Source organism: Rhodoferax sp., from assembly GCF_028688795.1.
Taxonomy (GTDB): domain Bacteria; phylum Pseudomonadota; class Gammaproteobacteria; order Burkholderiales; family Burkholderiaceae_C; genus Rhodoferax.
Window position 1 is genome coordinate 1 of record NZ_JAQTXM010000031.1, and the last position, 54,843, is coordinate 54,843.

A 54,843-nucleotide genomic window follows, 5' to 3' on the forward strand; every position below is an offset into this window, starting at 1 on the left:
TGCGGTGTGGTGTTGTAAAGCCGGGCCACCGTCTGGTTACACAACAAAAAATCGCCTTTGTCGTCCTTGAGCACGATGCAATCGGGTATTTCGCCGAACACCTCACGGTACAAGGCGAGTTCGCGAGTGTCGTTGACAGGCAGGGTTTCAGGCGAAGGAAATTCGTTTATGGGCGACATGGTGTGACTTTCCTATCCAAAAAGACGACGCAATACTTCGGGCTTGCGGGTGATGGGTGCGCGATGGGTAGATCTGCGTCCTGGTGCGCCGTCAGAACGACGACCATTCCCCGTTGTTAGAAGACACGACGGCACGCGTGGGCATGGGCATGGTGCGAGGCACAGGTGTGGACGCCACGCGGGTGTGCACGCCACGCGGGTGTGCACTTTGGTCACACGCAATTCGCTGCGGCTTGTGGACCGGGCTTTGCTGGATGTGAGACGCTCGAAGCCATCAGAGGTCAACTTAAACACCGCCACCGTGGCCACCAGCTCATGCGCCGGCGACTTTAAGCCACTCGTAGCCGCCGCCATCGCTTCAACCAGTGCCGCATTCTGCAGGGCCACCTGGTTCATCTGCATGACTGCTTCGCCGACCTGGTTGACACCCAGGCTTTGTTCTGCGCTGGCCGCGCTGATGCCCGAGCCGTCGGGCCGGTGCAGACCGAGACTGACCAGAGTCGGCGAGTCAAACTGGACACTGTCGAGTGCCTCGTCCAGGGTGATTGCCTCGCGGATCGTCGCGATGCCAGCCACGTTGCCGAACACCATGTGCAGGCTGCTGCAAATCAGGTCGGAGTCTTCAACGATCAATAACTTTAATGGCATGAGTCATCGTGCCAGCTACGGCCCGCATACAACATCGGGCGATGCTGATTTGACTGTCAACCCCCGCTGACACGGAGTAGGGCATGCCTTACCCCGCTAGATGCCGCATGCCAACCCTGGGTCTAAAGACATTAGGCCTTTCAAGCTACGAAATATAGGCGTTTTCAACTGCCAAATGAATAGCACTTCAACCCTGGTGAGGGGACGGTCTACAAGGTAGAACGTATGACAATGACAATGGCAATGGCAATGACAGGTATCCGGCAGGGAATTTGAACTTTTGTAGATCCGCTAACGCCGCATTGTCGGTTTACGCTCTGCTCCATTGCTGACCTTCATTTTTGACCGGCAGATTCGGAAAAAAGTGGTTGACTCTTGAAGACCCGTCGCTGCCGGTCACGGAGAAATTTTATAAGTCAAGTGCGCAGCGGCTCCTGACATAGGTCTGCCCAAAATGCTTGCTCCAGACCCGACATTCAACCCTGCACTCCTGCTGAAAGGCCCGCTTTTTTGGCATACAGTAGGCACTTGAACACTTCTTGAGAACTCCTCCATGGAAAAAATCCGCATTGTGTTGATCGGCGCCGGAGAAACCGGAACGCCCTTGCTGCGCCAGTTGCTGGACGCCAGTTTCATTGAAATCGTCGGTGTGGCTGATTTGAACGAAGACCTGCCCGGCATCAAACTGGCCAAGGAACACTGCGTGCGGACCACCTCTGACTTCATGACCCTGGTCGGTCTGGGCGCGGCTGTCGATATCGTCATCGACGTGACCGGCGTTGCCAAAGTGCGTGACCAACTGCGCAAGTACATGCAGGATTCCGGTAACCACCACACCATCATCATGCATGAGCTGATTGCTGTGTTGCTGATGTCGCTGTCGCAAGACAAGCTTGTGTCCATGAAGCACGATTCGGTCGATTACGCCTGAACGATCGGGCTCCTAGCCCCTGTATTGCTCTCGCTGACAGCTTCTTTTTGTGTAGCGCGTGAATCCACACCGTAACTGCTGCTGGGTGAACCCACTTGGCCATGGTCGTAAACATGGCGCTCACATTGAGCGGCTTGGCAATCTGGTCCCACGTGCCGGGCGTACATGGCGATGATCTTGTCGTCAAAACCAGTAAAGCGGCGCTCGTGTTTGCCAATGAGCTGGGGCTCAAAGCTGCCAGCACGGTCACGGGGCACCTCAATGCGAACAGCTCCACTGTCAGTAATGAGGGTCTTGGCGCAGGTGCCATTGCGGTGGTTGGTGACCCCTTCGGGTTTGTCCTGTCCGGGCCATAACCGAGGTGGTGGCTCATCTCCGCACCCATGGCGCGTTCGATGAAAGCCTTCTTGAAATTCTCAAAAATATCAGTGAATTGCTCTTTGGTCACCGGACCAGGGATGAGCTCTTCGAGCATTTGTTGATTGAGTTGCGGCAGAGCCGCTTTGCCGCTCGCTGCGGCTGTCTTGGTTTGGCGAGGCATGAAAACTCCTTTGGTGGAATGTTATGCCTTACACACAAAATTTCTGACAGGGTCGGTGGATATTGCGCGGCCAACCACTTGACCTCGATGTTGCTCATTGTCTTTCTTGACTCGGTTCAGCTTGCGTTCATACACGGTCGTGCAAGATGTGATCCATACCAACTCAAGGGGTTTTTCATGAAGCATCTCATCTCCAGCAAATCGCTCGCAGCCGTTGCGGTAGCACTTGGCGTGTTCGCTGCGGCTTCATCGGCGCACGCCAGTAGCGATGTGTATTTCTCTATCGGCGTTCAGGTACCAGGCGTCTTCGTGCAGTCGGCACCTGTGTATGTGCAACCCAGGCCTACCTACACGCCCACGCCCGACTACTATCGGCGCTACGGCGATGGTCGACGCAATGACGGACAGCATTGGCAACGCCGCGGCCCTCACGGCGACTCCGATCGCGATGGCATCGCCAACTTTTACGATTCGGGTAACCCACGCCATCAGAGGCACCAGGTAAGCCTTTACGGTCCTTACGGCGACCTTGACCGCGATGGCATCACGAACCAGCAGGACCGCGATCGCGACGGCGACGGTGTTCGCAATCGCTACGACCGCCTACCGGACAATCCATTCCGCAAGTAACCCCTGATTTGCATTCGCCAGGTCATCGAGATGCTCTAAAAATGCACCTCGCACGCTGCCATTGATTCAGCCCCAGCGGTAGAAGGCAAAGTCGCGATCAACGAATCGTGGGACCTAAGCTACGGCGCTGGTGGTTTGAAGGGAGGCAGCAATATCCAGTTCTCTTCGACAGGACTCTCCCCGACAATATTTGGTTTTTGCCCCGCGACTCACCTGCTGGTTGTTGACGGAAATTGCTTTGACAGTCCCCATCCAATGTCCCAGAGCCGGACACGCTTGCGCTTCTCAGTAGCGCGCTAATCGGGCTCGGTTTTGCGCGTTGATCCCGCTACAAGCGCTTGGCTCATTAGAAATCGCAGGTTGAAGTGGTCGGGTCAGTCCGGTGGTGGGCACTTGTGGATGGCTGTCGAAAAGTGCGTAAATTTGGCGGCAGGGTTTTTCCGGGCGCGAAATATGCGCGTATTTCTACCTTGCGGACACCCTCGGGCAAGCGCACATCCAGCGGGCGGCGGACGGCCTGGTTGCGATTGTTGACAAAACAGTACCGATGGACACGCTTATCTCCTTATGAAGAGGTATATGAAAATGTATATTGCACTTTTGGCGCAGTCAATTCAGCGCCTTCCAAAGGACTATGTTCGCGGGTCTCGTCCACCATCGCGTCGCCATTGCCAGATCAAGATGATTGCACTGGCGGGTCATGCGTGATTACCGGTATTTTGGCTAACTGAAGCATCGCCAAATTGCTATTCGTTGGCCCGTAACTGCCGACTTCGTAAGCAACAGAGGGGTGACTTTGGCAAGTCAAATATCGCTCATGGGCGCGCGGCCAAAGTCAGTCGATGGCTTTAGCCTGCATGTAAGTTCTCCAAATTAAGTCGCCCGCAAGCTGGCATTGGCTACCGTCAGACGACGATGCTTATGGAAAGATTTTCATAAGCCGCAGTTGCTGACATAGGTCTACCCGAAATTCTCGCACCAGACCGGACTATGGACGTCAACGATGTTTTGCATAGTCGACGACAGTGCTTTCGCACTGCCTTCATTTAAGCTCATATACAGGTCGGTTGGGGAGCTTCTGATTGAATTGTCAGCCTTGAGTCGAGCGGCAATTAATGCTAGCTGTGCTTTGCAGTAGCATCCTTCCTTTTCTAAGGTCTCATGCCTAGGTAGAGAGCCAGCGACCCAGTCACTTCAATTGAGATCGGTAGGCTCGCCATCCGCCAAATATTGTGATCTCCTTGGCGCCCTGCAGGCCATCCGGCTCACAAATGAAACCGGCAACAAGCCTGCCATCTGCCAGCACGGTGCGACCGATCCCTAGGGGCGCCGGAATGCCGTCCACAAAGCTGCCGAACTGGCTTGCAGGCAGTTCCCACACTTCCACGTCAATGGCCGCGCCACCTTCGGCCACGCGGACCAGGCCGGGGCGGTGGCCGTCGGGTAAGGCGTAGAGGCGATAGTTCGGCGCGGTGGTGGTGCGCTGCACTAGGCGGGCGCCTCGGCTCGTGAGTTGATGGTTGAGCGGCTGGCCTTGCAGATGCGCACCGCAAACCGCCACACGGACTTGCCCAGAGGGCACGGCCATGGTCGGATCGAACGGCACGGCCGCATGTCCGGTGGCGCCCAGCGTGGCCGCCTGACCCTGCAACGCGCGCTGCCAGCGTTGAGCCAGGTGCAGCAGCGGCTGGTCCTGGTGGGCCTGGGCTATAAAGGTCACGCCGCAGGGCAAGCCGTCGTCACGAAACCCGGCGGGTACCGCCATGGCGGCATAGTCCAGCAGGTTCACAAAGTTGGTGTAGTAACCAAAATCGCTGTTGCGCGCGATAGGTTCTGCCAGCAGCGTTGCGATGGGGTGGATGGTGGGTGAGGTGGGCAACAACATGCAGTCGATGTCGGCCCACACACCGGCGCAGCGTTGCGCCAGCGCGCGCAGGCGGTACTGGGCGGCGAAGGCATCGGCGGCCAAAAGCTTGGCGCCACCCAGCGTGATCTCGCGAGTCACCGGAAACACCGAATCGGGCTGGGCGTCGATGAAGGCGCGAATGGCCTGGTAGCGCTCGGCCACCCAGGGGCCTTCGTACAGCAGGCGGGCGGTTTGTGCAAACGGTGCAAAGTCGATTTCCACCACCTCTGCACCCAGTGCCTTGGCGTGAACCAGGGCCTCTTGGTAACACTGGGCATAGCCACTGTCACCCAAAAACTGCAACTGGTCGGCACGCGGCACACCCACGCGCCACTGGTCGGCGCGGCCAAAGTCAAAGCCGTGTGGCTGGGCCGGGCGTGAATACGCGTCTTGCGCGTCAACGCCGTGTGCCACCGCAAACACCTCTTGGGCGTCGTCGGCCGTCAGGGCGAAGATGGACACCACATCCAGCGAGCGGCAAGCGGGCACCACACCTTGTGTGGACAACAAACCCAGACTGGGTTTAAGCCCCACCAGATGGTTGAAACCCGCCGGTACGCGGCCCGAACCGGCGGTGTCCGTGCCCAATGAAAAACTCACATGACCCAAAGCCACCGACACCGCCGAGCCTGCGCTGGAGCCGCCGGACACGTAGTCGGGGTTGAAGGCGTTGCGGCAGGCACCATAGGGCGATCGTGTTCCGTTCAGGCCGGTGGCGAATTGGTCCAGATTGGCTTTGCCGATGGCAATGGCCCCGGCATCCAGCAGGCGCTGCACCACGGTGGCGCTGACCTCGGGCGTGTAGGCGTAATCGTGGCAGCCTGCGGTGGTCGGCACACCGGCCAGGTCGATGTTGTCCTTGATGGCAAAGGGAATGCCCCACAGCGGCAGACCCGCCGGGCTACGTTCCATCAGCGCCTGCGCTTGGGCGCGCAGGGTGGGGGCGTCTACGCGGTGAATCCACGCAGTGTGAGCGTCGTCGCCGATGGCGTCCATGACGAAATCCACCACCTGCAGCGGGTTCAAGCGGCCCGCGCGGTAGGCCTGTTGCAGGCTGCCGATGTTCAGTGAAATTTCTGGTTTGATCATGCTGTTTCTCCTTGGATCACCACAACGTCTTGTCCGGCTGACACCGCACTGCCTTCGCGGCAGGCCATGCGCAACACCTGGCCGGCGCAGGGCGCAGACACGGTGAACTCCATCTTCATGGACTCAATGACCAGTAGGGCGTCGCCCTCGGCCACGGCATCGCCCTCGGCCACCAGCAGCTTCCACACGCTGCCGGGCACGGCAGTGGCCACGCTGCGCGCGCCCGGGGGCAGGTCGTCGGCGGATACAGCAGCGTCAGGCCCCTCGACTTCGCCCACGTACTCGGCCTGGCCGGCCACGCGCCAGCGCTCGCGCTCTTCTTCAAAGGCCTGGCCTTGCAGGGCACGGAAGGCGGCGATGTCGTTTTCGTTCTCCTTCAGGAATTCCCGGTACTGGTGCAGGCTGAACGTGCCTTCCTCAACCCGCAACGGGTAGCGCCCGGCGGGAAAGTCACGGCGGATTTGCAGCAGTTCTTCTTCGCTGACCGGGTAAAAGCGAATCTGGTCGAAGAAACGCAGCAGCCAGGGCTTGCCTGCTTCAAAGGCGGGGGCGCCGCTAGCGGCATCGCGCCAGCGGTTCCACATCTGCAAGGTACGCCCGACGAATTGGTAACCACCGGGGCCTTCCATGCCGTACACGCACATGTAGGCGCCGCCAATGCCCACGGCGTTTTCGGGTGTCCAGGTGCGAGCCGGGTTGTACTTGGTGGTGACCAGGCGGTGCCGCGGGTCCAACGGCGTGGCCACGGGTGCGCCCAGGTAGACGTCACCCAGGCCCAGCACCAGGTAGCGGGCGTCGAACACGGTGCGCTGAACGGCGTCGATGTCAGCCAGGCCGTTGATGCGGCGGATGAACTCGATGTTGCTCGGGCACCAGGGGGCATCGGGTCGCACCGACTGCATGTATTTTTCAATTGCCAGACGGGTCGCGCTGTCGTCCCACGACAGGGGCAGGTAGACGGTGCGGCTTGGCACCACTAAGTCGTCGGTATCGCCCAAGGCATCGTCTGCTGCATAAATTGCAGTTATCAGCGCAGATGCAGAAAGGGCCAGAGGCTCAAAATGTATCTGAAGCGAGCGAATGCCCGGCGTCAGATCCACGATGCCCGGTAGCTGGCGCGCCTGCAGAGACTGCATCAGGCCGTGCACACGCAGGCGCAGCGCAATGTCCAGAACGGCGTCGCCCAGCTCGACCAGCACATAGCGGTCGCCAGCCTGACGCAGCACCAACGCCGGGCGCTCACCCTGAGCCGCACGCTGCGCCAGGATGGGCGAACCCACGGCCTCCGTGCGCTGCGCAATGGCGGGAGCGTTCCAGACCAAGTCGTCGATGCGGCCTTCCTGCGCCGCGTGCAGGGCCAGCGCTTCGTCAGCCGTCACGCAGCGAAAACGCACGGTATCGCCGGGGCGCAATTGGCCCATTTTCCAGCGGTCGCTGGCCAGCACCACGGCCGGGCAGACAAAGCCGCCCAGGCTCGGGCCATCTGGCCCCAGGATGACAGGCATATCGCCAGTGAAGTCGATGGCGCCAATGGCATAGGCGTTGTCGTGAATGTTGGAGGGGTGCAGGCCGGCCTCGCCGCCATCGCGCCTGGCCCACTGCGGCTTTGGTCCAATCAGGCGCACGCCGGTGCGGCTGGAGTTGTAGTGCACCTGCCAGTCGGTGCCAAAAAACATCTGAACATCGCCATCGGTGAAGAAATCCGGTGCGCCATGCGGTCCGTAAAGCACGGCAATGTCCCAGTGGTGTTGGTAGACCGGCACCACGGCGGCAGGCAGGCTGGCCATGGGCGGTGCGATGGCATCCAGGCCGATGTGCAACATGTCGCCGGTACGCAAGGTGCGCCCGGCATGGCCGCCGAACTGTCCGAGCGTGAAAGTGGAGCGGCTGCCCAGGTACAGCGGCACATCCAGCCCACCGCGCAGCGCCAGGTAGGTGCGCGCACCGGCGCCTTGCACTGCACCCAGCTTGAGCACACTGCCCGCCTTGACGGTGTGCGATTGCCACAGCGGCAGCACCACACCATCCACACTCAGCGCCATCGCTGCACCACAAACCGCGATCATCGTGTCGTGCAGGAAACGCAGGCTGGGTCCGCTGAGTGTGCATTCCAGCGCAGCCGCGTCGGGGGCATTGCCCACCAGCCGGTTTGCCAGGCGCATCGCCATGTCATCCATCGGGCCGGATGGGGGTACGCCCACCGCCCAAAAACCGACGCGGCCCGGATGGTCTTGCACGGTGGTTTGCACGCCGGGCTCCAGCACCTCCAGCGCCTGTGGCTGGTAGTGCAGCTCGGCCAGGCTGCGGGTGATGATTTGCCCCTGCACAAACATCGGGTCGGCCACCACGGTCCGCAAATAGCGCAGGTTGGTCTCAATCCCCGCGAGGCGCGTGGCGGCCAGCGCGACTTGCAGCTTGGCCACGGCATCGGCGCGGTCGGTGCCGGTGACGATGAGTTTGGCGATCATCGGGTCGTAATGCGGTGGCACTTCGCTGCCGGTGGCCACCCAGGTTTCAATGCGGGCATCGGAAGGAAAGACCACTTCGGTCAAGCCACCCGCGCAGGGTTGGAAGTTGCGCGCCGGGTCTTCTGCGTACAGCCGCACTTGGATGGAAGCCCCCTGCGGCGTGGGTACGTGCAGCGCAAAGTCGTCGCCGCGCGCCAAGCGCAGCATCCAGGCCACTAGGTCGACACCGGTCACCTGCTCGGTGACGCCATGCTCGACTTGCAGGCGGGTGTTGACCTCAAGGAAGTAGAAGGCCCCGGTATCGGCGTCCAGCACATATTCCACCGTGCCCGCCGAGCGGTAGTTGACCGCTTCGGCCAGACGTACCGCGGTGTGTTGCAGGGCGATGCGGGTTGCCTGCGGCAAGTCGGGCGCAGGGGTTTCTTCAATCACCTTCTGGTTGCGGCGCTGAGCCGAGCAATCGCGCTCACCCAGCGACACCACTTGGCCACGGCCATCGCCAAACAACTGCACCTCAATGTGGCGGGCGCGTTCAACAAACTTTTCCAGAAACAGGCCCGCATCCTTGAAATTGGCCTGCGCCAAGCGCTGCACGGCCTCAAACGCCGGGGCCATTTCAGCACTGCTGCGGATCAGGCGCATGCCGATGCCGCCGCCGCCCGCCGTGCTTTTGAGCATGACCGGGTAGCCGATGCGCGCGGCCTCGCTTTGCGCTTGCGCCAAATCAGTCAGCAAACCGCTGCCGGGCAGCAGGGGCACACCCTGGGCTTCGGCCAGCGCCCGCGCCGTGTGTTTGAGGCCGAAGGCGCGCATTTGCGCCGGTGTCGGGCCGATGAAGGCAATGCCTGCGTCTTCACAGGCCTGGGCAAAGTCCGGGTTTTCGGACAGAAAGCCGTAGCCGGGGTGGATGGCTCCGGCCCCGGTGGCTCGCGCCGCGTCCAGAATGCGCTGCGGGTCCAGGTAGCTTTGCGCGGCCGGGGCTGGGCCAATACACACACTGGTGTCGGCCATGGCCACGTGGAGTGAGTCGGCGTCCGCCTCGGAATACACCGCCACCGAGCGCAGGCCCAGGGCTTTCAGGCTGCGGATGACGCGGCAGGCAATGGCGCCACGGTTGGCGACTAAAACGGTATCAAACATGGGGGTGTCCCTCATGAAGCGGGTCGTCCCGCCGGGTGATGCGGCACCACGGGTCGTCCCGTGGGCAGGTGGTCGAATAATTTAAGCCAAACAGGCTTATAGTCCTTGTAAATAAAGCGCAAGCAGCTCTTTAATTTATAGCTATTTAATCCCAGATCAAAAGCTGAATCGGCGTCGGGTTGTAGCCGTTGCAGGGGTTGTTGAGCTGCGGGCAGTTGGAAATCAGCACCACCACATCCATTTCGGCCTTCAGCTCCACGTATTTGCCCGCACCGGAGATGCCGTCGGCAAAACTCAGGTGGCCTTCGGGGGTGACCGGCACGTTCATGAAGAAGTTGATGTTGGGCGCAATGTCGCGTTTGCCCATGCCCAGCACGCCGGATTCATGGCAGTGGCACAGGGCGTGCATGAAACTGTCGCGGCAGCTGTGCATGGGGCGTTTGTCCAAGGCGTAGCGCACGGTGTTGCTCTCGCTGGAGCAGGCGCCGCCCAGGGTGTCGTGGCGGCCGCAGGTGTCGGCCACGATGCGCAGCATGACGCGGCCCGAGTTGGCATACAGCCGTGAGCCCAGGCCCAGGTAAAGCTGACCATTGCGGGCGATGGTGTCGGCAGCGCTGTAGCGCTCGGATGCATCGGCCGCGCTGTAAAACAGCGTGTCCACGGCTTGGTTGCCTTCCAGATCGAGGATGCGCAGGGTTTGCCCGGCGCGCACGGTGGCCATCCAGGGGTCGCCTGCCAGGCAGGTCTGGTTCAGCACCGCATTGGCGGGGTTCAATTGGCTTTCGAGTAGCTTGCTCATGCTGCGGCTCCACAGTAGCGTTCGGTGTTGATGAAGGCCCGGCCGTTTTGCGGGCACTGGGTGCGGCAGGCGTCGTCTGGCGCCACCGGGGCGGCGCGGCAGGCGCTCAAGTGGACATCGGCAGGCGTGTAGTCAGGGCTTGCGTCCAGAGGGTGCGGGGCGCTGCTCAGCACCACCAGGGTGTCCATCTCAAAGCGCAGATCGACATAAGCGCCCGCCACGCTGTGGCCGTGTACATGGCTCAGCGCACCGTCAGCATCGGGCACCACTTTGCTGAAGAAATTAACGCTGGGCACCAGGTCGCGCACACCAAGTCCCCACTTGGCCAGCTCGATCAGCAGGTTGTCGCGGCCATTGCGGTGCATGGCGTTGCGGTGCTGCTGGTAGCGTTTTTCGCCGTATTTGGCCAGCACCATGGCGGCGTCGCTGACACCGCACCAGGTGTCATGCCAGCCCACGCTGTCGGCGGTGATGGAACACAGCACCCTGCCCATGTCGGACTGGCAGACAAAGCCTGCGGTGAGAAAGGCGGTGTGCTGCGACTTCAGGGTGTCGGGCATGTTGTAGCGCTCCAGCGGCTGCTCTGCGTTGTAAAACAGCGCGGACACGTTGGCACCGCCTTGCAGGTCGGTCAGGCGCAGGGCGGTACCGCGGCGCAGGCGGGCAGACCAGTGGTTGCCACCGGGGAGGTGTTCCTCCCACAGCAGGGCGTTGGTAGGGATGGGGTTCATTCAGGGTTCCTTTCTTCGGCCACTTTGGTGAGCCGTTCCAATTGATCCAGGTCAGTTTTCATGCCGGATGTTTCACGGATGCGGTCGAGCAACTGGCGCTTGAGGCGCGTGAATTCGGGCGAGAGCTTCATGTCCTGCTGGCGTTTTGCCGGCAATGGCACGTCATAGATTGAGTCAATGCGGCCCGGGCGCGGCGCCATCAGCACCACGCGGTGGCCCAAGTAAATGGCCTCTTCCACGTCGTGGGTCACAAACACAATGGTGGTGCGCTCCAGCCGGTGCACATGCAGGATCAGGTCATGCATGACCTCGCGAGTTTGCGCGTCCAGTGCGCCGAAGGGCTCATCCATCAGCAGGATTTGCGGTTTGCCCATCAGGGCGCGGGCAATTGCCACGCGCTGCTGCATGCCGCCCGACAACTCGTTGGGGTAGGCCCGGGCCGAGGCGGTGAGCCCCATCAGCCTGAGCAAGGCGTCGGCACGGCCAGATGCCGCCTCCACGTCCGCGCTGCTGCGGTTGTGCGTGTGGGCGCTGAGTTGGCGGCAAAAACGGATGTTTTCCGACACCCGCAGCCACGGGTACAGGCTGTAGTGCTGGAACACCATGGCACGGTCTTGCCCCGGCCCGGTGATGGCTCGGCCATCCACCAGAACGTCACCGGCGCTGTGCTTCTCCAGCCCGGCCAGGGTGCGCAGCAGGGTTGATTTGCCACAGCCCGAGGCACCGACCAGGGTGATGAACTCGTTGTCGGCAATGCCCAGGTTCACATCGTTCAGGGCGGTCGTCTCGCCAAAGTACTTCCAGACGTTTTTGCATTCAATCTTCATGGCGTTCACCGTGTGTGCATCCAGGGAAAAGCCCTGCGGTGCAGCAGGCGAAACAGCTGGTCAATGGCCAGGCCAATGAATCCAATCAACAAAATGCCGGCAAAGATCTTGTCGGTCTGCAGGAAACGCTGGGCTTTCAGGATGGCAAAGCCCAGGCCCGAATTGGCGGCCACCAGTTCAGCCACCACCAGGTAGGTCCAGGCCCAGCCCATGGTGACGCGCAGGGTGTCAAGCAGGGCGGGCTTGGCTGACGGCAAGATCACTTGCTCCAGCACCTCGCGGCGGGTCGCGCCCATGGTTTGCGCCGCTTCAATTTGCGCCATGGGGACGCGGCGCACGTCTTCGGCCACCATCAGCACCATCTGGAAAAACGTGCCAATGAAAATGATGGCCACCTTAGCCCCTTCATCAATACCGACCCACAGCATTACCAGCGGAATGAATGCCACGGCAGGCATGTAACGGATGAAGTCAGTCAGTGGCTCCAGCAAAGCCTGCACGGCGCGCCAACTGCCAATCATGAGACCCAGCGGGATCGCAATCAGTGCCGACAGCGCCCATCCGGTCACGACCCGCATGGTGCTGATGAAGGCGTCGCCCAGCAGGTCGTCCTCCATCGCCCAGGTGCCGATGCGCGTCACCACCGCATCGGGGCCGGGCAGAAACACCGGGTTCACGCCTGAATAGGCACTGAGCAGCGCCCATCCCAGCAGCGGCACCAGCAGGCCGGCCAGCGCCAACACCCCATAACTGCGACGCGAGATCGCCAACCGTATGGACCACATGATCTGGCCCCCTGTTACTTGAGCGCGTCTTGCAGCAAGCTGCCGTCAAGGCCCTTGGCAGCAACCGGCTTGCCCTCAATCAACTTGTGCTGGGTCAGGAAGGCGGCAATGACGGGCGCGGTGCCCGACAGTGACAAAGCCTGTTTGGCATCAAAGGCGAGGGTGTTGGCGGCCGCGTCGAAGAATTTGGTGCCGGGCAGGAACACGGCGTATTCCTCAGGCGTCATGTTGACCACCTTGGCCATGATCTTGGCGGCCTCAGTGGGTTGTTCACGGATGAATTTTTCGGTGTCAAACCAGGCCTTGATCATGCCGACGAGCTCTTTGCGCTTGGTTTGAATGGCCTTGTCCTGTGCCACCAACAAGTCAGGCACCAGGCCGGGCATGTCTTTGGAGGTGAACAGCGGCTTGCCTTTGCCGCTTTTCTCGATCTGGCTGACCCATGGGTTCCACAACACGGCGGCATCCACCTTGCCACTGATGAAGGCGGCAGCGGCATCGCCAGCTGAGAGGTTGACGACCTTCACGTCTGACAGCTTCATGCCGTTCTTGGCCAGTGCCGTGGCCAGCACAAAATGTGAGATGCTGAACTGCTCCAGCGCCACTTTCTTGCCCTTGAGCTGGGCAAACGACGTGATCTTGGGGCCGACCATCAGCGCATCGTTGCCAGCCGAGTTGTCGTTGACCAAAATGGCTTTCAGCGGCAGGCCTTTGGCGAGTGGACCGAGCGTGTCGGACCAGGTTTGGGAGTTGGCATCGAGCTGGCCTGACGACAGCGCACCAATTGAGTCGGTGTAGTTGGCAAACCAGACCAGCTTGACGTCAGCGCCGTGTTTCTTGAAATAGCCTTTTTGCTCGGCCACATACCAGGCCACCCAGCCCGGCCAGTCGGACACGCCAACCTTGACTTCGGCCGCAGCGGGCATGGACACAGCTGCTGCACCAATGCCGGCCAGGACCAGGCAGGTGCTGACAACGCTGCGTTTGAACGAACGAGAGATTGAATTGAGGGAAGAAGACATGGCGGGGCTCCAAAAAAGTGGGACAAACGCGGGAGACCACCTCGATCACGAAGTGATATCTCCCGGGCTTTTGTCCCTCCGTGGAACCGGCAGTGACATTCACCACTGCTAGCCGGCTGCTCTCGGACCAGACATTCCTTGACAAGGAACCGGAACCCTAGCGTCCATTTTTTGAAAGCAAACCGAGTTGGTTGCCCGCAGTCTTGTTAAGCACAAGGCGTGCCACCATTTTTCTAGCCATCCCGCCAATAAACCACGCATGCAGTGCGTTCCGTGCACAACTTTGGTACCACGTGCACCAATTTCGATGTGTCTGTAAGTTTGTGGCCAGAATTGCAGCTTGGCTGGGCCTGGTGCCCAAACAGCATTCCAGTGGCTGCAAACAGAATCTACTGGGAATCCGTAAGCGGGGTGACACTTACCTCAGGACCCTGTTGATTCATGGCGCGCGTTCGTTGATTCACAAAGCACCGCAGAAACCTTATGCCTGCAGTTGGATCAACGGTGTTGTCAATCGGCGAAACAAAAATGTGGCGGCTGTCGCGTCGGCCAACAAAAATGCACGCATTGTTTGGGCGCTGCTGGCCCATGACCGGGAATTCCGACCTGATTGCTCGACCGCCAAGGCGGCCACGTAACCAAGTCGGCTGATAAAGCAAAACGACAACAAAAGCAGGGAGTGAACTGAACCACCGATTGCTCAGACGATCAAGAAGTGATGGCAAGACAGGTTAGACCGTGGTTGGCAAAGCCCGATAGACCCGCAGCACCCAGAGTGCGTGGAAGCGATAGAGACGTCAACCAGCGAATCCCATTAGGGGCAGTGGCCGAAAGTCACAAAAAAAGTCCAAATGTACGGGTGCAATCTTTACCTTCGAGTCATCATGAATTGAACGCTTGGCAAACCGGGAGCGTCCCTGTAAGGGTATTGGTGGCCGTCGGGTTAGGTTGCAGACTTGTCTCAGAATTGCCTGTCGTCAATGTCAGCAATGCGGTTGGTTTGCCGCCGATTGAACGGCAGCTTGATGGAACCTCGGCCACAAAATTTTCCTGCTGTCCGAAAGCTGCCGCCCATGGGCACCCGCTGTCAAAGCCAGATGATTTGTTGTCTTTGCGCTCATAGCCAATGTTCCTGCTGCTCAATTGTCGACACTCGCTTTCGCGACCATCAGCGTAAATTTAATGCCTTAACTTGGTTGAAGTGTTGCAACACGATTGCAAAACAAAGCAAGTTAGACCTGAAGCAAAAAAAAGTTTAAAGCGCAACTTCAAATGCTTTCAATGCATTTTTGTATGTCGTCCGAGTTAGAGCATCGGGCACATCAAGCCCGGAACGGAAAACAGGGAAGTGGAAAGTTTCAGAATCCTCCGCGATCCATTCATTTTCTGCAGGAGAGCCCATCAAAAAAATGTATCAAAGGCACTTGCGCCCGCTGAGATTTTGCTATAGAATTATTTAAAGCACCAACAACAGTGACGATTTAAATGAACTCTAATCACAACTTAGTTAATGTCAGCCGCGCCATTTTTCTGGATATCGATGGCGTGTTCCATCCGGCAACAGACATAGAAAGTCTTGACCAAAGTCTGCCGCTGGACGTTCTGACCAAAAATCACAACCTGTTGCGCTGGGCGCCCCTATTGGCCGAACAGTTGCGTACCCATAACGATGTGATGCTTTTCGTGCACAGCAATTGGCGAAATCGCCTGAGCGACAAGGGAATGCGCGAAGTCCTTGGACCGTTGGGTGAATTGATTGCAGCGGACAACTACAACCTGATGTACTGCGGGGTCACAGACGTAGAAATCACTGAGCGAGAGGCTTCAATTGCTGCAAAGGTACAAGAAGCGGACCTGGCTGAGTACCTGATCATTGATGACAACTCCGGGGCATTTTCTGAGTTGCGTGAGCACCTTTTGCTGTGCGACCCGCTGGCAGGTGTTTCTGACCCCGCGGTTCAGCAGGCCGTGGCGAAGTGGCTGGCCGCTACATGTTCCTGCCCATCCAGTAACGGTAACGCACCAATTGCTTGTTAACACCATCGTTGCGTCTCAATGACTGTAAAGCGCGACTGGACTTCATGGAAAACAACCGCATATCCCCTCGCTAACAGACTGAAGAGAGCCAAGACTGAAATGAACACACCTAAACAGCTTTACGCTAGATTTCCTTACATGTTTGCCGGCAAGGACCTTGGCATCACCCTCTATAAGGGCTGGTTTTTATTATTCGCCAAGCTGTGTCAGGACATCGACGATGTTCTGGGTGCGGATAAAAGAAATTTTCACTGGGCGCAAGTGAAGGAAAAATTTGGCGCGGCGCGTTGGTATTTCTCCATGCAAAACATGCACGCAACCGTTGCTGTCAATGAAATTGGATCTGATGGGGTCGTGACATCGCTTTACAGAACCCTAGTGCGCGATGTCGAATCAATCAGCAGCCATGTGTCACGCCTTGTTCATGCAGCTGAAACGCTGACGCACGCAACATGCATTGTTTGTGGTGAGCCAGGCAAGCTTGATTCCCACGGCGGCTACATCCTCGTTCTATGTGTCAAGCATGCTCGCCAACGCATTGGGGGTGGCAGCTTGCCCCAATACTTGTTTGACGAGGCGGACCAGGTATGAGCCCCAAAACCCTGATCATTTTTCTGGATTTTGATGGCGTGATGCATCCTCATCCGTGCTTCGATGCGAATATGTTTACGCAACTTCCGCTCATTGAAGAAGTTCTGCGTGAGTTTCCATCGGCTGAGATTGTGATCAGTTCAAGTTGGCGCTTGGATTCCAGTTTTCAAGAATTAAAGCGACTTCTCTCCACTGATATTGGTCAGCGTGTCATTGGCACCACCCCTTTTTATCATGATCCAAAACTTGATCATTTGCAAAATCGACCAACTGGCTATGTGCGCCAGTGGGAAATCGAGCGATGGATGTCTGAGAACTCAAGCATCGAAGCGCAATGGGTTGCCGTTGACGACTATCCAGAATGGTTTGAGCCAAATTGCCCAAACCTGCTTGTGACTTCTGCTGCAACTGGTTTTGTTGAAAATGACAAACAGACGCTGCGCGACTTGATCATGGCGAGGTTGTCATGATTCGTGGCATTCAAGCCTTTGATGCAGAGCATGCTCAGGTGCTAAGTCGCATCTGGTTTATGGGAGACGTGCATGGCGAGTTCAAGCACATCGCACGCGCCTTGCTGGAAGCACCTGAGAAACCGAGCTGGCTCGTTTTTCTCGGCGATATTGACATTGACCACATCTCATTTCGTGAGATTCTGGCGCCATTGCGTCGCAACTTTCCGAACACGAAGGTCGGTTTCATCCATGGCAATCATGATGCCGACACTTATGAGCATTGGGAAATGCTTCATGATTGCGGCGATGCTGTCGCCCTGCATGGTCAGGTGCTTGAGCTTGATGGCGTGAAAGTGGCTGGATTGGGTGGCAACTTCATGGGTCGCATCTGGAACCCACCAACACAAGCCACCTTTCAAAGCAAAGACAAGGCGATGAATCGTGGTCCTTACCAATGGCGGGACGGGCAACGTCCCGACCCATCTTTGTATGCAGCGATCTATCCCAGCGATTTTGAGCGACTGGCAAAGTTGCGCGCTGACATTCTGGTGACGCACGAAGCGCCATCCTGTCATCCTTACGGGTTCGAAGCCATTGATGATCTTGCGCGGTCAATGCGAGTGGTTCGCAGTTTTCATGGGCACCAGCACGATGACCGCAGCGATGAGTACGCCTTGGTGCGCGACAAAATGGGATTTGATGCCAAGGCGGTGAACTACTGCGGAATCAAAAACGGGCTTGGACACCTCATTCATTCGGGACCTAAGGGATGGTGATGGATATTGACCAGTCCTACCTTGCGCTTGATTTGGAGCGAGACCAGAAAAGCAGAAAAATCATCCAGGTGGGCATCGCTATCGCCTATCCCAAGCAATTGCAAAGCCAATACTGGACGCGGCAGTGGTTGCTCGATCCCGGTGAGTCCATTGAGTCAGCCACCACCACTTTGACCGGCATCACGGATGCAGACATTCAGGCGCGTGCGGTGCCTTGGGAGGTGATGGCATCTGAATTGTCTGCGTTGATCGTCAAACACAACACGTTCATCAATCCAATTACTTGGGGAAGCGGGGACAGCACTGAATTGCTTTCAGCAATCAAGGACCGCGCCATTTCATTCCCGCATTTTGGGCGCCGATGGATCGATATCAAGACATTCCACGTCGTGCTTATGTTGGCTCAAGGCAAGAGCCAAACTGGCGGTTTGAGGAGCGTGATGGGCAAGCATGGCATTCCTTTTAAAGGACTGGCGCACCAGGCAGACATTGAGGCTGCCAACACCCTGCGGCTATTTTTCAAATTGCTTGGCAGCCATGCGATTTCTGAATCGATCAATCAGTCGGTAAAAGCAGCATGGACACCGCAGCGAACCCATAAGTCAAGTCACTAATTTTTAACGCAACGAATGATGAAACTTCTTGTCCTCTCAGATTTGCACCTTGAAAACGGCTATTTCGAGCCGCAGGAAGATGCGGTTGATGCTGCCGATGTCATCGTTCTGGCTGGCGACATCCATCCTGCACCCAACGGCATTGAGTGGGCGCGGAGAACTTTTGGGGACAAGCCGATTGTCTATGTCGCTGGCAACCATGAATATTTTGACTGTGAATTCGAGGCGGCATTGCAACTCATGCGGGTGACGGCCAAACAGCATGATGTGCATTTCCTTGAAAACGATGCCGTCACCATCAGGGGCATTCGATTTCTTGGGTGCACACTCTGGACTGATTTTGAGTTTTATGGCTCGGACAAAAAACAAGCCCTGATGGCGCGTGCCGCGGTTCGCTGGCCTGATTACATTGGGCGCATCGAGTCCAGGCGAAGCATCACTGGACGACTCTTGCCGGAGTTGACTATCAAGCGCCACTGGGAAAGCCGTGCCTGGCTGCAGGCCCAATTGCCACTGGGTGAAAGTTGCAAAACAGTGGTGGTCACGCATCACTATCCCAACAAAAAATCCACGTCACCCAAATTCGTGGGCGATGAAATGAATGTGGTGTTTGGCTCTCACGTACCCGATGAATTGGTCACTCAGGCGGGACTCTGGATTCATGGTCATAGCCATTCAAGTGCTGAATACCGCATCGGTGAGGGCAAGCACCACACCCGGATCGTTGCCAACCCCAAAGGTTATGGAAATTGGTCGAACGATCCGGAAAACTACAGATTCGACTCCGGCTACCTGGTCGAACTGCTGCCTGATGGCAACTGGGCTCAACATGTCAAGTCTTGAAATCCTCCTGCCAGCCGGGCGTCAATGGGAGACCGCGATGGCGCAATTTGGTGAGTTTGAAATATGGGTGAGGGTGACCACATGAAAATCCAACTTGCCAGTGATCTACATTTAGAGCATGTGAATCGTCTCAACAGCCAGAACCAGCCAGTGCGCATCATTGGACCCGTGCCCGGCGCGGATGTGCTGGTGCTCGCCGGTGACATTGCCGATGGCGCTTATGCCTGCACCCTGTTTGCAGACTGGCCGGCAGAAGGACAGGTTCCTATCATTTATATTGCAGGTAACCATGAGTTTTACGGTCACGCCATTGATCCGATCTACGACAAATTGCGCGAAGGCGCAGCGCTCAATAACATCCATTTCCTGCAGAATGACAGTGTCGTGATCGATGGCGTCCGCTTTTTGGGCACAACCCTTTGGACGGATTACAGGCTAGACTTGAATCGGACCCAAAGCCAACTCATGGAATATTGCGGCACCCGGTTGAATGACCATTTCCGCATTCGCACTGGGCGCCATGGTTTCACCCCCGGTGATGCATTGGCTCGCCATGAAATAGCGTGGGCATGGCTGACATCTGAATTGGCAAAACCCTTCGACGGTAAAACCGTGGTGGTGTCGCACCATGCGCCGCATCCGCTATCGATTCACCCTCGTTACATTGGCAATCAACTGAATGCTGCCTTTGTCAGTGACTTGAGCGAACTCATGCCCGGTGTTGACCTGTGGTTGCATGGCCATGTGCACGACAGCTTTGATTACCAGGTAGGGCAGTGCAGGGTGGTGGCGAATCCTGCTGGCTACGTGCTCAACCGAAATATGGCAACTGATCCGAATGACTACGAGTTTGAGAACCAGGCCTTTGACCGAAATTTGCTGGTCGAACTCACATGAAAATCCTCGTCCTTAGCGATTTGCACTTATCTCACCATTCATTTCCGGTGGTGATGGACGGCAAACGCATTGATAAATACGCCGATGTGGTTGTTCTGGCTGGCGACATTGACGATGGGCTGGGCGGCTTTCGCTGGGCGCGAGAGGCATTTCCAGACAAGCCCATCGTGATGGTGGCTGGTAACCACGAGTTTTATGAAAAGCACTGGACCCGGCATGTGGACGACATGCGGGATGCGGCCAAAACCTACGACATCGAGTTTCTGGAGGCTGACGGGGTCGATCTGGCTGGCGTGCGGTTCCTGGGTTGCAGTCTGTGGACAGATTTTGAGTTGTTTGGCGCTGACAAAAAGGCCATTGCGATGCGGGTGGCCAAAGCCCAAATGAACGACTTTCACTGCATCAAGATGTCGCGATATGCCGAGTTTCATTGGGTGCATTCCAAATACCTGACGCCAGAATTGACAGCGATGCGCCACCAGGGAAGTGTCGAGTGGCTGACTAAAAAGCTGGGAAAAGGGGACGACCCAAATCGAACCGTGGTTGTCACGCACCATGCGCCTCATCCAAATTCAGTGCCGGTACATTTCGCCAACGACATGCTCTCAGCGGCGTATGCCAGTGATTTGACCAGGTTGATGGGCAGGGCGGGACTGTGGATTCATGGGCACATGCATCACAGTGTTGACTATCAACTCAACGCGACACGCATTGTGGCAAATCCGCGTGGTTACATGCATAAAAACGGTGGCTTTGAGAATGCGCGATTCAATCCTGCTTTCCTGATCGAGATTTGACGATGTGGCCCCCGCAAAGAACGCCAAAAGGTGCTGGTGAATTCATTTTGTACCTTGATTTTGATGGTGTGCTGCACCATGAGAATTGCCTCTGGCATCCAAAACGCGGTCCATACCTGAAGGCGCCGCCTGGTCATGTGCTGTTTCAGCATGCACCACTACTTGAAGCCTTGTTGGCTCCTTATCCCCAAATCCGCATTGTGTTGAGTACTTCATGGGTCCGCAGCTACGGCTGCACTGGCGCCGCCAAGCGCTTACCGCAGTCATTGCAAAAGCGGGTGATCGGCGCCACGTTTCACTCGCGCATGAACAAAACAGAATTCGTCAGCGCACCCCGCGGCATGCAGGTGTGGGGTGATGTCATACGGCGCAAACCCAAGGACTGGATTGCCCTTGACGATGACTGGTTGCACTGGCCGAAATGGTGTCTGGACAAATACGTTAAGACCCATGAGTTTGAGGGCATCGCCGAACCTGCTGTACTTGCTGAATTTTCAGAAAAATTGGCGGGTATGTGCAAGGAAGTTTAGTGCGAGTTCAAATTCGAAGCGCGACTTTATGAATAGCGGGTTGGGTGGGCGAGATGTGGGGGCGGCAGCAGCTCGAATTGCATGGCCAAACGCCCAACAAATCAAAATGGCGTATTCTGGGCAACTCACATGACCATCAAGTACTTACCCACTCCATGACGGCTCTCACAAACATTTCGCTCTCCATGCTTGACCTGGTGGCTGTGCGCGAAGGCGGCACCGTAGCCAATGCCTTGGCGATCTCCCTCCAAACCGCACAACATGTGGAGACTCTTGGTTTCACCCGTTATTGGCTGGCTGAGCACCACAACATGGTGGGCATCGCCAGTTCTGCAACTGCCGTGCTGGTCGGCCATATTGCAGGCGATACCCACCGCATCCGGGTCGGCTCTGGCGGCATCATGTTGCCCAACCATGCGCCGCTGGTGGTGGCTGAAGCTTTTGGCACTTTGGCTGAGTTGTATCCTGGTCGCATTGACTTGGGACTTGGCCGTGCGCCAGGAACCGATCGGGCCACGATGCGTGCGCTACGGCGTGACCGAGTGGAGACCGAACAGGATTTCCCACGCGATGTTGCCGAATTGCAGAGGCTTTTGGGACCGGTGCAAGCAGGCCAGGGGATCGTCGCCATGCCGGGTGCGGGTACCGAGGTGCCGATCTGGTTGCTGGGCTCCAGTCTTTTCTCGGCCCAGTTGGCAGCAGAACGTGGCCTGCCCTATGCGTTTGCAGCGCATTTTGCACCGCGCCTTTTGCATCAGGCCCTTGATTTGTACCGATCTCTTTTCCGACCCTCCAGTGCGCTGGCAAAGCCTTATGCCATTGTTGGGGTACCTTTGATTGCTGCGCCCACAGACGATGAAGCAGAGTTTCTGGCCAGCAGCACCTACCAGCGGATCCTTGGCATCCTGACCGGTGACCGTCAACGCTTGCAGCCACCGGTGGCGAATTACCTGGAAGGACTACACCCGCAGGAACGCTCAGCCATTGCCGACTTTCTGTCCGCTGGCGTGATTGGCGGGCCAGACAAGGTGCGCGCAGGTCTGCAAGCCCTGGCCAACAGCACCCAAGCCAATGAGTTCATGCTGGTGTGTGATGTGTTTGACCCAGCTTTGAGACTGCGCTCGCTCGATATCGCCGCGGCGGCTTGTGCCATTCAGTGAGTCTGCCTGCGGAGAATCGCTTATTTGCCGACGATCCCAAGCAACTTGACCAGTGCGCTCACAGTGGTGAAACCTCTGCACTTTGTGTCTTTGGTGAGCATGAGCGTGGTTTAGCATCTACTTTTTAGCAGCCAGCTTCGCCTACAAATCAGCGAAGAGATTGAAGGTCGACGCCGGGATGACGTTACCGTTATCACTTCGCCCCTTTATGTCTTTGAGCTTGGCATGTTCGTTTTCGTGGCAGGATGTGCAGAGCAGCGCTGCAGCACTATTTCCACAAACCCAGCACCTACTGTCACTGTCTCATTTTTTGGAATGTAACCTGATACCTGCCACGGTGATCAGATCGCCAGGTCCAACCCGCAATCACGCCACGTTCAGGATTGGTAGATTTGGGCATGAGTTGGTTGGGCTTTCCATAGTTACTAGACGACTGGTCTATTTGTGATAGACTTCATGCATGACAAACGAGCAAATATCAGCCAGAGACCACATCCTTGATTGCGGGGAGCGTCTGATTGCGAACAAGGGTTTCGTAGGTGTGGGCTTGGCTGAAATCCTGGCCGTGGCGGGTGTTCCCAAGGGGTCTTTTTACCATTACTTCAGCTCCAAAGAGCGCTTCGGTGAGGTCTTACTGACACGCTACGTCGATGCCTACATGGGACGACTGGATGGTCTATTCAGCCCTGATGGCCGAACCGCGCGGCAGCGCTTGATGACGTATTGGTCTCACTGGCGCACGAGCCAATGCGACTCTGCCAACGGCGCTTGTAGCAGCGCTGAGGCCAGCACCAAATGTCTGATCGTCAAGCTCAGCGCCGAGGTGGCCGATATTTCTGAAGGCATGCGGTTGACGCTGCGTGACGGCACAGACCGCGTGGTGCGCCGCATTGCGCAGTGTCTGGACGATGCCAGAGCTGACGGTTCCGTGTCAACGTCTCTGGTAGCAGAGTCGATGGCGCTGACGCTCTATGAACTCTGGCTCGGTGCCAGTTTGCTGGCCAAGTTGCGTCGTGATGCTTCGCCGTTTGAGCATGCCTTGCGCAGCACCGAGCAATTGCTGGACTGGCCCGCCAGCTAAACCCTTTAGCTCGGTCTTTTTTTACCCAAGATTTAGACGACCGGTCTACTTTTAACTTTTCACTCGACAACCCAATATAAGAATTGACATGAACAACTTTGATTTTTACAACCCCACACACATTATTTTCGGCAAAGACCGCATTAGCGACCTGTCCAGCCTTGTGCCCGCAGCAGCCAAAGTCCTGATTCTGGTCGGTGGTGCCAGTGCTGAAAAAACTGGCACGCTGGCTGAGGTCCGTCAGGCCCTGGGCACTCGCACGCATAGCACATTCAGTGGCATTGAACCGAACCCGAGTTTTGAGACGGCCAAAAAAGCGATCGAAATGGTGCGAGAGGAGGGCTTTGACTTCTTGCTGGCCGTTGGCGGTGGCTCCGTCATTGATGCCACCAAATTCATCGCTGCAGCCGTGCTGTTTGAAGGCGATGCATGGGACATCCTGCGTCAAGGAGGCCGCAACATTACCCAGGCCGTGTCATTTGGTGTGGTGCTGACCCTGCCTGCAACCGGTTCAGAAATGAACAACGGGGCGGTGATGACCCGCCATGACATCGGCGCCAAGTTGCCATTTCGCAGCCCCCAGCTGTTCTCCAAATTTTCCATACTGGACCCCACCAAGACCTACACGCTGCCCGTCAAACAACTGGCCAACGGTGTCGTGGATGCCTTTGTCCACACCATGGAGCAATACCTCACTTACCCGGTCAACGCGCCGCTGCAAGACCGCTTTGCCGAAGGGCTGCTGCAAACCTTGGTTGACATCGGCCCACGCCTGTCGACAGCGACCGAGCCCAACTATGATGACCGTGCCAGCCTGATGTGGGCAGCCACACTGGCGTTGAACGGATTGATCGGTGCAGGGGTGCCGCAAGACTGGGCCACCCACATGATTGGCCATGAGCTTACGGCGCAGTACAACATCGACCACGCCCGTACCTTGGCCATCGTGTTGCCCGCCATGTTGAATGAGCGGCGCGCGCAAAAGCACGACAAGTTGCTGCAATACGGCCGTAGGGTGTGGGGCATCTGTGAGGGCTCCGAAGAGGAACGCATTACGGCAGCCATCACCGCCACCCGTGACTTTTTCGAACGCATGGGCCTGCCGACCCGCCTGAGTGCATATGACTTGGGTCAGGACGCGATCGACCTAGTGATCAAACAACTCGAAGCCCATGGCATGACGCAGCTCGGTGAGTATGGGGATGTGACGCCTGGTGTCAGCCGCAGGGTCCTCGTTGCCGCACTCTGACCCCCTCATCACCTACTTCACAAATCAATTTCCTCTAGAGACCCCGATGACTCAAACCAACACCATCAACCGCCAGATTCAACTGGCTTCACGCCCTGTGGGCGCACCAACGGCCACCAACTTTCATCTTGCAACTTCCCCGGTGCCCAGTGCCGGGACGGGTCAAGTGCTGTTACGCACCGTTTTTCTGTCACTGGACCCTTACATGCGTGGTCGCATGAGCGACGCGGCCAGCTATGCCGCGTCCGTTGCCATCGGGGCGACCATGGTTGGTGCCACCGTTTGCCGTGTGGAGACCAGCCAACACGTTGGCTACGCGGTGGGTGACTGGGTGTTGGCCTATACCGGCTGGCAAGACTACGCCCTCTCTGATGGCACCGGTCTGACCAAGCTCGACCCAAAGCTGGCACCACCGTCTTACGCGCTGGGTGTGCTCGGCATGCCTGGCTTTACCGCTTACATGGGGTTGCTCGACATCGGTGCCCCTAAGGCCGGTGAAACCGTGGTGGTGGCTGCCGCTACTGGTGCCGTGGGCTCTGTGGTGGGTCAGATTGCCAAGCTCAAGGGTTGCCGTGTGGTGGGCATTGCCGGGGGCGCTCAGAAGTGCCAGTCGGCTGTCGCGGAACTGGGCTTTGACGCCTGCATTGACCACCATAGCCCCGACCTGCCCGCGCTTTTGGCAGCCGCCTGTCCCAAGGGCATCGACGTGTATTTTGAGAATGTTGGCGGCAAAGTGTTTGATGCTGTGCTGCCGCTACTCAACACGGCAGCCCGCGTGCCTGTTTGCGGCCTGATTGCCAACTACAACGCCACCACTTTGCCAGATGGTCCAGACCGCAGCCCATTGTTGATGCGAACCCTGTTGACCAAGCGCATCCGGATGCAGGGTTTCATCATTTTTGACGATTATGGGCATCGCTACCCGGAATTTGCCAAAGACATGGGCCAATGGCTCCAGCAAGGCCAGGTGACCTTCCGCGAAGACATCACCGATGGCCTGGAAAACGCACCACAAGCATTCATCGGGCTGCTTGAAGGCAAGAACTTCGGCAAATTGATCGTGCAAGTTGCCAGCGCCTGACCTCTATCCCAACCGATCCAACAACCCATTAACACCCATAAGGAAACACCATGTTATTTACACCCTTGAAAGTCGGCGCAATCACTTTATCCAATCGCATTCTGATGGCGCCTCTGACGCGTGCACGTTCTGACTTGGCGCATATGCCCAACGATTTGATGGCCCAATACTATGCCCAACGTGCCAGTGCGGGCCTCATCGTGACAGAGTGCACCATGATCGCGCCCAATACGTCGGCGTTCATCACCGAGCCTGGTATTTACTCACCAGAACAAGTGCTGGCATGGAAAAAAATCACAGATGCAGTGCATGCCAAAGGCGGCAAAATCGTCATGCAAATCTGGCACGCCGGGCGCGCAGCGCACCCCTTGCTTAACCATGGCGCTGAAAATGTGGCTCCGAGCGCCGTTGCCATCGGTGGCGACATTCAAACGCCTAGCGGCAAAGTCGCACATGCCGTGCCACACGCCTTGACCACGGCTGAAATCAGTGAACTGGTACACACCTTTGCCGAGGCCGCAAAGCATGCGGTCGCAGCCGGTTTTGATGGTGTGGAGGTGCATGGTGCCAACGGCTACCTGATCGATCAATTTCTGCGTGACGGCGCCAACCGTCGAAGTGATACCTATGGTGGCACGATGGAAAACCGGGCGCGTTTTCTGTTTGAAGTTCTGACTGCCGTGTCTGCCGCCATCGGATCAGATCGGGTCGGTCTGCGCTTGTCGCCATTGAACAGTTTCAACAGCATGATCGACAGCGACCCCATCGGATTGACTGAATTTTTGGCCAAGCGCTTGAATGACTTCAACCTGGCTTATTTGCATTTGATGCGTGCAGACTTTCTTCAGCAGCAAACGGGCGATGTCATGACCGTCGCGCGCGCCCATTACAAGGGGGTGCTGATCGGCAACATGGGGTACAACAGCGATGAAGCACAGGCTGCGATGCTTGACAAGAAGCTAGATGCGGTCGCCTTTGGCACCAGCTTTTTGGCGAATCCCGATTTGCCGGAGCGGATACAAGCAAAGGCTGCTCTGAACGAGCCCGATCAAGCAACTTTTTACAGCCCAGGCGCCAAGGGCTATACCGATTACCCCCGACTGCTGGCCGCGTAACCTTGAACACCCAATCCGTGTCTTCTCCCTGCTAGGCGATTTGGCCGCAAAGCGGCATGAAGACGAAAGCCGGACTGTCAGGAGGCGGTCTAGCGGAGGTTCTTGGTTTTTGTCTTTGCCGCGGACATTGGGGTCTGTTATTGGCTGGACTTCTTTCGCTCGCGCAGCGCTGAACGGCTTTTTTAAGCTCTCGTTGGTCGCGGGTTAGCCGACGAGTCACACGAAAGATGTCTTCATAACTGACTGAGTGCTCCTGGAAATTTGCATGCAAAAGCCCCGCCAGCGAATGCACATGAACGCGTCGCTCACCACGGCGGTCAAATCGCTGGGTCGCAAAGGCGGAGCGGCCGCCCGGCAATTCAAAGAACTGTGTCGCGGTCATGCCAAGATGGCAATGGTGTGCCATCCGGGCACACCATGAAGTTGCGTGTAATCAGCCCTGCGATCTGGATAAGCAAGCGCACGCAGCGGCAGACGAATGGGAGACAACTGCAGTCCGCGTTCAAGCGCTTGCGGCGCGTATTGAAAAAGTACATCTTGGCCATCGTCAGCCAGGATGCCCAGGACAAAAGAGGCACCCAAGCCTTGGTAGGTGACCGTCAGCTCCTTCACTTGGCTAACTTTCGCGCCTTGGTATAAGCACGTTGGCGCGTGCGCACCGCTGCCTTCAGTCGCATGTCTTCAATGCTGAGGGAATGAATTCTGCAAAATGACACAGTGTTATGGAAGCAAGCTGTCCTTGTATGCATCTCAAGGTCTCCAAGCAACTGTCACATTTGCCCAATACATTGCAGTGGCCTTTCACCAACAGGAGTTTTTGTGGTCCCCATTGCTAAATTTAGATTTTTTTCGCAGTCAGCCTTGGCTGCTGCGCTGGTTACTGCTCTAACTGCCAGCCTATCCGCCTGTGGTGGCTCCGATGGCGCACCTGCCACCGTCACACTGCCCGAATCAGCCACCGCACAATTGACCGTTCTTGAGACCTCGGACCTCCATGCCAACGTGGTCAGCTATGACTACTTCAAACTGGCGGAGGACAAAAGTGTCGGGCTTGAGCGTACTGCCACGCTGATCAAGCAGGCTCGCACCGACTTTCCCAATAATTTGTTGATCGACAACGGCGACACTATCCAGGGCACCGCCCTCGCCGACTACCAGGCGACGGTCAACCCATTGGCTTGCAGTCAAAAGCTGGCCGCCTACAAGGCCATGGATGCCATTGGTTTTGATGCGGGCACGCTGGGTAACCACGAGTTCAATTACGGTCTGCCTTTTCTGTCGCAAGTGACGGGCACCAAGTTCAACGTGGAAGGCATGGCTGCTGTGGCCAGTCAGCCCACTTGCACCGGCCCGGCGTTCCCGCTGGTGCTGGCCAATGTGAGCAGCAAAAAAGACGGCGCGACGCTGTACAAGCCATACACAATCATCAGCAAGAAGGTCAGCGCCAAAGACAAAGACGGCAAAACCATTGAAAGTACCGTGAAGGTGGCAATCATTGGCTTTGCGCCACCGCCCATCCTGTTATGGGACAAGCGTTGGCTCGATGGCAAGGTGGACGTGCAAGGCGTCGTGGAATCTGCCACAAAGTACGTGCCCATGGCCCGAGCCGAAGGGGCTGACATTGTCATCGCCGCGTCGCACGGCGGCTGGGACACAAGCACCTACAGCGCCACCATGGAAAATGCCAACTACCACCTGGCTAAAGTGGCCGGCATTGACGGCATTTTGATGGGCCATTCTCACAGTGAGTTTCCCAACGCCGCCTGCACTACGACCGCCTGTGACACCATTGGTGTGGACAAAGTCAAAGGAACCTTCCATGGTGTGCCCGCTGTGATGCCCAGTTATTGGGGCAAGGCCATCGGGGTCATCGACTACAAGCTGGTGGTGAAGAATGGCAAGTGGACCATCGACACCAGCAAAACTGTTGTCAGCATCCGCAAGGCGTTACTGGATGCCACTTCCAAAACTTATGTGGCGGTTGATCCCACCATTGCTGCAGCAATCAAAACAGAACATGAAGCTGCGATTACCTACGTGAAAACTCCAATCGGCCAGTCGGACTTTGCGCTTTCAAGCTATTTTGCCGACATTGGCGATGTCACCGCCATCCAGGTGGTCAACGCCGCGCAGGCTGACTACGTGGCCAGGTATGTCGCTGCCAACATGCCTCAGTACAAAGACTTGCCTGTGCTGTCAGTCAGTGCACCGTTCAAGAGTGGCTTTGCCGGTGGTACCGACTTTACAGATGTCAAGCAAGGCCCGATTGCCATCAACAATGCCGCCGACCTGTACCTGTACCCCAACACGGTGTATGCGGTAAAAGTGACAGGCGCAGGCATCAAGACTTGGCTGGAGAAGGCGGCCGAACGTTTTAACCAGATCAATCCCACCTTGACCACCGCGCAGGGGTTGATATCAACTTTCCCTGGATACAACTTTGACATGTTCACCTCGGTCGATATGAGCTATGAAATTGATGTAACCCAGCCCAAGGGCAGCCGCATCAAGAACCTGAGCTACAAGGCCGCACCCATCAGTACCACGGCTGAGTTCATCATTGCCACCAACAACTACCGTGCCACCAGCGGTACGCAGTTCGGCCTGACAGCAGGCAATACTATCTACGCTTCACCCGATGCCAATCGCGATGTCTTGATCGACTACATCAAGGCCCGCAAGAACCTGACGCTGGTTGCCGATGGTTCAGCCCGCAGTTGGCGCTTCACGAAAGTGACCACGGCCGGCCAAGTGACATTCACCTCCGGTAGCGACAAGTTGGCGGTGGCGCAGACAGCTGGCTTTGCCAACATCAGCGTGGTGAGCAACGATGACGGCAGCGGCAAGGGACAGGGCGTTTACGCCATCGACCTGTCCAAGTAAACCTGCCTCATAACAGGCCCGACTGTTGATCGCAGTCCGGGCCTTTTTCTTCCTGATGGTGTCAATCGGAACTTACTTGGATGCCCCTCAAATCGAGCAGCGTGTGCAACTTGATGGCCGCCTTGGTCGAACGAAACGGCGCCCAGGCAAACACCGACAGACACAGGTCGATGGTGCTGGCGTCGAACGCGTAAATCGCCGCATCGCGTTCCAATCTGAATGGTTCCGTGGCATACAGAGGGCGCGCCAAGCCAATCAGATGCTGGGCGAAGTCGGCGTAGATTTGCCACGGGCGTGTGGTGTTCGCGTTGGCAAGGGTGTTGTGCGAAATCGTCTGGCAACGAAAGCCCATGTGGTACAGCCGCCGCGCTTGAGCGCGAAGGTTGACTTCGATGTCCCTCAAAGATTCGCGGTATGTCAATTGGGCGAATGCCATGGCGAAGAATTGATCCAGGAACGAGAAGTCTTTGATCTTGTGTTCACCGTTGTGGTCGGCCACACAACGCCTAAACTTGCGCAGTGGCAGATAGAGCATGAGTTGCGCAAATACGAGCTTGCCTTGGCGCATGACGGTCTTGGGCGGGAATCCGCAAAAAACCGACAGTCTGACGCGCGACAACGTTCAAATCGAGACCAGACTCAAACACTAGATTCAACAAGCAAATCATTAACTTACGACGTTCTGATGGTTAAACGTTGTAAATATTCGGTGAACCCGTAGTGCCTACTGGCAAAGTGCGTCGGCGAAGTTTTTGCGTAGCGGATAGAGCCAGATATCTTTGGCTGGGATGAGGATCTTGTGGCTGGTGGATTTCTTCCCGCGTCCTGTCGTTCGGCCGACATTGATCCAATTGGCTGCCTTGTAGCAAGTGCCATTGTGGCGTTCATATTCCACGAAGGTTTCCAGTAATACTGGTCGAAAGCCGTAGCGCCTGAGCCAGTCATTGGGTAACTGCCGAGCGGCAAGGGACAGAATCTTTGAAGCCAACCCTTTGCATTCGATCCAAGGCAGAACCAGGAAGCGCGCATTGTTGATAACCAGCGGCAGGTTTTTTTGTCGCTGCGCCTCACTCCAACCGATGAATCGCTCTCGGTCCTTTAACTTCCAGGCGCAGGCGCAGAAACTGATGCAGGCCACGAGTTGCTCGCCAGCAAAGACGTTGTAGCGAACCTGACTGCCCGACATGGTCGTGTAGCCCAAGTAGTGGTAGCGCGCGACATACTCATTCCATAGCCTCGAAGCTGCCGTGCCGCTGACCACCTGAAGTGTGATGCGCCCGATCTCGTGCACGGGTTGCTTGATGGCGGCCTGGGCGTCGCTGGCAGCAGTGGGCGCAAAGTGTGCACGTTTGCGAACCACACCGATTCTTGATGCTGGCAACTCAATGAGTCCATCGGCCTGCATACGCAGCAATGCCACGCGGCATGTCATGTCCTTGAGGTCCCCATTGGGTTTAGTCCATCCCCACAATTCGCAAAGCTTGCGTGAGAGCGCCGAACGTTGAAGCTTTGGATCCTGAATGATGAGATCGCGAATGGTCTGGATGTCGAGCGCGCTGAATTCGCGCGCGCAGTAAATGCTCATGAATCGATCATCCTTACTGAAGGCAACACGCTCGCATGTCGGCCAGACGCTTGGCACTCATCTGCCATGGAAGAAAGGCGGTGATGTCGTCTGGTGGCCGATTGCCATTATCCGCACAGGCCTGCAAATACTGCGCAAGCCAGGTGCGCGCGTTCAATCCCCAAAGCTTCATGGTTGCCAAAGTGCCGTACATCGTGGCGGCCAATTCTGCGGAGCCTTCAGAGCCTGATCCGTAAAAATTCTTTCTGCCAACTACGGGTCCACGAATATCACGCTCAGCCGTGTTGTTGTCCATGTCCACCCACGCAGAATTGACAAACACCGTCAGGCCACTCCAATGCAACGTCATGCTCTCCAGCACCTTGGCCGCCGGAGGGAACAGTTCGTGATTGGCCACTTCAAAGGCGCACCGCGTGGCCATTTGCTGCAGTGCCTGCACCAGGTCATGTTGCGTGACTGCTCGTTCAGGGCTATCCATGCTGGTGTTCAGGCGAAGTCCATTGAGGTGATAGAGCTGCCCAATCATGTCTACCCATTGCAGCGCCCATTCGGCGCTTTGAGGATACGAATTGGCAAGTACCAGAAAGTCGCGTCTTACGTGAGCCCAGCAAAAGGCCAGAACCACGCCTGGGTTCAGGCGGGCAAAGCGCTTGTAGCCAGAGTAGCGGTCGCAACTGATAACACCCTGATTGACTGCGGCCAATTCGGCCACGATGACATCTGCCGCGCGTGTCTGGTCAATGACGTAGTGGACCACGGAACTGGAATGAAACACCCACAAATACCAACGGTGGCCGACCTTACCTTGCACGTTCACGAAGACTGCCCAGCGGGTTTCGTCTGCATGCCAATAGGGCTCACTACGAAGCTTCAATTGCAGCGCTTTATCCAGCGGCTTGAACAGTGGCGCTATTGCCTGCAGGCCGCCAGCCAATGTACCTGCCGACATGTTCAATCCGTGGTCAGCCAAATCCTGCAGCAACCGCTGGCTGGGCCGACCATAGAGAAACTTGTCCAACAGCACGCTGGTCCAAACAGAAACGCCAAACTTGCCCCGCCCAATGAGCCGCGCCGGTGGCGGTGCGCAAACAGTGCCGTCCACACACCCACATTGGCACGACGCAGAGTAACGGTGGCGGTGGATCACACGCCGGTAGGCCTTGACCTCAATCTCCAGCACCTGCGAGTCTTCTGTATCAACAAGGTTGTTAAACGCCAATCCACACTTGGGGCATTGAGTCTTGTCCAGCGTAGCGTCCTCGTGGCGTGCGGGTAATTGCGTTTGCAGGGTGCGCCCGTGTCCGCTGGATCCGTGCTGCTGTCCTCGTGGACGACGACAAGATGCCGTTTGGCTTCGTCCCTCACAGTGTTTGCGCCTTTCGCCTTTGCTGGCAAATACGCGACTTTGCAGATCGCGGACTTGACCCTTTGCCAACACCAGTTCGGCTTGCAAAGCGGCGTTAGACTTGGCGCCATTCGCTTTGAGTTCACGCAAAATGCGCTGGTAGCGAAGCTCGCGCCATTTGAAACGATCAACAGCTTTGCGATGCGCCGTCTGCCAATAGTTTGCGGCCGACTTCAGTGCTATATGCTCTTGACGTGTAATCGTCACAAACTCAATTGCAGGCGGTGGTGGCGCCTCGACACCAATAGTCGTGGCGGTTTCTGTGGGGATAGAAGTTGCACGCACGGGTGCAACAGTAGATGAAAAAGGTGAATGTGTCCAGCGATTTTTGACTGGGCTACGGGTTCACCGAATATTTACTAAACGTTGGGACACGACTGATGCCGCATGACACTCAATTTCTACATGAGCCTATTGCCATGTGGTGGGCACGGTACACGGCCAGCTACATCCGCGCCCTGTATCAAACGTCCATTGTTGAGAGAACTCATGATGACAAACCAAGACCTCCTTGCCCACAGCCGCGTGATCTGCACGCATTTCGACAGTTACAGCGCAGCGCTGCTTTTTCCGCGCTGGGACAAGACCCTGCTGTGGCCCAATGCCCTGCCTGAATCCGCCACGGTTATGCCACCACCGACCACGATCAGCCCCGAGCATGTGGCCAACACGGTAAAGTAAGCTGTGATCGAGCGGTGCGGCCTGAACCCGGACGAACTGGAACCTGTTTGCGACTTCAACCATTGGGCGCAAACCGAGTCCGGCCCAGTGCGCATCCACTTGCTGAGCTTCACCACCCTCGACGCCCCCAAAGCTGAAATCGAGGCACTGGGCGACGAGTTAAAACCCATCAGCTAGTTGAGCTGCAGCGCGATGAGCGAACTGCTCTCGCTGCGGGATATGTTCAACCTGATCGTGGGTGCCGGCTGAGCCAAAGGGTTTGAGTCGCTAAGGGCTGCTCGACGGCTTGGTTGCGACTGGTTTCGATGTGGGCACCTAGTTCAAACGAAATGGGTAAGTGTCACCTTGGCGTTGTAAGATGGCTTTTTTTACCGGCATTGGACGAGACCCGTTATTGGTTATTGCGCTGAGGTCATGAAGGAGTGACCTGATGCGCATCGAAACACGTTTTGCCTGGATTATTGGATTTTGTTTCTGCTTTGGCGTCTCGGTCGCAGGCTACATTTCCTATAAGCTGGAATCACGCCAAGCACACGACGAAATCAAGCTGAAAGCCAACATGCTGCTGGAGGCCGCATTGGCCGTACGGGCCTACACGGGCAATGATGTGGCGCCAGTCCTGCAAACCCTGCAAGACAACGATTTTCACGCGGCACAAGTACCATCGTTTGCCGCCCAAAACACCATGGCTCGACTGGCGCAGAAGTTCCCCGACTACAAATACCGCGAAAGCTCACTCAACCCGACCAACCTGAACGACCGCGCCAGCGACTGGGAAGTTGGCCTGCTGCGTGAGTTCCAGGCGGACGCCAAACTACTCGAACTGGATGGCGAGATTGGCAGCGGCAAAAATCAGCGTTTTTACCTCGCCAGACCGATCCGCATGAGTTCCTCGGCCTGCATGCAGTGCCACAGCACCGCTGCCGCTGCCCCTGTTGCCATGGTGGCCAAATACGGTCCAGTCAATGGCTTTGGCTGGAAGATGGGTGACGTGGTTGGCCTGCAATTGATGGAGGTACCGACTGCCCCGGCCAGGGAAAAAGCGTTCAACTCAGTGCTTGTGACAATAGGCTCATTAACCTGTGTGTTCGTGCTTTCGGCGGCAGTTTTTCTCTTGCTGCTGCGCCGTCATGTCACCGATCCACTTGAAATGCTCACCCGTGTCGCGCATGCGGCCAGCCTGGATGAGCGCGGTGGCAGTGCGTCGCTCGCCATGGTGGGCGGGCAGTTTGGTGATCTGCAACAGGCCATCGTCCGACTCCGAACCAGCGTCGACCGTGCCATGCGTCTGTTTGAGCGTGGCCCTGACCCGGCGCGCGCGTTGACTCCCCCGGCGGCGCCTTCCGGCAAGGCCGACACCACAGACAGCGACCCGGTGTGACGTGATGTGGACCTTGATCATCATTGCCGCTGCGGCGTTGCTGTGGCTACTTCAAGTCACGCTTGGCACGCAAGTCGCTGAAGCCAACGCACTGCGGACCCTTTGGTTGAGCCATGCCGCCCTGGCGTTGAGCGTGCTGGCGACCGTGCTTGTGCTGCAAGCCTTGCTGCGCCATGTGTTGCGCGGGAATGGCAACGCACGCAGCAGCGCGACCTCAGACCTGTTGCACGCCGTGCTGACCATCACGCTTTACCTGGTGGCCACCATGCTTTACCTGCGCTTCGGCCTGGGGCAGGACATCAGCAGCGTGCTGGCGACATCGGCCATGCTGTCGATCATTGTCGGCTTGGCCCTGCAGCCAACCTTGGGACATTTGTTTGCCGGTGTCGCGATTGAAATCGAGCGTCCGCTACGGGTTGGCGACTACGTGCGGCGCGACGAAATGGAAGGTCGGGTCATTTCCCTGAACTGGCGTTCGGTCTACCTTCGTACCATTCGTGGCTCGACGATGTTGATGCCCAACAGTGAGTTCACCACCCGCATGGTGGAGGTGATCCGGGCCGATCAGCCCTACCGCTACGAAGTGAGCTTCAATATCGCCAGCGACCAGCCCCCGGGGCGGGTGATGCAGATTGCCATGCAGGTTCTGCTTAGTGATCTGCCCGGCGTGTGCGCTGAGCCAAAGCCAAGTGTCGCGCTGCTCGGCAACGACCCGGCCACCGGCATGCTGCGCTACGTTGCACGGCTCTACACCCTGCAATTCCTCGTCCGTGCGAGTATTGGCTCTGGCTTCCTGGAGCGCCTCTGGTATGCGTTGTCGCGCGAGGGTTTGACCTTGCAGCCGACACCCAGCCTCGGTTGGCAGGATGCTGGCGCCGCCATGCGCATGGCATCGAACCCACCGTTATGGCCTGAGTCGGTCGCGCCACGCCACCCCGTGCAAACCGGGACTGACAGAGACAACACCGCCCTCGCGCAAATACCTGCCTGGCTGTTGCTGGCCTTACGACCAGCGGCGCAGACCCTGCGTTATGGTCGATTGGAACAATGCGAGCAGTCCGCCGTGAGCTTGCTGTTGCAGGGGCGCCTGCTGGAAGATCGTGCCACAGACACACAACAGGATCAGGCGGACTTGAAGAACCTCCTCGCTGCGTTAGAACAGCCCACCCAAGTTCCGGGGTCCAACAGGCTCAGTGCCCAACATTTTGAATCCCTGCTTCAGGCCGGTCGTCTGGCGCTTGGACCGCTGGCCGGCCAGCTTAGCCAACGCATTGCAGCCCTGACCGATGACCCCAGTTTGGCCTACATGGCATTTTCAGAGTCCATTGACCTGCCGGTTCAGCGTGAGCTTTTTCTGGCCGGCGCACCCAAGCGGTCAAGTCGTACCGTCCGCCCAGGTGATTGGCTGGGGTGGGGTCACCTGCTGAGTTTGGATGCCGAACCCCGGGCTTGCCATGCCAGCCAGGATTGCACCTTGGCGGTCTGGTCGGCTGATGCCTTGCGCAGGGCATTGAGCCAAAGCACAGCGAGCCAGCAAACCGAGTTGCTGCAGTTGCTGCGGGCCATGGCCCCAGGCTGTGAATCACTTTCGGCGACCCATCTGCAGGGCTGGCTGCAAAACAGCTGAATCGCTGGCAGCGGGCATTGCTATGTCACCTGCAGCCAGCAACAGCTTGACGTTGAGTTACAGCGCGAACTCGCGCCAGGCGGCGGCCAGATCGAGGGTGATTGCGCGCAGGGTGTCAGCGTCTGGGTGGTGTTCCGTCGGGAAATTTACCAGTGCGCGGGAGGAGGCGTTGTGTTCAAGCGCTGCGTCCAGCTGGCCTTTGTTCCAGCCCTCAAATGGCGCCAGCAAAGTCGCTGTCAAGGCATGGCCGCCATGGATGACCTCGCTGCCGACGACATCCAGCTCGGGCAGCAATTGGACCAATCGTGCCAACGACTCACTGTAGAACTGGTCGACGACGACCAGCAATGCGCGTTGGATGGGCAATTCCAACTGCTGACTTGGCAGCAAGCGGGTCATCCAGGGCATGGCAGGCAACAAAACATGGTTTGATCGATTCTCTCCGGTGACTGCGGGACTTCATCAAACAACGAAAATGACAGCAATGCACATCTCAACCCATTTCCCATCTTCAGCGCGCGTCTGGCTTGTTTTCGGTTTGTTGGCGATCTTTACGCTTGCCGGCTGTACCGCCATAGCCACCACAGAAATCAAGGCACAGGTGCCAACAGCGGTTGCCACTCAGCCCGCTCAAGCCACCACTAACGACGATGAACACGCCCAGAAGTTTGCCCTCTGGGTCAATGAGTTCAGCGCTTTCGCACGCAAAGTGGGCATCAGTGAGGCGACGCTGCACATCGCTTTTGACCCGGTTCACTTCCTACCAGGCATCATTGAATTGGATCGGGCGCAGCCCGAGTTCACCCGCCCGGTCTGGGACTACCTCGACAACGCGCTGTCGGCGCAGCGCATCACCCGTGGCCAGTACAAGCTGCAGCAACTGGGCTCCCAAGCCGTTGCCATCACTGCGCGCTATGGCGTTCCCATGGAAATCGTCGTCGCCATCTGGGGCATGGAGAGCAATTACGGCAGCAACTTTGGCGACATCCCGACCATTGATGCATTGGCGACACTGGGATTCGAAGGTCGACGCGAGGTCTGGGCACGCAGCCAATTGCTGGCTGCCTTGAAAATTTTGCAAAGTGGTGACATTGATCGCACTCGGATGATCGGATCGTGGGCGGGCGCGATGGGCCAAACGCAGTTTCTGCCCTCCAACTTTCTGGCCTATGCGGTTGATGCCGATGGCGATGGCCGACGTGACCTATGGGGCAGTGCTGCCGATGTGGTGGCTTCGACGGCGAACTTCTTGGCAAGCTCTGGATGGCAGGCCGGTCAGTCATGGGGGACTGAGGTGCGCTTGCCGCCGGAGTTCGACTACGCACGTGCCGATGACGATGTCCGACAAACATCCACAGCCTGGGCGGAGGAGGGTGTGCAATCGATGAACGGTACGCCACTGCCAGCGCTGATCGACAGCTCAATCTGGTTGGCATCCACCGCAGGCGGACCAGCCTTCCTGATCGGAACCAACTTCCGCACGATTCTGCGCTACAACAACTCGACCAGCTATGCACTGGCTGTCAGCCTGCTGGCGCAACGCCTGGCAGGTGGCCCGCCGGTACAAGCACTTTGGCCGCGCGATGTGCAAGCTTTGACGCGGAGTCAGTTGCTGGCAATGCAAACGATCCTCAATACTCGTGGTTTCGACAGTGGCACGCCCGACGGCATGATGGGGCCAGCCACGCGGCGTGGCATTCGCCGGTACCAGCGCAGTCTCGGCCTGCCAGCGGACGGGTACCCAAGCCTGAATCTACTGCAGCAACTGCAGCAAAGCAGTGGCACCGTTCCATGAGGCAATTCGAAATCGATGATATTTAGCGCCGGCTGGTGCGCATTCGGTGGGCACGGCCACAGGTATTGCTCAAGAATACAGGTGGCCGATCCGATATCGAAGACAACTACTGTAGGATTTCATCATGGATATTTCCCCCGCCGCACTCGTCAATGCAACATTACAAATGAAGCAGAGCCAAGTCGCCGAAACAGCTCAAGTTTTGGTTTTGAAGAAGGCAATGGACATCCAAGCCACTGGTGCATTGGCGATGCTACAGGCCCTGCCGTTGGCAACGAGTGGCAACCTGGGCACTCAGGTCAACACTCTGGCCTAGTCCGTTGACCGCCACTTGAAACAAATGCTTTTCTAGAGCAACACCCAACGCACCTCGTGTGACATCTTTGTCTTAGTCTTTGATCCAATTTTGCAGACAGGTGGCAAGTTTCTCTCGGTTGAAGGGCTTGGTGAGGAAGTCATCCATTCCTGCTGCCAGACACAGGTTTTTGTCGGACTGCATGGCATTGGCGGTCAATGCCACGATAGGGCTACGTTGGTTTAACCCACCGCCAATTCGAATTTGACGTGTGGCTGCCAGACCATCCATTTCCGGCATCTGCACATCCATCAAAATCAGCGCATATCGTTGCTTGCTTGCAGCGTTGACTCCCTCAATACCATTTTCGGCAATGTCAACGCGATAACCCAAGCGTCGTAGCAGAGCAAACGCGAGCTTTTGATTGATTTTGTTGTCTTCCACCAACAAGATGGAGCTCCTTCGGGCTTGGCTATTTCCAAGAGTTCGAGATTTTCTGCTGTGACCGTCTTCGATGAAGGCGAAGTTTGGTCTGTTCTTTGGATAGGAGCCGTTCGAAAGATAGCTGGTTCGACAGATGTCTGCGGATCGTCCTTTGGCCGCTGAGACGATGCCTGCAGTGGAAGTTCAAACCAGAACAGGCTACCACCGTCGTAATCCCCCTCCTTCCTGCGCAAGCGGTGGCCCAAGGCCAAGGTGTGGGAGAGTGTCAAGGTGTGTACTTGCGCAATTCCAGTTTGGCAATGGCGTTGCGGTGCACTTCATCAGGCCCATCGGCAAAACGCAGCGTGCGTGCACTGGCGTAGGCGTAGGCCAGCGGGAAGTCGTCGCACATGCCGGCACCACCAAAGGCCTGCATGGCCCAGTCAATCACTTGGCAGGCCATGTTGGGCGCCACCACCTTGATCATGGCGATCTCGTTTCTGGCGAATTTGTTGCCGCCGATGTCCATCATCCAGGCGGCCTTGAGGGTGAGCAGGCGAGCCATGTCGATTTTGCAACGTGCTTCGGCAATGCGTTCCTGGGTCACGGTTTGTGCAGCAATAGGTTTGCCAAAAGCGACTCGGCTGGAAGTGCGTTGGCACATCAACTCCAGCGCGCGTTCGGCCAGGCCAATCAGGCGCATGCAGTGGTGAATACGTCCCGGCCCAAGCCGACCCTGGGCAATCTCAAAGCCGCGGCCCTCGCCCAGCAAAATACTGTCGGCGGGCACGCGCACATTTTTGTAGCTGATTTCCATGTGGCCATGCGGCGCGTCGTCGTAACCCATCACGTTGAGGGGGCGCAATACCGTCACGCCAGGTGCGTTGCACGGCACCAGAATCATGCTTTGCTGCGTGTGGCGATCGGCTTCGGGGTTGGTTTTACCCATCACGATGTGGATGGCGCAGCGCGGGTCGCCAGCGCCGCTGATCCACCACTTGCGGCCGTTGACGATGTAATCAGCACCGTCGCGCTCAATGCGGGTCTCGATGTTGGTGGCATCGCTGGAGGCCACATCGGGCTCGGTCATGGAGAATGCCGAGCGGATTTGCCCCGCCAGCAACGGCTTGAGCCATTGGGTTTTGTGCTCGGGGGAGCCGTAGCGGGCAATGGTTTCCATGTTGCCGGTGTCGGGCGCTGAGCAGTTGAACACCTCGCTGGCCCAGGCCACCCGGCCCATGAGTTCGGCCAGTGGCGCGTATTCCTGGTTGGTTAGGCCTGCCCCGGCATCGATGCCGCCAGACTGTGCGCTGTCTACCGGGTAAAACAGGTTCCACAGGCCTTGGTTCTGCGCCTTGAGTTTGAGTGCTTCAATGGTTTGCAGAGGTGACCAGCGTTTGCCCGCCGCCGTGTTGGCTTCAATTTCGGCATGGTGAGCGCCTTCTGCAGGATAAATGTGGTCGTCCATGAATTGCAGCAGTTTGGCTTGCAGTTCTTTGGTTTTGGGGGAGTAATCAAAATCCATGGTGGTCTCTCAGTGGTGAAGGTTATGACAGTGCAAATTTTTAAGAAATCAGGCCGTAGCCCTTATTTGATAATCGTAAGCAGCTCTTAAATTTGAATCAAGCGCGCTGCGCAAATTGCCATGCCAGTTGCGCCAGGGGTCGCGCGCCAGCGGCGGCGCTCACGGCTTGGGCGCTGGCAGCCGTGCCGGCCTCGACCCGTTTGCCAATGCCTTGCAGAATGGCCGCCATGCGAAACAGGTTGTAGGCCAGGTAAAAGGACCAATCAGGCGCCAATTGTTCAGGGGTGGCAATGCGGGTGCGCTCGCAGTATTGGCGGATGTAGTCGGATTCCAGGGGAATGCCCAGCGCTTCTAGGTCGAGCCCGCCAATGCCGCGAAAGGCACCGGGGGTGATGTGCCAGCCCATGCAGTGGTAGCTGAAGTCGGCCAGCGGGTGGCCCAGGGTGGACAGCTCCCAGTCCAGCACGGCAATCACACGCGGTTCGACGGGGTGGAACATCAGGTTATCCAATCGGTAGTCACCATGAACGATGCTGACCATGGCCGGGTCACGCGCCATAGCCGGAATGTGCTCGGGCAACCAGGCAATGAGGTGGTCCATTTCCACAATCGGCTGGGTGATGGATGCCACATACTGCTTGCTCCAGCGGCCAATCTGGCGCTCAAAATAGTTGCCAGGCTTGCCGTAACTGGCTAAGCCTCGCACAGCGAAGTCGACGCTGTGCAACGCTGCGATCACGCGGTTCATCTCGTTGTAAATGGCTGCGCGCCCATCGGTCGTCATGCCGGGCAGAGACTGGTCCCAAAAGATGCGCCCACTCATGAATTCCATGATGTAGAAAGCGCGTCCCAAGACCGACTCGTCCGTGCACAAGCACAGCATCTTCGGCACGGGTACATCTGAGCCAGCCAAGCCGCTCATCACAGCGTATTCACGCTCAATGGCGTGCGCCGATGGCAACAGCTTGGCCGCCGGGCCGGGCTTGCTGCGCATTACATAACACTGGCCAGGCGTGATGAGTTTGTAAGTCGGGTTGGACTGACCGCCTTTGAACGACTCGACACTCAAGGGGCCGGCAAAGCCGCTCAGGTGTTGCGTCAACCAGTGGCTGAGCGCGTCTACATCAAAGGCTTGCGCCTCTGGCACGGCACGTGTGCCGACGAATTGGTCAAAGTCAGTCATGGGCGTTGAATCCTTTCATCATGTTGAGCTGTCTGCCTCGGTGATGCGCATCAAGGCATCGCGGTTGCGCACCACCAGGCCACCGGGCTCGATGCGAATGGCGTTCTCGCGCTCCATGGCCTTGAGCTCCTGGTTGACACGCTGGCGTGAGGCGCCCAGCAATTGCGCCAGTTCTTCCTGCGCCAGGTGCAGCCCAATGCGCACCTCGCTGCCATCGCTTAAGGATGGCACACCATAGCTGCGAACCAGATGCAGCAGTTGTTTGGCCAGGCGGGCGCGCAGGGGCAGGGTGTTGAGATCTTCCACCAAACCATAGAGCTGGCGAATGCGCCGCGCATGCAGGCGCAGCAGGGCTTCGTACAACTCGACGTGCTGGGCCAGAATTTTCTTGAAGTCGGCCCGTGCCACACACAGCGTGGTGGTGTCGCCATGGGCGTAGGCATCGTGGGTACGCCGGTCGCCATCGAAAATGGCCACATCGCCAAACCAGATGCCTGGCTCGACGTAGGTCAGTGTGATCTGCTTGTCTGACAGTGTGGTCGAACTCACCCGCACGGCGCCCTTGGCGCAGGCGATCCACTCCTGTGGCGTGTCGCCGCGGGCAGTGATGAGGTCGCCGTCCGAGAAGCGTTTGACGTAAGCGCATCGAAGTATGTCGTGCCGAAGTGAAGGGGAAAGGCTGGAAAACCAGCGGCCAGCGTTGATTGCCGAGCGTTCGTCAATGGTAAGGATGGGCTCTGTCATGGACTGTCCGGTAGGTGACTTGAAACCTGCCCATTGTCACGTCCGCGACGCTGTTGAAGCATGGGCGGCTGTCACCTGTGTGTCTGGCAGCAGGCGCAAAAAAACCCGCAACAGCGGGCTTATTTGTCGGGGCACAGGTTCTATCTGCGCACTTGCAGAGCGCCCGGGTTGACGATGTTGGTTGGGCGACCCTTGATGAAGTTCACGACATTGTCAAAAGCTGCGCCAAAGTACATCTCGTAGCTGTCTTGCTCGACATAGCCGATGTGTGGTGTACAAATGCAGTTTTCCAGCCTGAGCAGTGCGTGGCCTTGCAGGATGGGTTCTGATTCGAACACATCCACTGCTGCCATGCCGGGACGGCCCCGGTTGAGTGCGCCCAAAAGGGCATCAGGCTCGATCAGTTCGGCGCGCGAAATGTTGACCAGCAGGGAGGTTGGCTTCATGCGGGACAAGTCGTCGAGCTTCACCACGTATTGGGTTTCTTCATTGAGTCGCAGGTGCAACGACAGCACATCAGACTGCTCGAACAGTTCGTCCCGCGTGGCGGTGACCTCAAAGCCATCGAGCACCGCACGCTCACGGCTAGGCGCGCGCCCCCAGATGATCACGCGCATGCCAAAGGCCTTGCCGTAGCCCGCCACAATTTGCCCGATGCGGCCGTAGCCCCAAATGCCCAGCGTGCGACCTTTCAGGACAGTTCCCATGCAAAAATTAGCAGGCATGGACCCGGTTTTCAGGCCAGATTGTTGCCAAGCGCCATGCTTGAGGTTGCCGATGTACTGCGGCAGGCGCCGCGCTGCCGCCATGATCAAGGCCCAAGCCAACTCGGCCGGCGCCACTGGTGAGCCAGTGCCTTCGGCCACCGCTACGCCGCGCTCGGTGCACGCGTTCACATCCAGGTGCGCACCGACACGACCGGTTTGCACGATCAATTTGAGTCGGGGCAGCTTTTCGATCAGCGCGCGCGGCATTTGGGTCCTGTCCCGGTTAAGCACAATCACATCGGCATCTTTCAGTCGCACTGAGAGTTGCCCCAAACCTTTCACGGTGTTGGTGTACACCTTGGCCTGGTAAGGCTCCAGCTTGGCCGCGCAGGCAAGCTTTCTGACGGCATCCTGGTAATCATCCAATATCACAATATTCATGGCCCGATTGTGCCTTGGTGCTACCTGCCCAAGCCTTGCGGGCTGTCAAAAATGTGAACTCAGACCAGTCTGATGGCCTTAATGCAGGCGCGCTTCGTGCGCCACCAGTCGGTCAAGTTCCGCGCACACATCGGCCATGCGGCCGGAAATCACCATGCGACCCACTTGTGACGATGTTTGCCCGGCTTCCATCACACGCACCATGCGCACCGGCCTGCGCACCACGGTGTGGGCAGCGGCGCCGGGCGGGGTGCGCAATGTGTGGTTGCATAAGGTGCCCGTGCGCCGAAAACTTCCAACTGCCGGGCTAAGCGCACTGCAAGTCACGGCTTGCGATTGGCCCGGGGTAGCGACCAGCCAGCGCCACAGGGCTTTGAGTGGGGTGATCACGCCGATGGAGGGAGGTGCAGTGTTCATGGCAAACCTTTGTGATGAATGGGGCGAGCAGGATCGGGCAGGCGTTGGGCTTTGGTTTCTGTTTTGGGCGTTACATCAACATGGTGTTGCGAATCAGGCCCACAGCCAAGCCTTCGATCTCGAAAGGCTCGCCGGGATCCACCACGATGGTTTGGTAGTCGGGGTTTTCCGGGTGCAGCTCAATCAGGTTGTTATGACGCATGAAGCGCTTGACGGTGACTTCGTCACCCAGTCGCGCCACCACAATTTGGCCATTTTTGGCGTCCTTGGTGCTTTGCACCGCCAGCAGGTCGCCGTCCATGATGCCGGCGTCGCGCATGGACATGCCGCGCACCTTGAGCAGGTAGTCTGGCTTGTGCTGAAACAGGCTGTCTTCGACATAGAAGGTTCGGTCTACATGCTCTTGCGCCAGGATGGGTGAGCCCGCTGCCACGCGCCCAATCAGGGGGAGTGCCAGTTGTGCCAGCCCTGCCAGGGCTGAGGCAAAGGGTTTGTTGCGCGACTCGTTGATGGCACGCAGCGAATCGTCACGCAGGCGAATGCCGCGTGAGGTGCCGCTGACCAGCTCAATGGCGCCTTTGCGTGCCAGCGCCTGCAAATGTTCTTCGGCTGCATTGGCAGACTTGAAGCCCAGTTCGGTGGCGATTTCGGCCCGGGTTGGCGGGGCGCCGGTGCGTGCAATGGCGCGCTCGATAAGATCGAGAATCTGTTGCTGGCGATCGGTGAGCTTGGGTCTGGTGAGCATGGTGACTCCTGTGAACGGCAATAGACAAACAAAGGGCTGGGTTGGACCACGTGTGTGGCAAAGGCTAAAACACTGTTTTCCTATCCAGTAACTGTATTTTTAACCAGTTTATGAAAGTTCGCAAGTGGTATCTAACCTGAACCTGAAAAAAATCGTGGTGTTAGGCACGGGCGGCACCATTGCCGGCACAGCCGCAAGTGCCGCTGACAACATTGGCTACACCGCTGCCCAGGTTGGGGTGGCGCAGCTTCTGGCGGCTGTGCCGGGTCTGCCAGCCTTGTTGGCTGGGCGTGACTTGGTGAGTGAGCAAGTGGCCCAAGTCGACAGCAAGGACATGAGTTTTGCTATTTGGGGGGCGCTGGCGCAGCGTGTCAGTGCCCATTTGGCCGCCCCGGATGTGCAGGCGGTGGTGATCACCCACGGCACCGACACACTGGAGGAAACTGCTTATTTTCTGCAGGCGGTGTTGCCTGCTGCGCAGATCAATGCCAAGCCGGTGGTGCTGACGGCCGCCATGCGACCCGCCAGCAGCTCGGCCCCCGATGGCCCGCAAAATCTGCTGGATGCCGTGGCCGTGGCTTTGGCACCCGGCGCACAGGGTGTGGTCGCCGTATGTGCGGGCAGCATCCATGCCGCGTTGGATGTGCAAAAAAGCCACACTTACCGCATCGATGCGTTCAACTCGGGCGATGCCGGGCCTTTGGGCTATGTGGAAGAGGCTGAGTTAAGGCTACTGAGAAATTGGCCTGTAGCCCTTACAAATAAAGCGCGAGTAGCTATTGAAAATATTGCTTTTAAGGCCCATTGGCCGCGTGTCGAGATTGTCATGAACCACGCTGGCGGCAGCAGCGCTGTCGTCGATGCGTTGCTGTTGCCTTTGCCTGGCGTGACACCCTTGCGCGGCTTGGTGGTGGCGGCCACGGGCAACGGCACGATCCATGTCGATCTGGAGGCAGCGCTGCGCCGGGCACAAGCGCAAGGTGTTCACGTGGTGCGCGCCTCACGCTGCGCCAACGGGCGAGTGCTGCCCGCAGCCAATGCCGAGTTTGCGCACTCTGCGGGCTTGTCCCCCGTCAAGGCCCGGATTGCGCTGATGTTGGCGTTGATGGCAGAAAGTCCAGACGCAAAAAAGGCCTGACACCGCAGCGGGCATCAGGCCTTTTTGATGGGTAGCAGGCCGTGGCTTGAAGCGGGATTTAGCTGCTGAGGGCTGCAAACGCCCGAGCTGTGATTTCATCGACGCCACCGGTGCCGCTGATGGCGCGGTATTTGGGCGCAGCCGCAGGTTCGGCCTTGGCCCAGGCCGAGTAGTAGTCGACCAGCGGGCGGGTCTGGGCGCTGTACACGTCCAGACGCTTCTTGACTGTTTCTTCCTGGTCATCAGCGCGCTGTACCAGCGGCTCGCCACTCACGTCGTCCACACCAGCCACTTTGGGCGGGTTGAATTTGACGTGGTAGGTGCGCCCGGATGCCGGATGTGAGCGCCGGCCACTCATGCGCTCAATGATGGCGTCAAACGGCACGTCAATCTCCAGCACGAAGTCCAGTTGAACACCCGCCGTTTTCATGGCATCGGCTTGCGGAATGGTGCGCGGAAAGCCGTCAAACAAAAAGCCATCTGCACAGTCAGGCTGGGCAATGCGTTCCTTGACTAGGTTGATGATCAGGTCGTCGCTGACCAAACCACCGGCGTCCATCACTTGTTTGGCTTGAACGCCCAGCGGCGTGCCAGCCTTGACGGCGGCGCGAAGCATGTCACCCGTGGAGATTTGTGGAATGCCGTATTTTTGGCAAATGAAGGTGGCTTGTGTGCCCTTGCCCGCGCCAGGTGCGCCCAACAAAATGAGTTTCATGTGTGTCCTCGGGTGAGTAATAAAAAAGGGGAAACGGCCCAGGTGAACGTATCAACGCGGTCTGGGCTCAGAATTTGGCTTGGAGAATATCACGCACGAGCTTTTGGCTGGCTTACACCGCAGCGTTCATGTGTCAAAGAGCCGCCGCACCCGGTCCAGATCTTCGGGGGTGTCAACGCCAGGGCCTGGTGCGTGGTTGGTGATGTGCACGGCAATGCGGTGGCCGTGCCACATGGCGCGCAGTTGTTCCAGTGACTCTGCCAGTTCGGTGGGCGCTTGGGGCAGGGTAGGGAATTGGCGCAGAAATCCGACCCGGTAGCCATAAATGCCGATGTGGCGCAGCGGCGCGGGGTTTGGCAATTGCTGGGGGGTGTCTCTTGGATAAGGAATCGGCGCGCGGCTGAAATAATGCGCCAGGCCAGACGCGTCGCACACGACTTTGACGACGTTGGGGTTGTGAAAATCAGCCACCGTCTCAATCTCATGGGCCGCAGTGCTGATGCTGGCCGCTGGCGTGTTGATCAGCAGTGTGGCCACCGCGTTGACCAGCGCTGGGTCCATCAAGGGTTCGTCGCCTTGCACGTTCACCACGATGTCGTTGTCATCCAGACCCAGCAGATCGCAGGCCTGCGCCAGGCGGTCACTGCCGCTGGCATGGTCGATCCGTGTCAGCACGGCTTTCACGCCATGGGCTTGGCAGGCTTGAATGATCAGCGGGCTGTCTGCTGCTACCACCACCTGTGTTGCGCCAATGCTGGCGACACGTTGCGCCACGCGCACCACCATCGGCACGCCGGCAATGTCCGCCAGGGGTTTGTTAGGCAAACGGGTAGACGCCAGCCGGGCCGGGATCAGGACAGTGAAACTCACGTGATGGCACTCCTGCGATTGCATGTCGTTGCGGGGATTGGCCGCAAGATGCTGGGTCAAATGGCAAGCCCGCCAGGTTGGCTTTGGCATGCCAAACGTGGGGCGTTTGGCTTGGCCTACAGCCCGAGTTCCTCGTCGGTGAGGGTACGGGCTTCGTTTTCGAGCAGCACCGGGATGCCGTCGCGCACCGGGTAGGCCAGGCGGGCGCTGCGAGAGATGAGCTCGCTCTTGTCGCGGTCAAATTCAAGCGGCCCTTTGGTGACGGGGCAAACCAATAGTTCAAGTAGTCGTGTGTCCATGGCGTGATGATAGCTTGGTCAATTGGCGGATTTGGCCGTTTTCAGCAGCGCGCCAATGCGTTGATTCAGCGCGTTCAGGAACGTATCGGGCAGCGTGCAGAGCAGTGGCACCGCCCAGGCGTCGGGTCGTATAGACCACAATTTCACCGCGTCCTTTTCTGTACAAATAAGCCTGTAGCCTTTGTATTCATTGCGTGAGAAGCTCTCTAAATCGTAGTGGTCTGGCAGCGCCAGGGTTTTTGCAGGGTTGACGCCTTGGGCGCCCAGCATGGCGAAAAAGACTTCGGGCTGGGCGATGGCGGCCAGTGCCAGCAATGGCTGGGGTGAGGCTGGACGCTTGGCCAGCTCGGCCAGCTCGGCCAGCTCGGCCAGCTCGGCCAGCTCGGCCAGCGCCATGGTGCTGCCATCGGCCCGGTAGGCCACGCAGGCCAGGGTGCGCTGTGCCTGAAAGCCGTCAAACGCCGGATGTGCGCCGGTGTGCAACACCATGTCCAAGGCACGTGGCCAGGGCTCGCGCAGTGGCCCGGCCGGCAGCAGCCAGCCGTTGCCCACGCCGCGGTCATCAAACACGCCAATGTCCAAGTCACGCCGCAGGGCCAGGTGTTGCAGGCCATCGTCACTGACGATGAGCTGGGTTTTCGGGTGGGCTGCCAACAAGGCGCGGGCGGCGTCGATGCGGCGCTCGGCCACAAACGTGGGCGCTTGTGTGCGCCGCTGAATCAGGGCGGGCTCGTCGCCCACATCCATCGCCTGGCTGTGCGCCGTCACCTCAAAGCAGCCTTGTGTGCGCCGACCGTAGCCGCGCGAGATCACCCCCACAGCAAGGCCTTGCGCTTGCCAGTGCGCCACCAACGCGATCACCACCGGGGTTTTGCCAACACCGCCCACCACCACATTGCCAACCACCACCAAGGGCACCGCCACGCCTTCAGACTTGAGCCAGCCAGACCGGTACAGCGCCTGGCGCGTCCGCACCAGCAGGCCAAACAGCACCGAGACTGGCCATAGTGCGCAGGCCAACACACCGCGCCGCGTCCAAGCCTGACGCAGGCGATCTTGCCAGGCGGGGCTGCGCGGCAGAGTCATTGGCTTAGCGTGAGCCGTTCTGTGTGGATTGGGTGGCAAAGGTGATCTGGACCAGGCCGGCGGCTCGCGCCGCTTCCATCACGGTGATCACCGCCTGGTGCTTGGCACTGGCATCGGCGTGGATGATCACCACCGACTCCTTGCCTGCCTTTGCGCCGGCTTGCAAGGCGCTGGCCAAGTCCGCCACGCTGCGCCCACTGACCGCTTGCTTGTTGACGCTGTAGTCGCCCTCGCTGCTGACCGACACCAGCACCTCTTTCGGGTAATCGCGCTGGGCTTCCACGTCTGCCGTGGGCAGCTTGATCTGCATCTCGGTGAACTTGCTGTAGGTGGTGGAAAGCATCAAAAAGATCAAGATCACCAGCAGCACATCAATGAACGGGATCAGGTTGATCTCGGGCTCTTCTTTTTTTCGCGGACGAAAGTTCATGGCGCTGAACTCTATTTGCGCAGCGTGTTGAGGTGGCGCGCCAGCCGCTCGGCAGAGAGCTCCAGCGTCAATAAATACTCGTCAACACGACCGCGAAAGTAGCGCCAGAAAATCAGCGATGGAATCGCCACGATCAGGCCAAACGCGGTGTTGTAAAGCGCCACCGAGATGCCGTGTGCCAGCTGCGCCGGGTTGCCGCCTGTGGCGCCACCGGCCGGTTGCGAGCCAAAAATCTCGATCATGCCGACCACTGTGCCAAACAGCCCCATCAGCGGTGCGGCCGAGGCGATGGTTGCGAGGGCGTTCAGGTAGCGTTCCAGTCGGTGCGCCACCAAGCGGCCTGTGCCCTCCATGCTGGAGCGCAACTCTTCTTCGCTGCAACGCGGGCTGGCATTGAGTGCGCGCAAGCCGCTGGCGAGCACCTCGCCCAATGCCGAGTTCTTTTCCAGTTGGTTCACCACGTCCGGGCTGGGCACGTTGCTGCGGGTAACGGCCATCACCTCGTCAAGCAGCTTTGGGGGCACTATTTTGCTGGTTTTGAGGCTGACAAAACGCTCAATCACCAGCGCCAGGGCCAGCACCGAGCAGGCGATCAAGGGCCAAATGGGCCAGCCTGCGGCTTGTATGATGGAAAACAAATTGGGACTCCGCTGATGAAAAAAATGCTGGGTGATTATGGCGCAGCGTGTGCTGGATTCGCATCCTGTCTGTCAGTCACTTTGCCGCGGCAGCCAGCCAAGCGCAATGGCCAACTGCCCACAATTTCTGTGGATAACTTTGTGGAGAAGCCCATGCGGCAGTGCCTCAAAGCCACGTCTGGCGCGGCTTGTGACGGTTTGATGACTATTTAAGCAGATAAAAAACTCAATGAAATCAATGACTTTTTACGACAACTCGAGCGTCTGTGCTATTTTTTTTGGGGCAACACTGGATGCACCCAACTGTGGATTACTTGCCGGTGTGCATGCCATTAACAAGGACATTTCAGGTGTTTGAGCCCGTCATTCCTCAGGTCTCTGCTCGCATTTGGCAAGTGGGCGCGTTGTGTCGCGCCATTGCCGATGCACTTCAAGCCCGTTTTAACCCAGTCACGGTGCGAGGCGAGCTGACAGGCTTTTCGCGTGCGGCCAGCGGTCATTGTTATTTCTCGATGAAAGATGAGTCAGGCCAATTGCGCTGTGCCATGTTCAAGCGCGCCGCCACAAGCCTTGACTTTGCGCCACGTGATGGCGAGTTGGTCGAGGTGACCGGCCGCCTGGGTGTGTATGAGGCGCGCGGCGACTTGCAGTTGATTGTGGAGCGCATGACGCGCGCCGGCCAGGGCAACCTGTTCGAGCAATTTCTAAAGCTCAAGGCCAAGCTGGAAGCCCAGGGCCTGTTTGATGCCGCACGCAAGCGGCCCCTGCCACCCATGCCGCGCGCCATCGGGCTGGTGACCTCGCTGGGCGCTGCCGCCTTGCATGACGTAGTCACGGCGCTGCAGCGGCGTGTGCCGCACATCCCTGTGGTGCTGGTGCCTGCCTCGGTGCAAGGCGCCAATGCCTCGTCGGAGTTGGTTGGTGCGCTATCAAAATTGTATCTACTTACGCAATCAGGACAAGGGTCAGAGGCTGATTTAGCTTATAAAAAGAGCAAACGCTTTAAACCCGTGGTGGATGTGATTTTGTTGGTGCGTGGCGGTGGTGCCATGGAAGATTTGTGGGCCTTTAACGACGAGGCATTGGCGCACACCATTGCCAGCAGCCCGGTGCCAGTGGTGTGTGGGGTCGGCCATGAAACAGACTTCACCATTGCTGACTTTGTGGCCGACTTGCGCGCGCCCACTCCCACCGCTGCCGCTGAGCTGGTGGCGCAACCGCAAGAGGTCTGGCTGAACGCCTTGACGCACATGGCGCAGCGCATGCAAGACGCGTTGACGCGCCAACTGGACCGCCAGAGTCAGCGACTGGACGGCGCATCGGCGCGCCTGGGTCGGCCCTCCAACCGCGTGGCCGAGCAGCAGCTTCGGCTGGCTGCCAGTGGACAAAAACTCCAGGCGGGGTTGCGCCATGCGCTGGCACGCCGGCAACTGCATCTGGATCACCTGGCGGTTCAAATGCCGCAGGCCCTGCAACGCGGCATGCAAAGCCAGGCGCAGCGCCTGGCGCGTGCCACACTCAGGCTGGAGTTGCTTGACCCGCATCTGGTGCTGCAGCGTGGCTATGCTTGGCTGAGCGACGATCAGGGTCAAACCGTGAGCTCTCGCCAGCAGATTTATGTGGGGCAAGCCATTACAGCTACCCTTGCCGATGGCGCGGTTGATTTGACCGTGGTCAACACCCAGCCCTGAAACTTTTACAATCAATCGTTTTCCAACACCACCACACCGAGGATTTCATGGAACATACTTTGCCCCCCCTGCCTTTTGCCATGGATGCCCTGGCACCCCACTACTCGCAAGAGACCCTGGAGTACCACTACGGCAAGCACCACAACGCGTATGTCGTCAACCTCAACAACCTGCAAAAGGGCACTGAGTTTGAGAGCATGGACCTCGAATCCATCGTCAAGAAATCCAGCGGTGGCATTTACAACAATTCAGCCCAGGTCTGGAATCACACCTTTTTCTGGAACTGCATGACCCCCAACGGTGGCGGTGAACCGACCGGCGCTTTGGCCGCGGCCATCAACGCCAAATGGGGCTCCTATGCAGCCTTCAAGGAAGCCTTCGTCAAGTCGGCCGTGGGCAACTTCGGTTCCGGCTGGACCTGGCTGGTGAAAAAGGCCGACGGCACTGTGGACATCGTCAACATGGGTGCAGCCGGCACGCCGCTCACCACCGGCGACAAAGCCCTGCTGACCGTGGACGTGTGGGAGCACGCCTACTACATCGACTACCGCAACGCACGCCCCAAATACGTTGAGACTTTCCTGGGTAATTTGGTGAACTGGCGTTTTGCCGAAGCCAACTTTGCCTGAAGTGCTCGCGCGCTGACACAAAAAAACCACCTTCGGGTGGTTTTTTTATGCAATTTAGGCCTCTAGCCCTTATGAATTATGCGCAGACAGCTACTATTTTAAATAGCATTTTGACAAGCTGAAGAGGCATTCACTCGTGTGTGACAGGGCGAGACAGAGCGTCACTTGGCGCTGAATGGCCGGCCGCTGAGCTTGAAACCCGCCTTGATGCCTTTTTTTGCAAACCAGCCCTGGTTCATTTCCAGCACATAACGCACCGGCTTTTCCGAGCAATGCGATTCGGTGGTTTGTGGCTTCATGTCGGCCAGGTTGACGATCGTGCCATCGTCGGCCACAAAGGCGGCGGTCAGTGGCAACAGGGTGTTTTTCATCCAGAAGCATTGCTCACTCGGCTGATCAAAGATGAACAACATGCCTTCACCCTGTGGCATTTGTTGGCGAAACATGAGGCCTGTGGCGCGCTGTTCCGGTGTGGCTGCGACCTGTGTGTCAATCAGGTGCATGCCTGCTGTGATTTTGGTGCGCGGCAAGTTCACTTGAGGCGCGTCCTGCGCATGGCCCAGTGTGCAGCAAGTGGTAATTAGCGCGAAGAGACTGGCAGTAAAAAGTTTCATGGCTTAATTTTGACGCATTCAAAAGAGTCACTTGAAAAGCAGGGCGTAAAAAAGCCCGCTTGAGCGGGCTTTTTTGAACCAAGCCGTGAGGCAGTGATTACATGGCAGCAGATGCCTTGGCAGCTGGCTTCTTGGCTTTGGATGCCTTCTTGGCTTTGCCAGCCTTCTTTGCAGGAGCAGCTTTTTCAGCAGCAGCAGCAGCAGGAGCAGCAGCTTCGACTTTAGCGGCAGCAGGAGCAGCGGCAGCAGCAGGTGCAGAGGCAGCAGCGAAAGCGCCAGCAGCGAAGAGACCAGCAACCAGAGCAGCGAGGATTTTGTTCATGTGTAATATTCCTTGAGATAACGTTGATGCAAAAAACCTTCAAATTCAAAGAAGGTGACAGTACAACGCGGGCACTTGCGGGCTGGTTGACACGGTCTGCAAATTTATTCGGAATAGAATAAAAAACTCAGATGGGCACCCAGGGCTCAAAAGCCATGGGTAAGCGGCCCAAACAAGATGATTGATCAACCCACGGAGACAAAATTCCATGTATCAGCACATCAAGGTGCCCTCAGAAGGCCAAAAAATTACCGTCAATGCAGACTATTCATTGAACGTGCCAGACCAGCCCATCATTCCGTTCATTGAAGGCGACGGCACTGGTCTTGACATCACCCCGGTGATGATGAAAGTGGTAGATGCAGCCGTGGCCAAGGCCTATGGGGGTAAGAAAAAAATCCACTGGATGGAGGTCTACGCCGGTGAAAAGTCCACCAAAATTTATGGCCCGGACGTTTGGCTGCCTGAAGAAACATTGGCTGCACTGCGCGAATACGTGGTGTCGATCAAAGGTCCGCTGACAACACCCGTGGGCGGTGGCATTCGTTCGTTGAATGTGGCGCTGCGCCAAGAGCTTGACCTGTATGTGTGCCTGCGCCCGATTCAATATTTCGAAGGCGTGCCCAGCCCGGTGAAAGAGCCGCACAAGACCAACATGGTCATCTTCCGTGAAAACTCGGAAGACATTTACGCAGGCATTGAATTCGAAGCGGAGTCGCCCAAGGCCAAAAAACTCATCAAATTCCTCCAGGATGAGATGGGTGTGACCAAGATTCGTTTCCCCAACACGTCTGGCATTGGCATCAAGCCGGTGTCGCGCGAAGGCACCGAGCGCCTGGTGCGCAAGGCCATTCAGTACGCCATTGACAACGACAAGCCCAGCGTCACTATCGTGCACAAGGGCAACATCATGAAGTTCACCGAAGGCGGCTTCCGTGACTGGGCTTACGGCTTGGCACAAAAAGAGTTTGGTGCTGAATTGATTGATGGTGGCCCATGGTGCAAATTCAAGAATCCCAAGTCGGGTAAAGAAGTCATCGTCAAGGACAGCATTGCTGATGCCTTCTTGCAGCAGATTTTGTTGCGTCCCGCCGAGTACAGCGTGATTGCCACGTTGAACCTCAACGGTGACTACGTATCCGACGCGCTGGCTGCACAAGTGGGCGGCATCGGCATTGCGCCCGGCGCCAATCTGTCTGATTCAGTCGCCTGTTTTGAAGCCACCCACGGCACCGCACCCAAGTACGCCGGCAAAGACTACGTGAATCCGGGGTCTGAAATTTTGTCTGCAGAAATGATGCTGCGCCACATGGGCTGGCTGGAAGCGGCCGATGTCATCATCAAATCGATGGAACGCTCAATTGCCAGCAAAAAGGTCACCTATGACTTTGCACGCCTGATGGACGGCGCCACGCAGGTGAGTTGCTCGGGCTTCGGTCAAGTAATGATTGACCACATGTAAGCACGAGTTAGTGTGATTTGGCGGCTGCATGCCGCCCTCCAAAAAAAAGCCCTGACGCAGCGATGTCTAGCCGGTAGTTTAAAGTGTTGACGCTTTTGGGTTGATTTGTTAAAATGCCCTCTGAGCCGTAACGGTTTGGAGGGCATTTTCTTGTCGAAGATTTCTCTAGCAGGGTACCGCTTTCCAGAGCCCG

55 protein-coding genes, 5 pseudogenes and 1 riboswitch are annotated in these 54,843 nt (G+C 57.7%); of the genes and pseudogenes, 29 read left to right on the forward strand and 31 right to left on the reverse strand.

All coding sequences use genetic code 11. The features are described 5' to 3' along the window. Window positions 1-191: 191 nt before the first annotated feature. Window positions 192-638: pseudogene (locus PHQ58_RS18835) on the reverse strand (hypothetical protein); the annotation flags it as partial. A 742-nt stretch (window positions 639-1,380) separates the two neighbouring features. On the opposite strand from PHQ58_RS18835, the gene PHQ58_RS18840 reads away from it, so the two are divergent. Beyond that, window positions 1,381-1,758, forward strand: a complete 378-nt coding sequence (locus tag PHQ58_RS18840; protein ID WP_300114133.1) for an oxidoreductase — start codon at window positions 1,381-1,383, stop codon at window positions 1,756-1,758. Between the two features lie 155 nt (window positions 1,759-1,913). Here the strand turns inward: PHQ58_RS18840 and PHQ58_RS18845 are convergent. Further along, a pseudogene (locus PHQ58_RS18845) lies at window positions 1,914-2,233 on the reverse strand (transposase); the annotation flags it as partial. Between PHQ58_RS18845 and PHQ58_RS18850 the strand changes: the two are divergent. Both PHQ58_RS18850 and PHQ58_RS23685 read left to right on the forward strand, forming a co-directional pair. Continuing rightward, complete coding sequence (locus tag PHQ58_RS18850) at window positions 2,123-2,929, forward strand: hypothetical protein (RefSeq protein WP_300114290.1); 807 nt, start codon at window positions 2,123-2,125, stop codon at window positions 2,927-2,929. The pseudogene PHQ58_RS18845 and the gene PHQ58_RS18850 sit on opposite strands and share 111 nt — an antisense overlap. 260 nt (window positions 2,930-3,189) lie before the next feature. After that, window positions 3,190-3,252: pseudogene (locus PHQ58_RS23685) on the forward strand (PEP-CTERM sorting domain-containing protein); the annotation flags it as partial. An 866-nt stretch (window positions 3,253-4,118) separates the two neighbouring features. Here PHQ58_RS23685 and atzF read toward each other — a convergent pair. The 7 genes from atzF to PHQ58_RS18885 form a co-directional block, all read right to left on the reverse strand. Further along, complete coding sequence (gene atzF, locus PHQ58_RS18855) at window positions 4,119-5,924, reverse strand: allophanate hydrolase (protein ID WP_300114136.1); 1,806 nt, start codon at window positions 5,922-5,924, stop codon at window positions 4,119-4,121. Further along, complete coding sequence (gene uca, locus PHQ58_RS18860) at window positions 5,921-9,532, reverse strand: urea carboxylase (protein ID WP_300114139.1); 3,612 nt, start codon at window positions 9,530-9,532, stop codon at window positions 5,921-5,923. The genes atzF and uca overlap by 4 nt, the downstream gene beginning before the upstream one ends. Window positions 9,533-9,677: 145 nt before the next feature. Further along, a complete protein-coding gene (locus PHQ58_RS18865) occupies window positions 9,678-10,331 on the reverse strand; it encodes an urea amidolyase associated protein UAAP2 (protein ID WP_300114142.1) in 654 nt (217 codons plus the stop codon). Further along, window positions 10,328-11,062 (reverse strand): urea amidolyase associated protein UAAP1, encoded by a 735-nt coding sequence (locus tag PHQ58_RS18870; protein WP_300114144.1) that lies wholly within the window; start codon window positions 11,060-11,062, stop codon window positions 10,328-10,330. The genes PHQ58_RS18865 and PHQ58_RS18870 overlap by 4 nt, the downstream gene beginning before the upstream one ends. Then, entirely contained in the window at window positions 11,059-11,889 is an 831-nt protein-coding gene (locus PHQ58_RS18875; RefSeq protein ID WP_300114147.1) for an ABC transporter ATP-binding protein, read from the reverse strand. The genes PHQ58_RS18870 and PHQ58_RS18875 overlap by 4 nt, the downstream gene beginning before the upstream one ends. Before the next feature lie 5 nt (window positions 11,890-11,894). Continuing rightward, a complete protein-coding gene (locus tag PHQ58_RS18880) occupies window positions 11,895-12,674 on the reverse strand; it encodes an ABC transporter permease (RefSeq protein WP_300114150.1) in 780 nt (259 codons plus the stop codon). 14 nt (window positions 12,675-12,688) lie between these two features. Next, window positions 12,689-13,696: an ABC transporter substrate-binding protein gene (locus PHQ58_RS18885; RefSeq protein ID WP_300114153.1), complete on the reverse strand. Its 1,008-nt coding sequence runs from the start codon at window positions 13,694-13,696 to the stop codon at window positions 12,689-12,691. Window positions 13,697-13,753: 57 nt separating this feature from the next. After that, window positions 13,754-13,868: riboswitch (guanidine-I (ykkC/yxkD leader) on the reverse strand. A gap of 157 nt (window positions 13,869-14,025) precedes the next feature. On the opposite strand from PHQ58_RS18885, the pseudogene PHQ58_RS18890 reads away from it, so the two are divergent. The 15 genes and pseudogenes from PHQ58_RS18890 to PHQ58_RS18960 all read left to right on the forward strand — a co-directional run. Beyond that, window positions 14,026-14,334 (forward strand): annotated as a pseudogene (locus tag PHQ58_RS18890) (transposase); the annotation flags it as partial. Window positions 14,335-15,181: 847 nt separating this feature from the next. Beyond that, the gene (locus PHQ58_RS18895; protein ID WP_300114156.1) at window positions 15,182-15,733 is read left to right on the forward strand and encodes an HAD domain-containing protein; all 552 of its coding nucleotides are present in this window, start codon (window positions 15,182-15,184) and stop codon (window positions 15,731-15,733) included. A gap of 99 nt (window positions 15,734-15,832) precedes the next feature. Beyond that, a complete protein-coding gene (locus tag PHQ58_RS18900; protein WP_300114159.1) occupies window positions 15,833-16,324 on the forward strand; it encodes a hypothetical protein in 492 nt (163 codons plus the stop codon). Further along, window positions 16,321-16,794 (forward strand): HAD domain-containing protein, encoded by a 474-nt coding sequence (locus PHQ58_RS18905; protein ID WP_300114162.1) that lies wholly within the window; start codon window positions 16,321-16,323, stop codon window positions 16,792-16,794. The genes PHQ58_RS18900 and PHQ58_RS18905 overlap by 4 nt, the downstream gene beginning before the upstream one ends. Continuing rightward, window positions 16,791-17,552, forward strand: coding sequence for a metallophosphoesterase (locus tag PHQ58_RS18910; protein WP_300114165.1), 762 nt, complete (start codon window positions 16,791-16,793; stop codon window positions 17,550-17,552). Before PHQ58_RS18905 ends, PHQ58_RS18910 begins: the two co-directional genes overlap by 4 nt. Further along, the gene (locus PHQ58_RS18915) at window positions 17,552-18,166 is read left to right on the forward strand and encodes a hypothetical protein (RefSeq protein ID WP_300114168.1); all 615 of its coding nucleotides are present in this window, start codon (window positions 17,552-17,554) and stop codon (window positions 18,164-18,166) included. The genes PHQ58_RS18910 and PHQ58_RS18915 overlap by 1 nt, the downstream gene beginning before the upstream one ends. Before the next feature lie 18 nt (window positions 18,167-18,184). Next, window positions 18,185-19,009, forward strand: coding sequence for a metallophosphoesterase (locus PHQ58_RS18920; protein WP_300114171.1), 825 nt, complete (start codon window positions 18,185-18,187; stop codon window positions 19,007-19,009). Between the two features lie 81 nt (window positions 19,010-19,090). Beyond that, window positions 19,091-19,906: a metallophosphoesterase gene (locus PHQ58_RS18925; protein WP_300114175.1), complete on the forward strand. Its 816-nt coding sequence runs from the start codon at window positions 19,091-19,093 to the stop codon at window positions 19,904-19,906. Further along, entirely contained in the window at window positions 19,903-20,703 is an 801-nt protein-coding gene (locus tag PHQ58_RS18930; protein ID WP_300114177.1) for a metallophosphoesterase, read from the forward strand. The genes PHQ58_RS18925 and PHQ58_RS18930 overlap by 4 nt, the downstream gene beginning before the upstream one ends. A gap of 2 nt (window positions 20,704-20,705) precedes the next feature. Continuing rightward, entirely contained in the window at window positions 20,706-21,233 is a 528-nt protein-coding gene (locus tag PHQ58_RS18935; protein ID WP_300114180.1) for an HAD domain-containing protein, read from the forward strand. A gap of 155 nt (window positions 21,234-21,388) precedes the next feature. Next, on the forward strand, window positions 21,389-22,393 hold the full coding sequence (locus PHQ58_RS18940; RefSeq protein WP_300114183.1) for an LLM class flavin-dependent oxidoreductase: 1,005 nt from the start codon (window positions 21,389-21,391) through the stop codon (window positions 22,391-22,393). Window positions 22,394-22,853: 460 nt separating this feature from the next. Beyond that, the gene (locus PHQ58_RS18945; RefSeq protein ID WP_300114186.1) at window positions 22,854-23,474 is read left to right on the forward strand and encodes a TetR/AcrR family transcriptional regulator; all 621 of its coding nucleotides are present in this window, start codon (window positions 22,854-22,856) and stop codon (window positions 23,472-23,474) included. Window positions 23,475-23,562: 88 nt separating this feature from the next. Beyond that, window positions 23,563-24,723 carry an iron-containing alcohol dehydrogenase gene (locus PHQ58_RS18950; protein ID WP_300114189.1) on the forward strand — a complete coding sequence of 387 codons (1,161 nt, stop codon included), beginning with the start codon at window positions 23,563-23,565 and terminating at the stop codon, window positions 24,721-24,723. Between the two features lie 46 nt (window positions 24,724-24,769). Beyond that, window positions 24,770-25,804 carry an NADP-dependent oxidoreductase gene (locus PHQ58_RS18955; protein ID WP_300114192.1) on the forward strand — a complete coding sequence of 345 codons (1,035 nt, stop codon included), beginning with the start codon at window positions 24,770-24,772 and terminating at the stop codon, window positions 25,802-25,804. A gap of 50 nt (window positions 25,805-25,854) precedes the next feature. Next, complete coding sequence (locus PHQ58_RS18960; RefSeq protein ID WP_300114195.1) at window positions 25,855-26,919, forward strand: alkene reductase; 1,065 nt, start codon at window positions 25,855-25,857, stop codon at window positions 26,917-26,919. 31 nt (window positions 26,920-26,950) lie between these two features. On the opposite strand, the gene PHQ58_RS23690 is transcribed toward PHQ58_RS18960, so the two are convergent. Both PHQ58_RS23690 and PHQ58_RS18965 read right to left on the reverse strand, forming a co-directional pair. Next, complete coding sequence (locus tag PHQ58_RS23690; RefSeq protein ID WP_367187352.1) at window positions 26,951-27,325, reverse strand: HipA domain-containing protein; 375 nt, start codon at window positions 27,323-27,325, stop codon at window positions 26,951-26,953. Continuing rightward, entirely contained in the window at window positions 27,298-27,531 is a 234-nt protein-coding gene (locus tag PHQ58_RS18965) for a hypothetical protein (RefSeq protein WP_300114198.1), read from the reverse strand. Before PHQ58_RS18965 ends, PHQ58_RS23690 begins: the two co-directional genes overlap by 28 nt. A 216-nt stretch (window positions 27,532-27,747) precedes the next feature. Here PHQ58_RS18965 and PHQ58_RS18970 point away from each other — a divergent pair, with 216 nt between their 5' ends. Next, window positions 27,748-29,802, forward strand: coding sequence for a bifunctional 2',3'-cyclic-nucleotide 2'-phosphodiesterase/3'-nucleotidase (locus tag PHQ58_RS18970; RefSeq protein ID WP_300114283.1), 2,055 nt, complete (start codon window positions 27,748-27,750; stop codon window positions 29,800-29,802). An 82-nt stretch (window positions 29,803-29,884) separates the two neighbouring features. Here PHQ58_RS18970 and PHQ58_RS18975 read toward each other — a convergent pair. From PHQ58_RS18975 to PHQ58_RS18985, 3 genes and pseudogenes are all read right to left on the reverse strand, one after another. Next, window positions 29,885-30,370 (reverse strand): annotated as a pseudogene (locus PHQ58_RS18975) (DUF4372 domain-containing protein); the annotation flags it as partial. Between the two features lie 156 nt (window positions 30,371-30,526). After that, the gene (locus PHQ58_RS18980; RefSeq protein ID WP_300114201.1) at window positions 30,527-31,387 is read right to left on the reverse strand and encodes a DUF4338 domain-containing protein; all 861 of its coding nucleotides are present in this window, start codon (window positions 31,385-31,387) and stop codon (window positions 30,527-30,529) included. 13 nt (window positions 31,388-31,400) lie between these two features. Next, window positions 31,401-33,077 carry an IS66 family transposase gene (locus PHQ58_RS18985; RefSeq protein WP_300114204.1) on the reverse strand — a complete coding sequence of 559 codons (1,677 nt, stop codon included), beginning with the start codon at window positions 33,075-33,077 and terminating at the stop codon, window positions 31,401-31,403. Window positions 33,078-33,284: 207 nt separating this feature from the next. Here PHQ58_RS18985 and PHQ58_RS18990 point away from each other — a divergent pair, with 207 nt between their 5' ends. The 4 genes from PHQ58_RS18990 (at window position 33,285) to PHQ58_RS19005 (ending at window position 36,481) form a co-directional block, all read left to right on the forward strand. Continuing rightward, the gene (locus PHQ58_RS18990) at window positions 33,285-33,473 is read left to right on the forward strand and encodes a hypothetical protein (protein WP_300114207.1); all 189 of its coding nucleotides are present in this window, start codon (window positions 33,285-33,287) and stop codon (window positions 33,471-33,473) included. Window positions 33,474-33,476: 3 nt separating this feature from the next. Beyond that, on the forward strand, window positions 33,477-33,650 hold the full coding sequence (locus PHQ58_RS18995; RefSeq protein ID WP_300114210.1) for a hypothetical protein: 174 nt from the start codon (window positions 33,477-33,479) through the stop codon (window positions 33,648-33,650). Window positions 33,651-33,903: 253 nt separating this feature from the next. After that, on the forward strand, window positions 33,904-34,854 hold the full coding sequence (locus PHQ58_RS19000) for a DUF3365 domain-containing protein (protein ID WP_300114213.1): 951 nt from the start codon (window positions 33,904-33,906) through the stop codon (window positions 34,852-34,854). A gap of 4 nt (window positions 34,855-34,858) precedes the next feature. Continuing rightward, window positions 34,859-36,481 (forward strand): mechanosensitive ion channel family protein, encoded by a 1,623-nt coding sequence (locus tag PHQ58_RS19005; RefSeq protein WP_300114215.1) that lies wholly within the window; start codon window positions 34,859-34,861, stop codon window positions 36,479-36,481. Between the two features lie 57 nt (window positions 36,482-36,538). On the opposite strand, the gene PHQ58_RS19010 is transcribed toward PHQ58_RS19005, so the two are convergent. Continuing rightward, window positions 36,539-36,889 (reverse strand): hypothetical protein, encoded by a 351-nt coding sequence (locus PHQ58_RS19010; protein ID WP_300114218.1) that lies wholly within the window; start codon window positions 36,887-36,889, stop codon window positions 36,539-36,541. A gap of 76 nt (window positions 36,890-36,965) precedes the next feature. Here PHQ58_RS19010 and PHQ58_RS19015 point away from each other — a divergent pair, with 76 nt between their 5' ends. Together PHQ58_RS19015 and PHQ58_RS19020 are read left to right on the forward strand one after the other, a co-directional pair. After that, complete coding sequence (locus PHQ58_RS19015) at window positions 36,966-38,276, forward strand: lytic murein transglycosylase (RefSeq protein WP_300114221.1); 1,311 nt, start codon at window positions 36,966-36,968, stop codon at window positions 38,274-38,276. Between the two features lie 124 nt (window positions 38,277-38,400). Next, entirely contained in the window at window positions 38,401-38,592 is a 192-nt protein-coding gene (locus tag PHQ58_RS19020; RefSeq protein ID WP_300114224.1) for a YjfB family protein, read from the forward strand. 72 nt (window positions 38,593-38,664) lie between these two features. Here PHQ58_RS19020 and PHQ58_RS19025 read toward each other — a convergent pair whose 3' ends face one another. From PHQ58_RS19025 to lexA, 7 genes are all read right to left on the reverse strand, one after another. Then, window positions 38,665-39,015 carry a response regulator gene (locus tag PHQ58_RS19025; protein ID WP_300114286.1) on the reverse strand — a complete coding sequence of 117 codons (351 nt, stop codon included), beginning with the start codon at window positions 39,013-39,015 and terminating at the stop codon, window positions 38,665-38,667. A gap of 265 nt (window positions 39,016-39,280) precedes the next feature. Continuing rightward, window positions 39,281-40,519 carry an acyl-CoA dehydrogenase family protein gene (locus PHQ58_RS19030; protein WP_300114227.1) on the reverse strand — a complete coding sequence of 413 codons (1,239 nt, stop codon included), beginning with the start codon at window positions 40,517-40,519 and terminating at the stop codon, window positions 39,281-39,283. Between the two features lie 97 nt (window positions 40,520-40,616). Beyond that, window positions 40,617-41,702 carry a phosphotransferase gene (locus PHQ58_RS19035; protein ID WP_300114230.1) on the reverse strand — a complete coding sequence of 362 codons (1,086 nt, stop codon included), beginning with the start codon at window positions 41,700-41,702 and terminating at the stop codon, window positions 40,617-40,619. A gap of 18 nt (window positions 41,703-41,720) precedes the next feature. Then, window positions 41,721-42,446 carry a Crp/Fnr family transcriptional regulator gene (locus PHQ58_RS19040; RefSeq protein WP_300114233.1) on the reverse strand — a complete coding sequence of 242 codons (726 nt, stop codon included), beginning with the start codon at window positions 42,444-42,446 and terminating at the stop codon, window positions 41,721-41,723. A 140-nt stretch (window positions 42,447-42,586) separates the two neighbouring features. Next, complete coding sequence (locus tag PHQ58_RS19045) at window positions 42,587-43,594, reverse strand: D-2-hydroxyacid dehydrogenase family protein (protein WP_300114236.1); 1,008 nt, start codon at window positions 43,592-43,594, stop codon at window positions 42,587-42,589. Between the two features lie 78 nt (window positions 43,595-43,672). Next, on the reverse strand, window positions 43,673-44,011 hold the full coding sequence (locus PHQ58_RS19050) for a hypothetical protein (RefSeq protein WP_300114238.1): 339 nt from the start codon (window positions 44,009-44,011) through the stop codon (window positions 43,673-43,675). A 70-nt stretch (window positions 44,012-44,081) separates the two neighbouring features. Then, a complete protein-coding gene (gene lexA, locus PHQ58_RS19055; RefSeq protein WP_300114241.1) occupies window positions 44,082-44,756 on the reverse strand; it encodes a transcriptional repressor LexA in 675 nt (224 codons plus the stop codon). Window positions 44,757-44,880: 124 nt separating this feature from the next. On the opposite strand from lexA, the gene PHQ58_RS19060 reads away from it, so the two are divergent. Beyond that, window positions 44,881-45,894, forward strand: a complete 1,014-nt coding sequence (locus PHQ58_RS19060; RefSeq protein WP_300114244.1) for an asparaginase — start codon at window positions 44,881-44,883, stop codon at window positions 45,892-45,894. 58 nt (window positions 45,895-45,952) lie between these two features. On the opposite strand, the gene adk is transcribed toward PHQ58_RS19060, so the two are convergent. The 6 genes from adk to PHQ58_RS19090 form a co-directional block, all read right to left on the reverse strand. Continuing rightward, window positions 45,953-46,609, reverse strand: coding sequence for an adenylate kinase (adk, locus tag PHQ58_RS19065; RefSeq protein WP_300114246.1), 657 nt, complete (start codon window positions 46,607-46,609; stop codon window positions 45,953-45,955). A 126-nt stretch (window positions 46,610-46,735) separates the two neighbouring features. After that, a complete protein-coding gene (gene kdsB, locus PHQ58_RS19070) occupies window positions 46,736-47,479 on the reverse strand; it encodes a 3-deoxy-manno-octulosonate cytidylyltransferase (protein WP_300114249.1) in 744 nt (247 codons plus the stop codon). 116 nt (window positions 47,480-47,595) lie between these two features. After that, window positions 47,596-47,778: a Trm112 family protein gene (locus PHQ58_RS19075; protein WP_300114252.1), complete on the reverse strand. Its 183-nt coding sequence runs from the start codon at window positions 47,776-47,778 to the stop codon at window positions 47,596-47,598. Window positions 47,779-47,796: 18 nt separating this feature from the next. After that, window positions 47,797-48,864, reverse strand: coding sequence for a tetraacyldisaccharide 4'-kinase (gene lpxK / locus PHQ58_RS19080; RefSeq protein ID WP_300114255.1), 1,068 nt, complete (start codon window positions 48,862-48,864; stop codon window positions 47,797-47,799). A gap of 4 nt (window positions 48,865-48,868) precedes the next feature. Then, window positions 48,869-49,294: a biopolymer transporter ExbD gene (locus PHQ58_RS19085; RefSeq protein ID WP_300114258.1), complete on the reverse strand. Its 426-nt coding sequence runs from the start codon at window positions 49,292-49,294 to the stop codon at window positions 48,869-48,871. 11 nt (window positions 49,295-49,305) lie between these two features. Beyond that, window positions 49,306-49,932, reverse strand: coding sequence for a MotA/TolQ/ExbB proton channel family protein (locus PHQ58_RS19090; protein ID WP_300114262.1), 627 nt, complete (start codon window positions 49,930-49,932; stop codon window positions 49,306-49,308). 350 nt (window positions 49,933-50,282) lie between these two features. On the opposite strand from PHQ58_RS19090, the gene xseA reads away from it, so the two are divergent. Together xseA and PHQ58_RS19100 are read left to right on the forward strand one after the other, a co-directional pair. Then, complete coding sequence (gene xseA, locus PHQ58_RS19095; protein ID WP_300114265.1) at window positions 50,283-51,623, forward strand: exodeoxyribonuclease VII large subunit; 1,341 nt, start codon at window positions 50,283-50,285, stop codon at window positions 51,621-51,623. Between the two features lie 47 nt (window positions 51,624-51,670). Further along, a complete protein-coding gene (locus PHQ58_RS19100) occupies window positions 51,671-52,252 on the forward strand; it encodes a Fe-Mn family superoxide dismutase (protein WP_300114268.1) in 582 nt (193 codons plus the stop codon). Window positions 52,253-52,413: 161 nt separating this feature from the next. Here PHQ58_RS19100 and PHQ58_RS19105 read toward each other — a convergent pair whose 3' ends face one another. Both PHQ58_RS19105 and PHQ58_RS19110 read right to left on the reverse strand, forming a co-directional pair. Further along, window positions 52,414-52,866, reverse strand: a complete 453-nt coding sequence (locus PHQ58_RS19105) for a DUF192 domain-containing protein (RefSeq protein WP_300114271.1) — start codon at window positions 52,864-52,866, stop codon at window positions 52,414-52,416. 97 nt (window positions 52,867-52,963) lie between these two features. Continuing rightward, a complete protein-coding gene (locus PHQ58_RS19110) occupies window positions 52,964-53,188 on the reverse strand; it encodes a hypothetical protein (RefSeq protein ID WP_300114274.1) in 225 nt (74 codons plus the stop codon). Window positions 53,189-53,396: 208 nt separating this feature from the next. Here PHQ58_RS19110 and icd point away from each other — a divergent pair, with 208 nt between their 5' ends. Next, the gene (gene icd / locus PHQ58_RS19115; protein WP_300114277.1) at window positions 53,397-54,650 is read left to right on the forward strand and encodes an NADP-dependent isocitrate dehydrogenase; all 1,254 of its coding nucleotides are present in this window, start codon (window positions 53,397-53,399) and stop codon (window positions 54,648-54,650) included. Between the two features lie 7 nt (window positions 54,651-54,657). On the opposite strand, the gene PHQ58_RS19120 is transcribed toward icd, so the two are convergent. Next, window positions 54,658-54,843 (reverse strand): hypothetical protein (locus tag PHQ58_RS19120; protein ID WP_300114280.1); only part of this gene is annotated, 186 nt, incomplete at its 5' end.

Bases quoted from the DNA above. Each gene is read 5' to 3' on its own strand.
- PHQ58_RS18840 (WP_300114133.1), top strand. From the start codon at position 1,381: ATGGAAAAAATCCGCATTGTGTTGATCGGCGCCGGAGAAACCGGAACG.
- atzF (WP_300114136.1), bottom strand. From the start codon at position 5,924: ATGATCAAACCAGAAATTTCACTGAACATCGGCAGCCTGCAACAGGCC.
- uca (WP_300114139.1), bottom strand. From the start codon at position 9,532: ATGTTTGATACCGTTTTAGTCGCCAACCGTGGCGCCATTGCCTGCCGC.
- PHQ58_RS18865 (WP_300114142.1), bottom strand. From the start codon at position 10,331: ATGAGCAAGCTACTCGAAAGCCAATTGAACCCCGCCAATGCGGTGCTG.
- PHQ58_RS18870 (WP_300114144.1), bottom strand. From the start codon at position 11,062: ATGAACCCCATCCCTACCAACGCCCTGCTGTGGGAGGAACACCTCCCC.
- PHQ58_RS18875 (WP_300114147.1), bottom strand. From the start codon at position 11,889: ATGAAGATTGAATGCAAAAACGTCTGGAAGTACTTTGGCGAGACGACC.
- PHQ58_RS18880 (WP_300114150.1), bottom strand. From the start codon at position 12,674: ATGTGGTCCATACGGTTGGCGATCTCGCGTCGCAGTTATGGGGTGTTG.
- PHQ58_RS18885 (WP_300114153.1), bottom strand. From the start codon at position 13,696: ATGTCTTCTTCCCTCAATTCAATCTCTCGTTCGTTCAAACGCAGCGTT.
- PHQ58_RS18895 (WP_300114156.1), top strand. From the start codon at position 15,182: ATGAACTCTAATCACAACTTAGTTAATGTCAGCCGCGCCATTTTTCTG.
- PHQ58_RS18900 (WP_300114159.1), top strand. From the start codon at position 15,833: ATGAACACACCTAAACAGCTTTACGCTAGATTTCCTTACATGTTTGCC.
- PHQ58_RS18905 (WP_300114162.1), top strand. From the start codon at position 16,321: ATGAGCCCCAAAACCCTGATCATTTTTCTGGATTTTGATGGCGTGATG.
- PHQ58_RS18910 (WP_300114165.1), top strand. From the start codon at position 16,791: ATGATTCGTGGCATTCAAGCCTTTGATGCAGAGCATGCTCAGGTGCTA.
- PHQ58_RS18915 (WP_300114168.1), top strand. From the start codon at position 17,552: ATGGATATTGACCAGTCCTACCTTGCGCTTGATTTGGAGCGAGACCAG.
- PHQ58_RS18920 (WP_300114171.1), top strand. From the start codon at position 18,185: ATGAAACTTCTTGTCCTCTCAGATTTGCACCTTGAAAACGGCTATTTC.
- PHQ58_RS18925 (WP_300114175.1), top strand. From the start codon at position 19,091: ATGAAAATCCAACTTGCCAGTGATCTACATTTAGAGCATGTGAATCGT.
- PHQ58_RS18930 (WP_300114177.1), top strand. From the start codon at position 19,903: ATGAAAATCCTCGTCCTTAGCGATTTGCACTTATCTCACCATTCATTT.
- PHQ58_RS18935 (WP_300114180.1), top strand. From the start codon at position 20,706: ATGTGGCCCCCGCAAAGAACGCCAAAAGGTGCTGGTGAATTCATTTTG.
- PHQ58_RS18940 (WP_300114183.1), top strand. From the start codon at position 21,389: ATGACGGCTCTCACAAACATTTCGCTCTCCATGCTTGACCTGGTGGCT.
- PHQ58_RS18945 (WP_300114186.1), top strand. From the start codon at position 22,854: ATGACAAACGAGCAAATATCAGCCAGAGACCACATCCTTGATTGCGGG.
- PHQ58_RS18950 (WP_300114189.1), top strand. From the start codon at position 23,563: ATGAACAACTTTGATTTTTACAACCCCACACACATTATTTTCGGCAAA.
- PHQ58_RS18955 (WP_300114192.1), top strand. From the start codon at position 24,770: ATGACTCAAACCAACACCATCAACCGCCAGATTCAACTGGCTTCACGC.
- PHQ58_RS18960 (WP_300114195.1), top strand. From the start codon at position 25,855: ATGTTATTTACACCCTTGAAAGTCGGCGCAATCACTTTATCCAATCGC.
- PHQ58_RS23690 (WP_367187352.1), bottom strand. From the start codon at position 27,325: ATGGCACACCATTGCCATCTTGGCATGACCGCGACACAGTTCTTTGAA.
- PHQ58_RS18980 (WP_300114201.1), bottom strand. From the start codon at position 31,387: ATGAGCATTTACTGCGCGCGCGAATTCAGCGCGCTCGACATCCAGACC.
- PHQ58_RS18990 (WP_300114207.1), top strand. From the start codon at position 33,285: ATGACAAACCAAGACCTCCTTGCCCACAGCCGCGTGATCTGCACGCAT.
- PHQ58_RS19000 (WP_300114213.1), top strand. From the start codon at position 33,904: ATGCGCATCGAAACACGTTTTGCCTGGATTATTGGATTTTGTTTCTGC.
- PHQ58_RS19005 (WP_300114215.1), top strand. From the start codon at position 34,859: ATGTGGACCTTGATCATCATTGCCGCTGCGGCGTTGCTGTGGCTACTT.
- PHQ58_RS19010 (WP_300114218.1), bottom strand. From the start codon at position 36,889: ATGCCCTGGATGACCCGCTTGCTGCCAAGTCAGCAGTTGGAATTGCCC.
- PHQ58_RS19015 (WP_300114221.1), top strand. From the start codon at position 36,966: ATGCACATCTCAACCCATTTCCCATCTTCAGCGCGCGTCTGGCTTGTT.
- PHQ58_RS19020 (WP_300114224.1), top strand. From the start codon at position 38,401: ATGGATATTTCCCCCGCCGCACTCGTCAATGCAACATTACAAATGAAG.
- PHQ58_RS19030 (WP_300114227.1), bottom strand. From the start codon at position 40,519: ATGGATTTTGATTACTCCCCCAAAACCAAAGAACTGCAAGCCAAACTG.
- PHQ58_RS19035 (WP_300114230.1), bottom strand. From the start codon at position 41,702: ATGACTGACTTTGACCAATTCGTCGGCACACGTGCCGTGCCAGAGGCG.
- PHQ58_RS19040 (WP_300114233.1), bottom strand. From the start codon at position 42,446: ATGACAGAGCCCATCCTTACCATTGACGAACGCTCGGCAATCAACGCT.
- PHQ58_RS19045 (WP_300114236.1), bottom strand. From the start codon at position 43,594: ATGAATATTGTGATATTGGATGATTACCAGGATGCCGTCAGAAAGCTT.
- PHQ58_RS19050 (WP_300114238.1), bottom strand. From the start codon at position 44,011: ATGAACACTGCACCTCCCTCCATCGGCGTGATCACCCCACTCAAAGCC.
- lexA (WP_300114241.1), bottom strand. From the start codon at position 44,756: ATGCTCACCAGACCCAAGCTCACCGATCGCCAGCAACAGATTCTCGAT.
- adk (WP_300114246.1), bottom strand. From the start codon at position 46,609: ATGAAACTCATTTTGTTGGGCGCACCTGGCGCGGGCAAGGGCACACAA.
- PHQ58_RS19075 (WP_300114252.1), bottom strand. From the start codon at position 47,778: ATGGACACACGACTACTTGAACTATTGGTTTGCCCCGTCACCAAAGGG.
- lpxK (WP_300114255.1), bottom strand. From the start codon at position 48,864: ATGACTCTGCCGCGCAGCCCCGCCTGGCAAGATCGCCTGCGTCAGGCT.
- PHQ58_RS19085 (WP_300114258.1), bottom strand. From the start codon at position 49,294: ATGAACTTTCGTCCGCGAAAAAAAGAAGAGCCCGAGATCAACCTGATC.
- PHQ58_RS19100 (WP_300114268.1), top strand. From the start codon at position 51,671: ATGGAACATACTTTGCCCCCCCTGCCTTTTGCCATGGATGCCCTGGCA.
- PHQ58_RS19105 (WP_300114271.1), bottom strand. From the start codon at position 52,866: ATGAAACTTTTTACTGCCAGTCTCTTCGCGCTAATTACCACTTGCTGC.
- PHQ58_RS19110 (WP_300114274.1), bottom strand. From the start codon at position 53,188: ATGAACAAAATCCTCGCTGCTCTGGTTGCTGGTCTCTTCGCTGCTGGC.
- icd (WP_300114277.1), top strand. From the start codon at position 53,397: ATGTATCAGCACATCAAGGTGCCCTCAGAAGGCCAAAAAATTACCGTC.